Consider the following 56,101-nt stretch of genomic DNA (forward strand, 5'->3'; position numbering starts at 1 on the left):
CCTGCACCACCTCGTCCTTGCCGTAGCGGCCGGCCACTTCGAGCAGCAGCTCGGCATGGCCCTCGGACTGCAGCAGGCGCAGCGCCGCGCCCGCCACGTCGCGCGCCTCGCCGGCCTTGCCGAGCGCGGGCGCGATCAGGCCGCAGGCCGCGTGCTCGGGGTACTTGAGCAGCCAGTCGCGGCCGGCCTGGCGCACGGTCTTGAGCTTCGCGAAGGCGCGCGCGGCCGGTGCCGCGAGTTCCACCGCGCCGTAGTTCAGCGCCAGCTGCAGGTTCTCGCCGGGCTTGGCGCGCACCACCGACAGCAGCCCCGGCAGCGCGGGCAGGCCGAAGTTCGCCATCACGAAGTCGGCGCCCTGGGTCTCGGCCTGGCCCGCCACCGCGTTCCAGAACGGCACGCCGAGCTCGGGCGGCAGCAGCGCCGCATAGCGCGCATCGAACCAGAAGAAGTAGTAGCGCTCCTGCTTGCGCGCGGCCAGCATGCCGCGCCAGGCGGCGATCAGCTTGCCTGCATCGCCCGTGCGGATGCCTTCGCGCGCGGTGTCGAGGATCGGGTCGCGCAGGCTCGCGAGCAGTTCCTTCTCGCGCGCCTCGCCGCGCTGGTGGATGTCCTGCAGCACCGCGGCATCGGGCATGTCCTCGGCCTCGTAGGCGGCCTGCATCAGCTTCACCTGTTCCTCGTGCGCGAGCTTGCTGGCCTTGCTCTCGAAGCCCAGCTCCTTGAGCATCACTTGCACGTCGTTGCGCGCGCTCGCGAAGCGGTTCACCTGCCACGAGGTGCCGGGCCGCTGCGCCTCCTCGCGCGCGCCCGGTGCCCACTGCTCGACCGGCGCGAGCGCGAGCGGCTCGAGCGCGAGCACCGCGGCCGCCTTCTTCTGCACCTTGGCGAGCCAGGGCGGCGAGGCCAGCACGCCCGGCAGCTCGCTGGCCTCCGCGACTTCGCTCGGGCCCGACAGCAGCGCGAGCTGGCGATCGATCGCGCCCTGCGCGCCGGCATCGAGCCAGGGCCTGAGGCCGTCGACCAGGCCGCCATGCGCGCGCAGCAGCCGCGTGAGGCTGGGCGTGAGCAGGCCCGCATCCTTGCCGCCGGCGGCCACCAGCCGCGCCAGCGCGACGATGGCGGCCTGCGGCCAGCGGTCCACCGCGAGCGACAGCCGCGCCAGTGCCGCCTTCGAGCCGCTCGCGACCTTGGCGAGCGCCGCCACTGCCTCGGGCGTGCCGATGGCCGCGAGCGTCTCGCCCGCGTGTTCCTCGGCCGCGCCGCGCTCGAGCAGCGCCACGGCCTCGGTGCCGCGTTCCAGCAGCGCCGTGGCCGTCATCTTGTAGTGGCCCCAGAAGCCGCTCGAATAGCTGAGCCGCACCTTGGCGGCCTGCGCGGCGGCGGCGGCATCGGTGATGGTCAGCAGCAGCCAGTGCAAGGTCTCGCCGCTGTCCTTCTCGCCGGCCAGCCGCAGCGCGAGCGCGTTCGAGAGTTCGGGGCGTTCGGGCAGCAGCAGCGCCGCCAGCGGCTGGCGGCTCGGATGCAGCGAGGGCAGCGCGGCCTCGATCAGGTCGGCGCACTGCTGCCACTCGGCCTCGGGTGCGGTCGAGAGCTGCTCGCGCAGCACTTCCTCGGCATCGCCCACGGCGCCGTACCAGCCGTGGTTGACCGCGTGGCCGGGGTTGCTCGAGAAATGGCTGCGCCACTTCTTGGCTTTCTGGTCGTAGCTGCCCTCCACCTGCAGGCGCAGCGCCGACAGGTAGACCTCGATCGCGCCGGCCAGGCCGTACTGCGCGACCAGGTACTGGATCAGGAACACCACCGAGCCGGCCTTGTCGCGGCGCGTGTTGTGGTCCATGAAGGCCAGCAGCAGCGCATCGGCCTCGGCATCGGGCGTGGGCGTGGCGGGCTTGTCGCGCGCGAGCATGCGCTCGGCCGCGGGCCGCAGCGCGGCATCGGTCGCGGCCAGGTCCAGCGGCAGCTCGAGGTCGTTGCAGGCGCGGATCCAGGCCTGCGCGAGATCGAGCACCGGACGGGTCGAGGGAAAGCGCCGCGAGGCATAGGCGAAGTCGCGCGTCTGCGCCGTGATGCGCAGCGGCGCGCCCTGCGCGAGCCAGGGCGGCGCGCCTTCGGCCACGGGCTGGGCGGGCGTCTCGCCGTGCGCGGCCACCGTGCGTTGCGCGAGTTCGCGCGCCGCATCCTGCGCCTTCTCGCGCACCTCGGCGGTGGTGCCCCAGCCCGACAGCAGGCCATGGGACTTGAGCTCCTCGAAGGCCATCGTGGCGCCTTGCTCGCTCACGCCGTACTGGCGCTTGAGCGCGGCGGCCGAGAACTTGTCGCCGGTCTTGACGCTGCCGTCCTCGATCGCTGCGCGCACGGCCTCGACGACGCGCTCGCACTGGCTGTCGAGGCTTTCGCTCGCGACGGGCGGCGGTGCCGGCGTGGCGGGTGCGGGCGCGGATGCGGTGACCTTCGCCGCTGCCTCCACGGGTGCGCTTGCAGGTGCCTCGGCAGGCGCTTCCGCCTTCGGCCTGGCCTCGGTCTTGCCGATGCTCGCATCGGCGCTCACGCCGACTTCCTTGTAGCCCTTGCCGGTCTTCTCGCTCACCAGCTTGGTCAGCGCGGTGGCGGTCTTCGCGGCATCGGCAAAGGACTTGGTCTGGCTCTGGCCCGCGGTGCCGATGCGGCCCCAGCGGATGTTGAGATCGTTCTCCGCCTGTTCCACTTCCCAGAACTTGCTGGCGGTACCCTCGATCAGTTCAAAACGGCGCATGGAAAGAAAATCCTCCTGGGGTTCGTCGGTGAGCGGACATCGAGAAGCGTTGCCGCAGGCAAGCCTGAGGGCAGGATAGGCGCGCCATGTGAACGCCGCGTGCCAGCGGCGTTGCGAAGGGCGCGGGGGTTCAAGACGCAGGCGCCCGATGGGCATCCGGTGGTCGCATGCTGCGCGCCGGAGCGATCGGGAAAGGACAACGCATGGGCGCGATCATGCCCGCGGTGCACGCTCGCGTGCACCTCCAAAAGTCGCAAGGCCGCGTAGGGCGTCGGGAATGTACGAAGAAGGTCTGCGGTTCGCGCGCCGACGCCTCGAAAAAGCTCAAGAAGGTGCGTGCGCGCTGCCCGGTTCCGCGATCCTGCGGTGCTGCTCGGCCAGCGCGGGCGAGGGCATCACGCGCGACAGCGCCACCTGCATCTTGTTGCGCCAGCCCGCGATCACGCCGCTCTCGCCCTTCATCAGCGCCTCGAAGCCTTCCCTCGCCACCTCGGCCGGATCGGCCTTGTCGGACTGCTGGCCCACGCGCGTGTCGAGCATGTCGGCGCGCGCGAAGAAGTGGGTGTCGGTCACGCCGGGCATCAGGCAGGTCACGGTCACGCCCGTGTCCTTGAGCTCGTTGCGCAGCGCCATCGCGAAGGAATCGATGAAGGCCTTGGTGCCGTTGTAGACCGCCTGGAACGCGCCGGGCTGGAAGCCCGCGATCGAGCCCGTGATGAGGATGCGGCCCTGGCCGCGCTCGCGCATCGCGCGGCCCACGCGCTGCACCAGGTAGAGCGTGCCGGTCACGTTGGTGTTGATCACGTGCTGCACGTCGTGGAACTCCTGGTCGAGGAAGCCATGGCCCAGGCCGTGGCCCGCGTTGGCGAACAGCACGTCGATCGGCCGGTCCTCGCAGGCCGCGAGCAGCGCATCGACGCCGTCGCGCGTGGCGAAGTCCTCGCGCACCGCGAACACGCGCGCGCCCATCGCGCGCAGCTCGGCCTCGGCCTGGGCCAGCGATTCGTCGGCGCCGATCAGCAGGTCGTAGCCATGTTCGGCCGCGCGCCGCGCGAGCTGGTAGCCGATGCCCGAGGAGGCGCCGGTCACCAGCGCGAGCGGTCGGCGTTCGGCGCCGGGGAACACGTCGGGGGAGGGTGTCTGCATGCCGGTCTCCTGCGTTGCACCGCGTGGACGCTGCCGGAAATCGGCCGTGGCGCGCCGTGCATGGAGACCAGCGTAGAAGCGCCGCGTGCCTTCCATGTAGGAATGTGTACCGAGCGCGCGCCCGCCGAGGCGGGACGGCGCATGCAATTGCTTGCAGCGGAAACCCCGGCGTAACCTGTGGCCGGGGCTCGAAGGCTTCAGAATCTCCGCGCCCTCGACCAGGAAGCGCACGCGCCGCACGCCCTGCCATTCGTCGGCATCGAGCCGGAATGCCAGCTTCACGCGCGGCGGCAGCGGGTCGGTGTGGCCGAACCAGATGCCGTCGATGGGCTGGCCCTGGTGGCGCAGCTTGAGCGCGAGATGCCGTTCGCCGACCAGCCGCTGCGACACCACCTCGACCTCCTCGCTGAAGGTGGGCGGCGCGAAGCCCTGGCCCCAGACCTCGCGGTGCAGGGTGTCGATCAGGTCCACGCGCAAATACTCGCGCGAGATCGGGCCGTCGGTGTCGATGCGGCGCGTGAGCGTGGCGGCATCGAGCCATTCGTCGGCCACCTGCGCGAGCGCGCGCTCGAAGGTCTGGAACTGCTCGCGCGCGACCGTGCAGCCGGCCGCCATCGCATGGCCGCCGAAGCGCAGCAGCACGCCCGGATGCCGCTTGGCGACAAGGTCCAGCGCATCGCGCAGGTGGAAGCCCGGGATCGAGCGGCCCGAGCCCTTGAGCTCGTGCTCCTTGCCGGGCGCGCCGCTGGCCGCGAACACGAAGGTGGGCCGGTGGAAGCGCTCCTTGATGCGCGAGGCCACGATGCCGACCACGCCCTCGTGGAAGTCGGCGTCGAACACGCTGATGGCTGCGGGCACGGTCTCGGTGCCTTCGCCGTCGACCGTGAACAGCGACTCGGCCAAGAGCAGCGCCTGGTCGCGCATGCCGCCCTCGATGTCGCGCCGCTCGCGGTTGATGCCGTCGAGCAGGCGCGCGAGCTCGTCGGCGCGCGCGGCGTCCTCGGTCAGCAGGCACTCGATGCCCAGCGTCATGTCGGCCAGCCGGCCGGCGGCATTGATGCGCGGGCCGAGCGCGAAGCCGAAGTCGAAGGTGGTGGCCGCGGCGGCCACGCGGCCCGCGGCCTTGAACAGCGCCGACACGCCCGCGGGCATGGCACCGGCGCGGATGCGGCGCAGGCCCTGCGCCACCAGCCGGCGGTTGTTGGCGTCGAGCTTCACCACGTCGGCCACGGTGCCCAGCGCCACCAGCGGCAGCAGCGCGTCGAGCTTGGGCTGCGTCGCCACGTCGAACACGCCGCGCCGGCGCAGCTCGGAGCGCAGCGCGAGCAGCACGTAGAACATCACGCCGACGCCGGCGATGCACTTGCTCTCGAAGCCGCAGTCGGGGTGGTTGGGATTCACCAGCACGTCGGCCACCGGCAGCTCGGGGCCGGGCAGGTGGTGGTCGGTCACCAGCACCTGCAGGCCGCGCGCCTTGGCCGCGGCCACGCCGTCGACGCTGGCGATGCCGTTGTCGACCGTGATCAGCATGTCGGCGCCGCTCGCGGCCACGCGTTCGGCGATCGGCGGCGTGAGGCCGTAGCCGTCGACCACGCGGTCGGGCACGAGGTAGCTCACGTTCTTCGCGCCCAGCAGGCGCAGGCCGCGCACGCCGACCGCGCAGGCGGTGGCACCGTCGCAGTCGTAGTCGGCCACGATGCACAGGCGCCGGTCGGCGGCCATTGCGTCGGCCAGCAGCACCGCGGCCTCGTGCGTGCCGCGCAGGGTGTCGGGCGGCAGCAGGCGCGCCAGGCCGTCGTCGAGCTCGTCCTTGGCGCTGACGCCGCGCGCGGCGAACAGCCGGGCCAACAGCGGATGCACGCCGGCCTGCTCGAGGGCCCAGGCGCTGCGCGGGGGAATGTCGCGGGGATGGATCTTCATCAGAGCGCCTCCAGCACGGCGGCGGCGCGCGGTCGGTCGAACAGGCTGCGGGCCCAGCCCACGAAGCCGCGCGGCTGGATCTCGTGGCGCTGCGCCGTGCGGTCGCCGCACAGCGTGATCGCGACCGGCGCGCCCGCGTTGTAGTGGTCGAGCAGCGCGGCGATCGGACCCGCGTCGAGCGCCTGCCAGGCCTCGGCCCAGCCGATGCCGTCGTCGTGCAGCGCGGCGGTGCGCAGCGAATCGTCGACCTGCGGTGCCGGGCCTTCGGAGCTGATGGCACCGGCCGCGAGCGCGCCGGTGCCGCTGAGCCAGAAGGAGTTGATCGGCGGCGCGCCGCGCGCGGCGCGGTCGTCGTTCACGCGCTGGGTGTAGAGCAGCATCTGCATCTCGTTCTGGAGCCGGCGCAGCGGCCGCGCGGCATCGGCCAGCGGCGACCATTGCGAGATCGGATGGCCCACGGCGCGGTCGATGGCGGCGGTGGCGAGGTCCTGGAAGATCGGCGCGCGCGCGAGCCAGCGGCCGGGGCGCGCGGACGGATGCAGCGCGATGCCGTCCTCCTCGAAGAAGGGGCGCGCCGCGGCCAGCAGCGCGGCCGACTCCTCGGCGTCGATCTCGATCGCGGAGGGATCGCCGAGCACCACGTCGTCGATGCCGACCTGCCAGTGGCACAGCGTGACCAGGCCCCAGGCGGCGGTGTCGTCCGCCGCGGCGGTGCCGTTGCGGCGCGCCTCAAGCGCGGCCCAGGGGATGCAGCCGTCGGTCGCGTCGATGCCGAGCGCGCGCGCCAGGGCGCGTTCGTGCGGCGGGGAGCGGGTGCTTTCGTCCTGGGTGTCGGTGGCCGTGACGGCGAGCCGGCCGAGCAGGGCCTCGAGCTTCGGCAACCTTAAGGTTGGGAGGGCTGCGCGGCAGGACGGGGAACCGCGGCCGGCAAAGGGAATCAGGAGATGACGGGCGGGAGCGGGTTCGGCCATGGGCCTATTGTCCGGGATGCCACAATTCCGCCCGCCTTCCTCTTCGTCTTCACCCTTTTTCCCATGAACCGACCCATGCCGTCGCCCCGAGCGCCGCAGGAGACCTGATGCGACTCCCCTACGAACTGCAGCTCGGCTGGCGCTACACGCGCGCGGGCCGCGCGACCCGGCGCAACGGCTTCATCTCGTTCATCTCGGGCGTCTCGATGCTCGGCATCGCGCTCGGCGTGGCCGCGCTGATCATCGTGCTGAGCGTGATGAACGGCTTCCAGAAGGAAGTGCGCGACCGCATGCTGGGCGTGGTCTCGCACATCGAGATCATCTCGCGCGACGGCCAGGCCCTGCCCGAGCTCGACACCATCATGGCGGCCGCGCGCAAGTACCCCGAGGTGGTCGGCGCGGCGCCCTTCATCGCGACCCAGGCGCTGATCGCGCGCGGCGAGGACATGAAGGGCACGCTGGTGCGCGGCATCGAGCCCAGGCTCGAGCCCGAGGTCACCGACATCGCGGCCGCCGCGCCCAAGGGCACGCTCGACAAGCTGGTGCCCGGCGAGTTCGGCATCGTGCTGGGCGGCGAGCTGGCGCGCTCGCTGTTCGTGCAGCCCGGCGACCAGGTCACGCTGGTGGCGCCGGGCGGCCAGGTCACGCCGGCCGGCGTGGTCCCGCGCCTCAAGCAGTTCACCGTGGTCGGCACCTTCGACTCGGGCCACTACGAATACGACTCGGCGCTGGCCCTGATCAACGAGCAGGACGCGGCGCGCGTGTTCCGGCTCGAGGGCCCGACCGGCATCCGCATCCGCCTGAAGGACCTCAACCAGGCGCGCGACGTGGCCGACGAGATGGCCGTCTCGCTGCCGGGCCAGTTCCTGATCCGCGACTGGACGCGCCAGAACAAGACCTGGTTCGCGGCCGTGCAGGTCGAGAAACGCATGATGTTCATCATCCTCACGCTGATCGTGGCGGTGGCCGCGTTCAACCTGGTCTCGACGCTGGTGATGACGGTGACCGACAAGCGCGCCGACATCGCGATCCTGCGCACCCTGGGCAGCTCGCCGCGCAGCATCATGGGCATCTTCGTGGTGCAGGGCGCGATGGTGGGCGTGATCGGCACCGTGCTGGGCCTCGCGCTGGGCCTGGGCATCGCCTACAACATCGACGTGATCGTGCCCTTCCTCGAGCAGCTGTTCCATGCGAGCTTCCTGCCCAAGGACATCTACCTGATCAGCAAGATGCCCAGCGACCCGCAGCGCAGCGACATCATGCCGATCGCGATCATCTCCCTGGTGCTGGCCTTCCTGGCCACGCTGTATCCGAGCTGGCGCGCCAGCCGCGTGAATCCCGCCGAGGCGCTGCGCTATGAGTGAAGTCGTATTGAAGGCGCGCGGTCTGACCAAGCGCTTCCACGAAGGACGCCTCGACCTGACCGTGCTGCACGGCATCGACCTCGACGTGAATGCCGGCGAGACGCTGGCCATCGTCGGCGCTTCGGGCTCGGGCAAGAGCACGCTGCTGCACCTGATGGGCGGGCTCGATTCGCCGACCTCGGGCAATGTCGAGCTGCTCGGCAAGGACATCGCGCATGCCGACCCCGCCGAGCAGGGCCGGTTGCGCAACCTGCACCTGGGCTTCGTCTACCAGTTCCATCACCTGCTGCCCGAGTTCAGCGCGCTCGACAACGTGGCGATGCCGCTGAAGATCCGCCGCGTCGACCCGGCCACGGCCGCGCAGTCGGCGACGAAGATCCTCCAGAGCGTGGGCCTGGGCGAGCGGCTGCATCACCGGCCGGCCGAACTGTCGGGCGGCGAGCGCCAGCGCGTGGCGATCGCGCGCGCGCTGGTCACGCAGCCGGCCTGCGTGCTGGCCGACGAGCCCACCGGCAACCTCGACCGCGGCACCGCCGACACCGTGTTCGAGCTGATGCTCGACCTCGCGCGCCGCCATGGCACGGCCTTCGTGATGGTCACGCACGACCAGGACCTGGCGCGGCGCTGCGACCGGGTGCTGCAGCTGGTGGCGGGGCGGCTGGCCTGAGTGTCTTTCTCCCTCCCCCGCTGGGGGAGGGCCGGGGTGGGGGCAGCGGGCGGTCGATATGGTCGTGGCCTTGCCATCGCCGCTTGCCCCCATCCCGGCCTTCCCCCACAGGGGGAAGGAGCAGATACAGCGATTCAGAGCGAGAGCGCTTCCGCCTCTTCCTGCCGCGCCTCCAGCGGCAGCACGCACAACAGCTTCCCGCCCAGCGTCAGCACCAGCCCGAGCCGGCCGCCGATCTGCACCACCTGGCAGGCCGCGCGCGGCGAGCCCGAGTCCGAGGCCGAGCCCGGGGTCGGCGCGGCATGGGCCGACAGCCCGATCGCCCGTGCCGGCGGCTGGCGCAGCATCGCGAACAGCAGCCGCGCATCGGCATCGCGCAGCGCCTGCTGGTAGAGCGGGAAGACGGCGTTGCGTCCGGTGCTGTCGGGCGCCTTCTCGCGGGGCTCGCGCAGCCGCAGCAGCGCGCGGTGCATCTGCTGGCGCCAGGCCGCCTCGGTCCGGCCTGTGGCCTCGGCCAGTTCCTTGAAGCTGACTTCGAACACCTCGCGCAGCAGCACCGCGGCGCCATCGGCGGGGCTCAGCCGATCGGCCAGGAGGCGCAGGGCCTGCCCGGTCTCTTCGGCGCGCGCGGCCTCGGTTTCGGCCGATTCCGCCGTCTCCGGCGTCGCGCCGGCCTCGTCGAGCCAGCGTCGCATCCAGCCTTCGCGCCGCAGGCGGTCGATCGCGAGGTGCTGCATCACCGTCGTGAGCCAGGCCTGGACGGTGTCGATGCCGGCGTGTTCGCCGGCCTCGAGCGCGCGCAGGTAGCTGTCCTGCACCAGGTCCTCGGCCTGCGCCGTGCCGCCGGCCAGCCGCGCCGCTGCGCGCACCAGGCGACCGCGCAGGGCCGGGAATTGCGAGAGATAGCGTTCGTCGAGCATCGGCGCAGCTTGCCACGGCCGGCGATGTCACGAAAGCGTGGGCTTGTTCGTCAAGACAGCTCCCACCCCCTGGAGCTTTTCATGACCGCCATGTTCACGCTGGAATCCGAAGACGACACCCGCCCGGCCGCCACCGCCGAGCCGCGCAATTCCTACCTCGAGGAGAAGGCCTTCCGCTCGCGCACGCTGCTGATCTTCGGCAGCATCACCGACGCCGTGGCCGCCGACGTCACGCGCCGGCTGATCGCGCTCGACGCCGACAGCGCCGACAAGCCCATCGACATCCTCGTGAGCTCGCCCGGCGGCCACCTCGAATCGGGCGATGCGATCCACGACGTGGTGCGCTTCATCGCCGCGCCGGTGCACATGATCGGCACCGGCTGGGTCGGCAGCGCCGCCACCCACCTGTTCCTGGCCGCGCCGCGCGAGCGCCGCGTGTGCCTGCCCAACACCCGCTTCCTGATCCACCAGCCCTCGGGCGGGGCCGGCGGCCAGGCCACCGACATCGCGATCCAGGCGCAGGAGATCGTCAAGGCCCGCCAGCGCATCGCGCACGAGATCGCGCGCGAGACCGGCAAGCCCATCGAGGTGGTGCTGGCCGACATCGAGCGCGATCGCTGGCTGTCGGCCGAGGAGGCGGTCGACTACGGGCTGGTCTCGCGCATCGTGCAGCGCAAGAGCGAGCTGCGGGGCTGACGCTGGACGGAAATCCGAACAGCCGAACGCAGAAGAAAAACCAAAGCCACGCAGAAGTCGCAGAAAAGACCGAAGACATTTTTCGGTTTTTTTCTGCGACCTTCGCGCAACCTTCGCGACCTCTGCGTTCGGCTGCCCGATCCCCGTGTCTCAAGCCTTCGGCTTGTACGCCACCACGTCGATCTCGACCTTCGCATCGACCATCAGTCGCGCCTCGGTGGTCGAGCGCGCGGGCTTGTTCTCGCCGAAGTAGCTCATGTAGATGCGGTTGAAGGCGCCGAAGTCGCGCGCGTCGTCGAGCCAGCAGGTGGTCTTGCAGACGTCGTCGAGCGTGGCGCCGGCCAGCGCGAGCACGGTCTTCAGGTTCTCCATCACCTGGCGCGTCTGCGCCTCGATGCCGCCGGCCACGATCTCGCCCTGCGCATTGGCCGGCACCTGGCCCGACACGTAGATGAAGTCGCCCGCGCGCACGGCCGGCGAGAAGGGACGCACCTGGCGGTCGGAAGCGGTGGGCGGGGCGCCGAGGTATTCGAGAGGCATGGACGAGCTCCTGTCTGAAGAAGGGAAATGAAAGGGGAGGGGATGAAAACGGCCGCCAGTATCGGCCGAAACTGAAAATCTATTTCAGTGATAACGCTGAATCAAGGGTTTTCACGGATGATTTGGCATAGATACTGCTTCAAAGTGCGGCCCGCAACGAAAGTTTTTTTCACAAACGCGTCTCGCCCCATGAAGGAGAACTCCATGCCCCACGCCGGCTCTTTCCCGCGCCTGCCCATGCTGTCGAAGCGCACCCTTCTGGGTGCCACCCTGCTCGCGGCGCTGTATGCCGTGGCGCCGCTGAACGCCCAGGCGCAGGGTCCGCGCAACTTCGCCACGCTGGCGATGGTGGCCGAGCCGCAGACGCTCGATCCGATGGCCTCGACCGCCGACCTGGTCGGAACCATCATGCAGCACGTCTACGAGACGCTCTACACCTTCGACGCCAAGTGGAACGTGGTGCCGATGCTGGCCGAGGGCATGCCGAAGATCTCGGCCGACGGCAAGACCTATGCGATCGCGCTGCGCAAGGGCGTGATGCTGCACAGCGGCCGCGAGCTCACGGCCGACGACGTGGTCGCGAGCCTGCAGCGCTGGATGGACCAGTCGCCGCGCGGCAAGGCCGTGGGCAAGGAGATCGACAGCCTCAAGGCCAAGGGCCCGCTGGCGGTCGAGATCGTGCTCAAGGAACCCTATGCGCCGCTGCTGTCGCAGCTCGCGCTGCCCAGCGGCATGGCGGCGATCATGGCCAAGGAATCGATCGCCTCGCCGCTCAAGGACTTCGTCGGCACCGGCCCCTACAAGTTCAAGGAACGCCGCCCCGACCAGTTCGTGCTGCTCACGCGCTTCGACAAGTACGCGGCGCGCAAGGAGCCCGCGAGCGGCTACGGCGGCAAGCGCGAGGCCGCGATCGAGGAACTGCGCTTCGTGCCGGTGCCCAACGCCAGCACGCGCGTCGAGGGCGCGCTGGCCGGCCAGTACGACTTCGCCGACCTGCTGCCGGTGGAGGCGCTGCCGCGCCTCGAGAAGTCGGGCGGCAAGACGGTGCCGATCATGACGCCCTCGTTCGGCTTCCCCTACCTGGTGCTCAACACCAAGGAAGGCGTGGCCGCGAGCCAGCCGGTGCGCCAGGCGATCCAGACCGCGCTCGGCGAGGGCGAGATGCTCGCGGCCGGCTTCGGCGACACGCGCTTCTTCGTGGCCGAGGCCAACCACTTCCCAAAGGGCTCGCCCTTCTATTCGACGGCCGGCGCCGACCAGTACAACCAGCGCAACGCCGCCAAGGCCAAGGAGGCCGCGGCCAAGGCCGGCTACAAGGGCGAGCCGATCCGCGTGCTCACGAGCCGCCAGTACGACTTCCACTACAACATGTCGCTGCTGATGGCCGAGCAGCTCAAGCGCGCCGGCTTCAAGGTCGACCTCAACGTGGTCGACTGGGCCACGCTGGTGCAGCGCCGCAACGACGCCAAGCTGTGGGACATCTACGTCACCCACTCGGGCCAGTTCCCCGAGCCGATGCTCTCGCCGCCGCAGCTCGGCGACGGCGCGCCCGGCTGGTGGGACACGCCCGCCAAGAAGGCGGCGCTGCAGGCCTTCAACGTCGAGAGCGATCCGGCCAGGCGCGGCGCGCTGTGGGGCAAGGTGCAGCAGGTGGTCTACGAGGAGGTGCCGTACATCAACGTCGGCAAGTTCAACGGGCTGTCGGCCAGGAGCCCGGCGCTCGACAACTACCAACCGGCGACCTGGCCCTTCTTCTGGAACGCTCGTATCAAGTAACGCGGCTGCCGGATACGGGTACCGGACGCAGAGGACGCGAAGGTTTCGCAAAGGGCGCGAAAGAACAGCCAAGGAGATTCTTCAGATGAATTTCCTTTTGCGTCTTTCGCGGAACCTTCGCGTCCTCTGCGTCCGGCTGTCCGATCCCGCATTTCCCGAAAAGAACCACATCCCATGATCCGCTACATCGCATCCCGCGCCGCCGGCATGCTCATCGTGCTCGCCCTCGTGGCGGTGCTGGTGTTCGTGCTCACGCGCGCCGCCTCGGGCGACCCGGTCTCGGTGCTGCTGGGCGACCAGGCCACCGCGGCCGACATCGCGCGCGTGCAGAAGGAATACGGCCTCGACAAGCCGCTGCCCGTGCAGTTCGGCTACTGGCTGCGCGAGGTGCTGCAGGGCAACCTCGGCACCTCGATCTTCCTGCAGCGCCCGGTCACGCAGGCGCTGTGGGAGCGCGCCGAGCCCACCGCGCTGCTCGCGCTGATGGCGGTGGCCATCGCCGCGCTGATCGGCGTGCCCTGCGGCATCGTCTCGGCCGTGTTCCGCGGCCGCGCGGTCGACCAGCTGTTCACCGGCATCGCGATGCTGGGCGCGAGCATCCCGAGCTTCTGGCTCGGCATCGTGCTGATCCAGATCTTCGCGGTCTCGTCCGGCTGGTTCCCGGTCTCGGGCTACGGTGCGCCCGACGCGGCGCTGGCCGAGCGGCTGCATGCGCTGGTGCTGCCGGCCACGGTGCTGGGCCTCTTGAACTCCGCGCTCATCATCCGCTTCACGCGCGCCTCGATGCTCGACGTGCTCGGCGAGGACTACGTGCGCACCGCGCGCTCGAAGGGCCTGAGCGAGACGGTGGTGGTGCTCAAGCATGCGCTGCGCAACGCGCTGGTGCCGATCGTCACGGTGATCGGCCTGACGGTGGCGCTGATGATCGGCGGCGCCGTCATCACCGAGACCGTGTTCGGCCTGCCGGGCGTGGGCAACCTCGTGGTGAGCGCGGTGCTGCGGCGCGACTACCCGGTGATCCAGGGCGCGCTGCTGGTGATCGCCGCGATCTACGTCCTCATCAATTTCTCGATCGACCTGCTGTATGCGGTGGTCGATCCGCGCGTGAAGGTCTGAGCCATGCGGATGCCAAGAATGCTTCGCCAACTGATGCACCGCCGCATCGTGATGCTGTCCGCGCTGGTGCTGCTGGCGATCGCCATCCTCGCCATCGGCGCGCCGCTGTTCGCCTCCATCGATCCCAACGACACGGCCGTGCTGCAGCGCCTGAAGGCGCCGAGTGCCGAGCACCTGCTGGGCACCGACGAGCTGGGCCGCGACCTCTATTCGCGCATCGTGCACGGCGCGCGCTACTCGCTGGCGATCGCGGCGCTCACCGCGCTCGGTGCCGTCGTCGCGGGCACCGTGCTGGGCCTCGCGGCAGGCTTCTTCCGCCGGCTCGACGCGCCGCTGATGCGCGTGGTCGACGCGATGATGTCCTTCCCCGACATCCTGCTGGCGATCGCGCTGGTGGCGATCCTCGGGCCCTCGCTGGTCAACACGGTGCTGGCGCTGGTGCTGGTCTACACGCCGCGGGTGGCGCGCGTGGTGCGCGCCTCCACGCTGGTGGTGCGCGAGCTGCTGTTCGTCGAGGCCGTGCGCGCGCTCGGCGTGCGCACCTCGCGCATCCTGTGGCGCCACATCCTGCCGAACCTGATGTCGCCGATCCTGGTGCAGGTCTCGTTCATCTTCGCCTACGCGATCCTGGCCGAGGCGGGGCTGTCCTTCCTCGGCGTCGGCGTGCCGCCCGAGATCCCGACCTGGGGCACCATGGTCGCGGGCAGCCAGCAGTACGCGCACCAGGCCTTCTGGGTGGTGCTGTTCCCGGGGCTCGCGATCATCCTCACGGCGCTGTCGTTGCAGCTGCTCGGCGACGGCGTGCGCGACCTGCTCGATCCCAAACTCAAAAAGACCGCGTGATGACGACCGCCACATCCTCCCCGCGCCTCGTGGTCGACAGCCTGAGCACCAGCTTCCCCACCGAGGACGGCCTGATCCGCTCGGTGGCCGACGTGAGCTTCGCGATCCAGCCCGGCAAGACCACCGCGCTGGTCGGCGAGTCGGGCTCGGGCAAGTCGGTCACCAGCCTCACGCTGATGCGCCTGCTGCCCAGGACCGCCAATGCCCAGGTCAGCGGCGGCGCGCGCTTCGTCACGCGCGAAGGCAGGACCGTCGACCTGCTGACCCTGCCCGAGCGCGAGATGCGCGCATTGCGCGGCAACCAGCTCTCGATGATCTTCCAGGAGCCGATGACCAGCCTGAACCCGGTGTTCACCATCGGCGAGCAGATCGCCGAGAGCGTGCGGCTGCACAAGGGGCTCGACCGCCAGGCCGCGCTGGCCCATGCGAAGCGCATGCTCGACCTGGTCGAGATCCCGGCCGCGGCGCAGCGCCTGCACGAGTACCCGCACCAGCTCTCGGGCGGCATGCGCCAGCGCGTGATGATCGCGCTGGCCATGGCCTGCGACCCGACGCTGCTGATCGCCGACGAGCCCACCACCGCGCTCGACGTGACCATCCAGGCGCAGATCCTGGTGCTGATGCGCCGGCTGCAGGCCGAGACCGGCATGAGCATCCTGTTCATCACGCACAACCTCGGCGTGGTCGCGCACCATGCCGACGACGTGGTCGTGATGTACGCGGGCCGCGTGGTCGAGAGCGCGCCGGTGCGCCCGCTGTTCGCGCAGCCCGAGCATCCGTACACCCAGGGCCTCTTGGCCTGCCTGCCGGGCAAGGCGCGCCAGCCGGGGCAGCCCAAGCCCAGGCGCCTGTTCGCGATCCGCGGCCAGGTGTCGAGCCCGCTGGCGCCGCCGCCGGGCTGCGCCTTCGAGCCGCGCTGCGACCATGCGCAGGCCGGTTGCGCCACGGCGATGCCGCCGCTGATCGACATCCGCCTGGACCGCCAGGCCCGCTGCACCCGCGTGCAGCCCGACGCCCACTTCGCGAGGCTCGCATGAACGCCGTCGTTTCCCCCCTGATCGAAGTCCGCGGACTCAAGAAGTATTTCGGCAGCGGCGAACGCCCCGTGCGCGCGGTCGACGGCGTGTCGTTCGCGATCCAGCCCGGCGAGACGCTGGGCCTGGTCGGCGAATCGGGCTCGGGCAAGAGCACCATCGGTCGCACCGTGCTGCGCCTGCTCGAGCGCACCGAGGGCCAGGTGCTCTACCGCGGCGACGACATCGGCGCGCTGTCGGGCGAGCGCATGCGCAAGCTGCGCAGCAAGCTGCAGATCATCTTCCAGGACCCGTACGCGAGCCTGAACCCGAAGATGCGCATCGGCGCGATCCTCGGCGAGGCGCTGGCCACGCACGGCCTGCACAAGGGCGCGGCCGCGCGCGACAGGCGCATCGCCGAGCTGCTCGAGACCGTGGGCCTGCGCGCCGAGCATGCGAGCCGCTTCCCGCACGAGTTCTCGGGCGGCCAGCGCCAGCGCATCGGCGTGGCGCGCGCGCTCGCGGTGGAGCCCGAGTTCATCGTGGCCGACGAGCCGCTGTCGGCGCTCGACGTGTCGATCCAGTCGCAGGTCATCAACCTGCTGGCCGACCTGCGCGAGCGCCTGGGCCTGACCATGCTGTTCATCTCGCACGACCTCGACGTGGTCGAGTACCTGTGCGACCGCGTGGTGGTGCTGTACCTGGGCAAGGTGATGGAGGTGGCCGAGACCGAAGAGCTCTTCGCGCGCCCCTCGCACCCCTACACCCAGGCGCTGCTGGCCGCGAGCCCGAAGCCCGATCCCGAGCTCGCCACCGAGCGCATCGCCCTCAAGGGCGACATCCCCAGTCCGATCTCGCCGCCCTCGGGCTGCGTGTTCCGCACGCGCTGCCCGCATGCCATCGAGGCCTGCGCACGGACCGTGCCGCCGCTCGAGCAGGTTTCGAGCGGACACTACAGCGCCTGCATCCGCAAGGACCTGCTTTCCCCCATCGCCGCATGACCATGACCGACACCGCCGCTCCCTCCTTCGACGACCCGCTGCTGGGCAGCAGCTTCAAGGGCTATCCGCGCACCCAGGCGCCGCGCCGGCGCAGCGAGATCGGCGCCGCGGGCTGGAACGTGCTCGCGGGCGACCTGCCGCTGCCGCTGGCCGTGCTCAAGCGCGAGGCGCTCGAGCACAACCTGGCCTGGATGCAGGCGCGCGTGCGCGAATGGGGCATCGACCTCGCGCCGCACGGCAAGACCACCATGTCGCCGCAGCTGTTCCAGCGCCAGCTCGATGCCGGTGCCTGGGGCCTGACCTTCGCCACCGTGACCCAGCTCGCGGTGGGCGTGGCCGCCGGCGCGCGCCGCACCCTGATCGCCAACCAGGTGGTGAGCGACGAGGACCTGGCCGGCATCCAGCTGCTGCTGCGCGACCATGCGGGCCTGCGCATCGTGTTCCTGGTCGATTCGCTGGCGCAGCTCGCGCTGATCGAGGACTGGGCGCGCCGCCACCCGAACAGCGTTCCTTTCGAGGTCATGCTCGAGATCGGCGTTGCGGGCGCGCGCACCGGCTGTCGCACGCATGAAGAGGCGGTGGCGCTCGCCACGCGGCTGCGCGCGAGCGACGCGGTGCGGCTGGTGGGCATCGAGACCTACGAAGGGCAGGGCGCCACCGGCGCCAGCGAGCCCGACGCGGCCTATGCCGCGACCCTGATGGACCGCGTGGAAGCGGTGGCGCGCCATTGCGACACGCAGCAGCTGTTCGAGACCGACGAGGTGCTGGTCTCGGCCGGCGGCTCGGCCATCTTCGACCTCGTGGCCGGGCGACTCAAGCCCGCGCTGGCGTCGCCGGTGCGCGGCCTGCTGCGCTCGGGCTGCTATGTCACGCACGACCATGGCTTCTACAAGCGCATGGTCAGCGCGGTCGACGAGCGCCTCGGTTGCGATTGCGGCGAGAGCCTGGTGCCCGCGATGGAGGTCTGGGCCACGGTGCAGTCGCGGCCCGAGCCCGGCCTCGCGATCCTGGCCGTGGGCAAGCGCGACATCTCCTTCGACCTCTCGCTGCCGGTGCCGATCGCGCGCGCGGCGCGCGGCGTGCTGGTGCCCGAGGCCGTGCCCGCCGGCTGGAAGATCACGGCGCTCAACGACCAGCATGCCTACCTGCGCTGGGAGGCCGACGAGGAGGTGCGCGCGCCGGCCGTCGGCGACCGCGTGGGCCTGGGCATCTCGCACCCCTGCACCACCTTCGACAAGTGGCACTGGATGCCCGTGGTCGAGAACGACTACCGCGTGAGCGACGCGGTGGCGATGCACTTCTGACCGCGCGGCCGATGACTCCCTCGCTGCTCCAGAAGATCGCGCAGACCCGCGAGGGCGCACCCGCCACGCGGCGCGCGATCCTCGACCTGATCCTCGAGGACCCCGACCGGGTGCTCGAGGAGAGCTTCGAATCGCTGGCCGAGCGCTCCGGCAGCTCGGTGCCGACCATCATGCGCACCTGCCGCGACCTCGGCTTCGCGGGCCTGCGCGAGTTCAAGCTCGCGCTGGCGCAGGAGCTCGCGCTCGGCGGCTCGCCGCTGCACCGCCGCGTCAACATCGAGGACGCCGCCGACGAGGTGGTGTCAAAGATCGCGCGCAGCGCGGCCGCCTCGGTCTCGGGCGTGCGCGGCCAGCTCGACATGCAGGTGCTCGACGGCGCCGTCTCGGCCATCGCGGCCGCGCCGCACGTCGACCTCTACGGCGCCGGCGCCACCTCGTGGTTCATGGCCAACGACCTGCAGGCGCGGTTGTTCCGGCTCGGCCTGTCGGCCAATGCCTGGGCCGACTACCACCTGCAGCAGGTGGCCGGCGCCGCGCAGCGCCCGGGCGGCGTGGTGATCGCGATCTCGCACGTGGGCGGCATGCCCTCGCTGCTCGACGCGGTCGACATCGCGCGCGGGCAGGGCGCCAAGGTGGTCGCGCTCACGCGGCCCGGCACCGCGCTCGCGGCCAAGGCCGATTTCCTGCTCGGGCTCTCGGTGCCCGACGACGCCGTGATGCACGTGGGCATCGATGCCTACCTGACGCACCTCACGGCGATCGAGATCCTCACGGTGCTGGTCGCGCAGCGGCGCGGCGAGCCGGCGGTGCAGCGCCTGCAGCGCGCGCGCGAAGCCTTCCAGCGCCACGGCATCGACGCCACCACGCACCCGCTGCAGAGCTGGGACGGCGGCGGCATCAACGAGAAAGGACACCGGTCGTGAGCGCTCCCCAAGCCGTGCTGCTCGAGGCCGGCCTCGTGGTCGACGGCTCGGGCGGCCCCTCGTGGCCCGGCGACGTGCTGCTGCACGGCGACCGCATCCTCGCGCTCGGCGAGGGCCTGCGCGCGCGCCTGCCCGAAGGCCTCGAGCTGGCCGATGTCGAGGTCGTCGACTGCCGCGCCAAGGTGATCGCGCCGGGCTTCATCGACGCCCATACGCACGACGACGCGATCGTGCTGCGCGACCCGCTGTGCCTGCCCAAGGTGTCGCAGGGCATCACCACCGTGGTCACGGGCAACTGCGGCATCTCGCTCGCGCCCTACCGCACGCCGCAGTCCAAGCCGCCGCTCACGCTGCTGGGCGCCGACTCGTTCCGCCACGCGAGCATGGCCGAGTACCGCGCCGCGGTCGACGCCACGCAGCCCGCGCTCAACGTGGCCGCGCTGGTGGGCCACACCACCCTGCGCTTCGCGGCCATGGAGGCGCTCGACCGGCCCGCCAGCGCCGACGAGCTCGCGCGCATGGCGGCGCTGCTCGAGGCCTGCATGGAAGAGGGCGCGCACGGCATGTCCTCGGGCCTGTTCTATGAAGAAGCCTTCGCCGCGCCCGCCGAGGAGGTGACCGCGCTCGCGCGCGTGGTGGCGCGCCATGGCGGCGTCTACGCCACCCACCTGCGCAGCGAGATGCAGCAGATCGTCGAGGCGCTGCACGAGGCCGGCGACTCGGCCTTCGCCGCCGGCGTGCCGCTGGTGATCTCGCACCACAAGTGCGCCGGGCCCGCGAACTGGGGCCGCACCAGGGAGACGCTGCCGCTGATCGAGTCGCTCGCGCAGCGCCAGAAGATCGCGATGGACGTCTATCCCTACGTCGCTGGTTCCACCGTGCTGCGCGAGGACCTGGTCGACGGCGTGATCGACGTGCTGCTGACCTGGTCCGACCCGCATCCCGAGATGACCGGCCGGCTGGTGTCGGACATCGCGCGCGAATGGGGCGTGAGCGAGCAGGCGGCCTGCCTGCGGCTGAAGCCCGGCGGTGCCTGCTACTTCCAGATGCATGAAGATGACGTGGAGCGCGTGATCGCGCATCCGCTGACCATGATCGGCAGCGACGGCCTGCCGCACGACCGCCATCCGCATCCGCGGCTGTGGGGCGCGTTCCCGCGCGTGTTCGCGCGCTACTGGCGCCAGCGCCGGCTGTTCACGCTCGAGCAGGCGGTGCACAAGATGACCGGCATGAGCGCGCGCAACCTGCGCATCGCCGAGCGCGGCCTGCTGCGCGCGGGCCACATGGCCGACGTGGTGGTGTTCGATCCCGAGACCATCGCCGACACCGCCACCTACGACCGGCCCAAGGGGCTGAGCCTGGGCATCGAGCGCGTGTTCGTGAACGGCGTGCTGGCCTACCGCGGCGGCGCGACGGTGGACGAGGCGCGCGTGCTGGCGCGCGCGGGGCGCATGCTGACGCGCGGGACCTGAGCGCGGCGGCGCGCCGCGCCGCTGTCATCGGACTGTCACGAACCGTCATATTGCGTGGCTAGGATGTTCCTCGAACCCCGATGAAGGGGCCGAGGAGCAGCACCGTTGGAAATCCGCAAACTGATCGCGCCGGCGCTGGCCGTGGTCCTGCTGGCCGCGGTCGCGGGCGGCGTCTGGTATTCGAACCAGCGCGTGCGCGACGACACGGCGGCCGGCAACGCCGCGCGGATCGAGCAGGCGCGCCATGTGGCGCTGCGCGGGCTGATCGGTTCCGAAAAGGAATCGTTCTTCGCCGACGAGCGCGTGCAGCAGGCGCTGGCCGCGCAGGGCATCACGGTCACGGTGGAGAAGGCCGGCTCGCGCACCATCGCCGAGCGCTACGACGCCGGCAGGTTCGACTTCGGCTTTCCCTCGGGCGCGCCGGCCGCGCAGCGGCTCAAGGAGCTGGCGAAGGCGCCCAATGTGTACAACCCCTTCTACACGCCGATCGTGCTCGCGAGCTGGCGGCCGATCGCCGAGATCCTGATCGCCAACGGCGTGGCCGAGAAGCAGGGCGACTTCTACTACGTGGTCGACCTGCCCAGGCTGATGGCAATGATCGAGAAGGGCACGCGCTGGAAGGAGCTCAAGGCCAGCGCCGCGTTCTCCACCAGCAAGTCGCTGCTGATCAATTCGACCGACGTGCGCACCTCCAATTCGGCGGCGATGTACCTGGCGCTGGCGAGCTATCTCGCGAACGGCCAGCAGATCGTGCAGAGCCAGCAGGACGTGGACCGCGTGCTGCCGACGGTGGCGCCGCTGTTCCTTCGGCAGGGCTTCCAGGAGCAGTCCTCGGCCGGCCCGTTCGAGGACTACCTCGCGCTCGGCATGGGCAAGGCGCCGCTGCTGGTGGCCTACGAATCGCAGCTGGTGGAGTTCTGGCTCAAGCATCCCGACCGGCTGCGCGGCGACATGGTGCTGCTCTATCCGCGGCCCACGGTCTATTCGAAGCACGTGCTGGTGCCCTACACGCCGGGCGGCGCGCGCCTGGGCGCGGCGCTGGAGAACGATCCCACGCTGCGCGAGCTCGCGCACGAATACGGCTTTCGCACCGGTGGCGATGCCAAGGGGCCGGAGAACTGGGCCGGACGCGGCGTCAAGGTGCCCGACGTGCTGGTCGACGTGATCGACCCGCCCAGCTTCGAATGGCTCGAACGCATGACCACCGCCATCGAAGGCCGCTTCAAGTGAACCCGAGGAACCCATGAACACTTCCCGTCCCGAGTCCGCTCCCGCCACGGCGGTCGCCGTTGCCGCGCCCGACGTGCTGCAGCCGCCGCAGTCCTTCGTGCTCGAGCCACCCGCGCCCGTCGCGCCGGTGCCGGTCGAATCCGCCAGCGGGCGGGTGCGGCTCAAGCCCGAGGAGGTCGGCGAGCTCGATGCGCAGGTCGATCGCTTCATCGACGACATCACGGCGCACGACAGCCAGCATCCGCAGTTCAAGGAGGCGGTGGCGCGCATCCACTCGATGGGCAGCAAGGAGATCGAGGCCTCGGCCTCGGTCTCCAACCGCATGCTCGAACGCCCGGTGGGCTCGCTGCGCAACGGCCTGTTCGGCCAGGGCTCGCAGATCGGCCAGTCGCTGATCGACCTGCGCCACCAGGTCGAGGACCTCGATCCCTCGAAGCAGGGCGACCTGTTCTCGGCGCGCAAGCTGCTGGGCCTGATCCCGCTGGGCAACAAGCTGGTCGCCTACTTCGAGCGCTACCAGTCCTCGCAGTCGCACCTCGACGCCATCATCGAATCGCTCAAGCGCGGCAAGGACGAGCTGCTGCGCGACAACGCGGCCATCGAGCAGGAGAAGGTCAACCTCTGGACGCTGATGGAGCGGCTCGAGAAGTACGTGCACATCGGCAAGGCGCTCGACGCGCGCCTCGACGCCAAGGCGCGCGAGTTCGACGCCACCGATCCCGAGAAGGCGCGCGTTGTGCGCGAGGAGATGCTGTTCTACGCGCGCCAGAAGGTCACCGACCTGCTGACGCAGCTCGCGGTCAACATCCAGGGCTACCTGGCGCTCGACATGATCCGCAAGAACAACCTCGAGCTGACCAAGGGCGTGGACCGCGCCACCACCACCACGGTGTCGGCGCTGCGCACCGCGGTGATCGTGGCGCAGGCGCTGGCCAACCAGAAGCTGGTGCTCGACCAGATCGGCGCGCTCAATGCCACCACCGGCAACCTGATCGCGACCACCAGCGAGCTGCTGCGCGAGCAGACCGGCCAGATCCACCAGCAGGCGGCCTCGGGCACGATCGAGATCGCCAAGCTGCAGCAGGCCTTCGCCAACATCTACCAGACCATGGACGCGATCGCCGACTTCAAGCTCAAGGCGCTCGACTCGATGCAGACCACGGTCGACACGCTGAGCGACGAGGTGGCGCGCAGCCGCGGCTACCTCGACCGCGCGCGCCGCGAGACCTCGGCCGTCGCGCTGCGCGAGCCGTCGGCGGGCAGCGGGGTCGTGCTGTGAGCCTGGCGCCGGCACGGCGCTTCGCGCTCGGTGCGCTGCTGGCGCTGGCGCTCGGGCTGGCCGGCTGCGGCCGCGACGAGGCGGCCACGCCCACCGCCGCCGCGCCGCAGGTCAGTCCGCCATCGACGGCCTTCACCGTTCTCGCGGGCTCCGAACTCAAGGACCTCGAGGCGCCGCTGGTCGAGGCCGCGCGCGCCGCCGGGGTGGAACTGCAGCTGTCGTACGCGGGCACGCTGGACATCGTGGAGCGCGTGAATGCCGGCGAGCGCTTCGATGCGATCCTGCCGCCCAACGGCGCCTATCCCGCGCTGGCGCTCGCCAAGCCGGCGGTGGCGCGCGAGAAGCTCTTCTACTCGCGCATCGCGCTCGGGGTGAAGGCCGCCAAGGCCGCGCGGCTCGGCTGGGACAAGCGCGCGCCCGGCTGGGCCGACATCGCGCGGGCCGCCAGCACGGGCCAGCTGCGCTACGGCATGACCAACGCGACCAGCTCCAACACCGGCATGAGCGCGCTGTTCGCGGTCGCCTCGGCACTCGCGGGCAAGACCGAGGACCTGGCGGCGCAGGACGTGGACGAGAAGACGCTCAAGGCCTTCCTCTCGGGCCAGAAGCTCACGGCCGGCAGCTCGGGCTGGCTGGCCGATGCCTACCTGGCGGATCCCGCGTCCATCGACGCGATGGTCAACTACGAGGCCGTGATCCTGCGCCTCAACGAGCGGCTGCCCGCGGCCGACCGGCTGCTGCCGATCTATCCGCGCGACGGCATGATCTCGGCCGACTATCCGCTGATGCTGCTCGACGAGGCACGGCGCGAGCCCTACAACCGGCTGGTGGCGGCCTGGAAGGGGGCCGCGTTCCAGCGCGACGCGCTGTCGGCCGCCTTCCTGCGCCCGGCCAATCCCGAGGTGCAGGCCGCGAGCGCGCTGCCCACGGCGGCGGTGTCGGAGCTGTCCTTTCCGAACCGGCTCGAGGTGATCGACGCCGTGCTCGGCACCTACCAGGCGCGCTGGCGCAAGCCCTCCACCTCGATCTTCGTGCTCGACCTCAGCGGCTCGATGCAGGGGCAGCGCCTGGAAGCCATGCGCGAGGCGCTCAAGCGGCTGTCGGGGGCGGAGGCCGGCGCCGCGGCGAGCGTGCGCTACAGCGCGTTCCAGAGCCGCGAGCGGGTGGTGCTGGTTCCGTTCGCCACGCGCGTGTCGGAGCCGGTGTGGGTGCGCTTCGAGCCCGAGCGCATCGGCGCCGCGCGCGAGGAGTTGCGCCGCCAGGCCGACGCGATGCAGGCCGATGGCGGCACCGCCATCTATTCCGCGCTGGCCGTGGCCGAGGACCTCGCGCGCGAGGAGCAGCGCAGCGATCCCGATCGCTTCGTGAGCATCGTGCTGCTGACCGACGGCCAGAACAACGCGGGCCTGAAGCCCGAGGAGTTCCAGGCGCGCTATGCGAGCGGGCTGCCGGCGCGCATCTTCCCGATCCTGTTCGGCGAGGGCAACGTGGCCGAGATGCGGGCGCTCGCGAAGGCCTCGGGCGGGCGCGAGTTCGACGGGCGCCGGCTGGTGCTGGCGCAGGTGTTCAAGGAAATCCGGGGCTACCAGTGACCCTGTGCAAAGGCCTGGCGTGGCGCGGCGTTCGCTGAAGCTGCGCGCGCTGCTGTTCCTCTACGGCAACGGCAACATCCTCGGCTGCGCGCTCGCGCTGGCCGGTCCGGCGCTGCTGTTCGCGGGCGTCATCGACCGCGGCTGGCTCGCCATCACCGCCGGCCTCTACGTCGTCGGCTGGCTGCTGGGCCGGCGCGCGCCCGAGCTCGAGCGCCGCATCGAGGACAGCCTGAGCCTGGAGGAGACGCTGCGGCGGCTCGACGAGGTGGTCGCGCGCGCCTCGCCGCACCTCACCGAGGACATGCGGCACAGCCTCGAGAGCGTGCGCGGCCTGGTGGTCGAGGTGCTGCCGCAGTTGATGGACGTCGGCGCGGGCGGCGACGACCTGTTCACCGTGCGCGAGACCGTGTTGCGCTACCTGCCCGAGACCCTGGCCAACTACGTGGCGCTGCCGCCGGCCTTTCGCGTCACGCAGCCGCTGAAGGACGGCAAGACCGCGCGCCAGCTGCTCGGCGAGCAGCTCGGCCTGCTCGATGCCAAGCTGCGCGAGGTGGTCGCCAACCTGGCGGCGAGCGATGCCGCGGCGCTGGTGGCCAACGGCCGGTTCCTCGAGAAGAAGTTCAGGCAGCCCGACTTCCTCGAAGGCTGAGGCGCCCCCGGCAAAGCCCTTGCAAACGTGGGGCCGTGCGAGCGCTTCGGTAGACTGCGCGGGTGACAACCTCCTCCGAGCCTCCCAGTCCGTTGCTGGCCTGCGCCAGCCGCCTTGCTCCCCGCCGCCGTTTTCCGCGCGTGCTGTCCCCGCCCCTGACACGGCCTCCGCCGCGTCCGCCGGCCCCGTCTCCTTCCCCCATCCCCTCTTCATCGCCCGCCATGGTTCGCGCCATGCCGGGCCGCATGCGCTCGCGCACCGCCTTCCATGATTGAACTGCTGTCCGACCCCGCCGTCTGGATCGGTCTCCTCACGCTCGTCGTGCTCGAGATCGTGCTGGGCATCGACAACCTGATCTTCATCGCGATCCTCGCGGAGAAGCTGCCGCCGCACCAGCGCGACCGCGCGCGGCTCATCGGCCTGAGCCTGGCGCTGCTGATGCGCCTGGGGCTGCTGTCCATCGTCTCGTGGCTGGTGACGCTGACCACGCCGCTGTTCAGCCTGTTCGGCCAGGGCTTCTCGGGCCGCGACCTGATCCTGCTGCTGGGCGGCCTGTTCCTGCTGTTCAAGGCCACGGCCGAGCTGCACGAGCGCATCGAGGGCGTGACCCATGCCGTGACCGGCACCGCCGCCTATGCGAGCTTCGGCGTGGTGGTGGCGCAGATCGTGGTGCTCGACGCCGTGTTCTCGCTCGACGCGGTGATCACGGCCGTCGGCATGGTCGACCACCTGCCGGTGATGATGGCCGCGGTGATCATCTCGATCGCGATCATGCTGTGGGCCTCGAAGCCGCTGACGCGCTTCGTCAACGCCCATCCCACGGTGGTGGTGCTGTGCCTGAGCTTCCTGCTGATGATCGGCCTGAGCCTGGTGGCCGAGGGCCTGGGCTTCCACATTCCCAAGGGCTACCTCTACGGCGCGATCGGCTTCTCGGTGCTGATCGAGGCGCTCAACCAGTGGGCGCGCCGCAACGAGCTGCGCCACGAGGCGCGCCGGCCGCTGCGCGAGCGCACGGCCGAGTCGGTGATCCGCCTGCTCGGCGGCCGCACGCGCGGCGAACCGGTGCCGGTGGGCGCCGCCGCGGCCGATGCCGATGCGCCCGTGGACGAACCCGCCTTCGGCATCGAGGAACGCAACATGGTCAGCGGCGTGCTCTCGCTGGCCGAGCGCAACGTGCGCTCGGTGATGACGCCGCGCGCCGATGTCTCCTGGGTCGACCTCGACGACGATCCCGAGGCGCTGCGCGAGCAGTTGCTCGACACCCCGCACGGCCTGTTCCCGGTGTGCCGCGGCTCGCTCGACCAGGTGGTGGGCGTGGCGCGCGCCAAGGACCTGCTGGGCCAGCTGCTGCGCCACGGCCGCATCGACGAGGGCCATGGCCTGCGCGCGCCGATCTACGTGGCCGAGTCGACGCGCGTGATCCGCCTGATCGATACCCTGCGCGGCGCGCGCGGCCAGCTCGCGCTGGTGGCCGACGAGCACGGCACGCTGACCGGCGTGGTCACGCCGATCGACGTGCTGGAGGCGATCGCGGGCGAGTTCCCCGACGAGGACGAGTCGCTCGAGATCCAGCAGACCGGCCCCGAAGCCTGGACCGTGGCCGGCAGCGCCGACCCGCACCTGCTCGAACAGGCGCTGCAGACCGACGGCCTGGCGAGCGAGGACGACAGCTACACCTCGGTGGCGGGACTGCTGCTCGACCGCTTCGGCGGCCTGCCCGCGGCCGAGGCCACCTGGGTGCACGACGGCTGGGAGTTCGTCGTCACCGGCGTGGATGCGCAGCGCATCCGCGAGGTGGCGGTGCGGCGCGTGCCCGTGGTGCCGCCCGAGGCCTGAAGCGCGCGGGGCGCCGCTTTGGTAGGCTGGCGCCCCCGCTTCCCGACCCGCTTCGCGCATGACCTCCAACGCCTCCCACCGCCAGCCCGTTCCCCTCGCCAAGGCCTACCGCCTGCTCAACCACGGCCCCACGGTGCTGGTGAGCGCGGCCCACGCGGGCCGGCGCAACATCATGGCGGCGGCCTGGGCCATGCCGCTGGACTTCGATCCGCCCAAGGTGGCGGTGGTGCTCGACAAGAGCACCTGGACCCGCGTGCTGCTCGAGGGCGCGGGCAGCTTCGCGCTGCAGGTGCCGGTGCGCGCGCAGCTCGACCTGACCGAGGCGCTGGGCAGCAGCTCGGGCCGCGAGCTGGTCGAACGCGACGGCCGCGACAAGTTCGAGGCCTACGGGCTGCACAGCTTCGCGGGCAGCGCCACCGAGGCGCCCCTGCTCGAGGGCTGCGCGGCCTGGCTCGAATGCCGGCTGCTGCCCGAGCCGCCGATCCAGCAGCGCTACGACCTGTTCCTCGGCGAGGTGATCGCGGCCCAGGCCGATGCGCGCGTGTTCTCGAACGGCCGCTGGCACTTCGAGGGCCACGACGAACTGCGCACGCTGCACCACGTGGCGGGCGGGCACTTCATCGTCGATGGCGAGGCGGTGGACGCGAAGCCGCTGGCGCAGGCCGGGCGCTGAATCAGCCCTCGCTGGTCCGGCCCGAGGCCACCAGCAGCTGCCGCAGCACCACCCCGCCGCACAGCGCGGCCGCGCCCGCGAGCAGCACGAAGCTCAGCACGCCGGCGGGCGAGGCGTCCTCGAGCCAGCCGGCCACCAGCAGCGTGGTGCAGTTGTAGGCCGCGTGCAGCGCGATGCAGGGGATCAGCGAGCGCGTGCGCTCGTAGAGCCAGCCCAGCACCGTGCCCATGGCGACGCCGACCACGAACTGGTAGATGTTCATGTGGGCCGCGCCGAACAGCAGCGCCGACATCAGGATCGCCTGCCAGCGCCCGTAGCGCTGCAGGAAGCCGCGCAGCACGATGCCGCGGAACAGCATCTCCTCGAGCAGCGGCGCCATCACGCAGACCGCGAGCACCGCCGCCACGCTGCCGTCGGCCATGCGGCTGAACATCGCCTCCTCCCAGGCCGACAGCGGCAGTGCCAGCGTCAGCAGGTTGATCGCGCAGGTGATCGCCAGCATCAGCGCCGGCACCAGCAGCAGCGCGGGCGGCACCACCAGCATCAGCGTGGCGCGCATCGAGGCACGCGAGGGATGGAACAGCGCGCGCCAGCCCAGCTTCTGCTGCTGCATCACGACCGCGAACACCAGCCCGTTGCCCAGCACGGCCGACAGCACGCCGATCTGCATCGTGCTCAGGCCGAACACCCGGTTGGCATCGCGCAGCACGGCGCCCACGAGCAGCTCGCACAGGAACAGGGCGAGGTACAGCAGGACGGCCTGCGTCGCCGAGGGGAAGGCCGGGCGTTGGGGGGAGGGCATGGCGCGGGCGGGGCGGTGGCGCGCATGTTAGCCGCGCCCGGCCAGGCCCGCCTGACCGGCGCGTTCAGCCTTTGCGCGGCGGCGGCAGCTGCCGCAGGAACAGGTACAGCGCGCGCATGTCGGTGTCGCTGATCTCGCGCAGCGACTCGAAGGGCATCACGCGCACCGGCGTGCCGTCGGGGCGCAGGCCGCTGCGGAAGAGCCGGATCATCGACTCGGCGTCGGGATAGCGCGCCAGCGCCGAATCCTCGCCGGGCGCGAGCCGCGAGGCCGCGGGCCAGTCGGGCGGGCCGCCCGGGACCTTGCCGCCCGCGAGCTGCGGACCATGGCAGCCCAGGCACATGTTCGCCACATAGGCGCCATGCGCCACGCTCACGCCCTCGGCCACCGGCAGCGCGGGCGGCAGCCGGTGGTCGATCCTGGCGGCCGCGTCCTGGATCAGGCCGAAGCCGTAGAGCGCGCGCACCGGCAGCGGCAGCTCGACCACGGCGGGCGTGCCCTGCACCGGCGGCAGGGCGCGGATGTGGGCCACCAGCGCGGCGAGGTCCTCGTCGGTGAAGCGGTTGTAGTCCTCGCTCGGCATGATCATCAGCGGCCGGCCGGCCGGATCGACGCCGTGCCGGATCGCGCGCACCCAGTCCTCGGGCCGGTAGGCGGCGGTCGCGTTCGCGGCGCCGGGCGCGATCTGCGGCCCGGCCACGCGCAGGCCGTTCGGCGCGTCGATGAAGAGACGCCCGCCGCCGTCGGCGCCGTGGCAGTCGACGCAGCCGCGCGAGGCATAGAGGTAGCGCCCGCGCTCGAGCGCCGCGGTGTCGCCGCGCGGGCGCAGGGCCACCGGCTTCACGTCGACGTCGACGCGGCGTTCCATCTTGTGGTGCGCCATCAGCACGGCGCCGGACAGCGCGGCCGCGGCGAGCAGGGCCAGCGCCAGCAGCGCGAGCACGCCGCGGCGCAGCCAGCGGGCGGTGTTGTTTTTCTCGGTCATGGGGAATCGTGGGATCGATGGCGGCGGCGGATCCGCGCGCGCCCTTCAAGCCCGAACGATAGGAGAAAGCACCGCGGCTGGGCATTGGCCGGATTGCCTATGCCCGGCGCCGCGCCGGCCGCGCCGTCAGAGCAGGAAGGGCACGAAGCGCCTGGTGCCGCGCATGTAGGCGCGGTAGGCGTCGCCGAAATGCGCGATGCATTCGCGTTCGTCGCTGAGCGCCGTCAGCACCAGCAGCACGGTGGCCGCGAGCGCCAGCGCGAGGCCGGGGCCGCCGATGTCCTTGAGGCAGGCGCCCCAGGCCAGCAGCATCAGCGCGGTGTACATCGGATGGCGGATGTAGCGGAAGGCGCCGTCGGTGACCAGCGAGTCGGTCTTCTCGAAGCCGAGCAGCGCGGCATCGTCGTCGCGTGCCGCGCCGGGCCGCACCGCGGCCCGCAGCCGGCGCCAGGCATGCACCGGCAGCCAGGCCGACAGCGCCAGCAGCAGCCACGATGCGAGCTGGTGCGGCGCCAGCGGATCCACGTGCCACACGGGCAGGTTCAGCAGGATCAGCGCCAGCATGCACTCCCAGGCGAAGAAGCGGTAGAAGCCGTGCGAGCCGCGCCGGCGCAGCGCGCCGCGCGAGACGTACAGCAGCGCGGCCGAGACGGCGACGAAGAGGGCGATCTGGATCCAGGCGAAAGGCATGGGGCCCGAATCTACACGCCGGGCCGCCGGCGCCCTCAGCCCATCGTCGAGTAGCCGCCGTCCACCGGGATCGCCACACCGGTCACGTAGTCGGCCGCGGGGCTCGCGAGGAACACGGCCGTGCCCGCGATGTCGGCCGGCCGGCCCCAGCGGCCCGCCGCCGTGCGCGCGACCACGCGCTCGTAGAGGCCCGCGACCTGGGCGCGCGCGCCGTCGGTCATCTCGGTCTGGAACCAGCCCGGCAGGATCGCGTTGACCTGGATGTTGTCGGCCGCCCACGAGAGCGCGGTCGACTTGGTGAGCTGCACCACGCCGGCCTTGCTCGCGGCATAGGCGGGCGAGTAGGCGGCGCCGAAGATCGACATCATCGAGCCGACGTTGACGATCTTGCCGCCGCCCGCGCGCTGCATGTGCGGATGCGCCGCGCGGCTCACGAGGAAGGCGCTGGTGAGGTTGGTCTGGAGCACGAGGTTCCACTCGTCCAGCGTGAGCTGGTCGACCGGCTTGCGCACGGTGGTGCCGGCGTTGTTGACCAGGATGTCGAGCCGGCCGCAGCGCGCGGCCACGGCGTCGACCGCCTGCCGCACCGAGGCCTCGTCGGCCACGTCGATGGCGACCGCGAAGCTGTCGCTGCCGAGCGCCTTCAGCGTCTCGACCGCGGCGGCCGATTTCTCGGGGTTGCGCGCGGCGATCGCCACGCGCGCGCCGGCCCGCGCCAGGCCCTGGGCCATGCCGAGGCCCAGGCCGCCGTTGCCGCCGGTGACCAGCGCGACCTTGCCGCCGAGGTCGAACATCAGGCCGCCGCCGCCGGCACCGGCTTCTTCGCGACCAGCGTCAGGATGTCGTAGCTCGCGACCAGCTCGCCGTCCTGGTTCGTCACCTCGACGTCCCAGGCCACCACGCCCTGGCCCTGGCCGTTGGCGTCCTTGCGGTTGCGGTCGATCTTGCGCTTGCAGGTCAGGCGCGCGCGGATGGTGTCGCCGATGCCCACGGGCTTGACGAAGCGCAGCGTGTCGAGGCCGTAGTTGGCCAGCACCGGGCCCGGCGCGGGCGAGACGAACAGGCCCGCGGCCGCCGACAGCACGAAGTAGCCGTGCGCGATGCGCTTGCCGAACGGCGACTCCTTGGCCGCGATCTCGTCGAAGTGCATGTAGAAGTAGTCGCCCGATAGGCCGCCGAAGGCCACGATGTCGGCCTCGCTCACGGTGCGGCGGTGCGTCAGCAGCGAGTCGCCGATGCGCAGGTCCTCGAAGTGGCTGCGGAACGGATGCACCTCGGTCTCGCGCACCTTGGCGCCGCGCACGTGCTCGCCGGTGACGGCCGCCAGCATGGTGGGCGAGCCCTGCAGCGCGGCGCGCTGCAGGTAGTGCTTGACGGCGCGCAGGCCGCCGAGCTCCTCGCCGCCGCCGGCGCGCCCCGGGCCGCCGTGCTTGAGCGGCGGCAGCGGCGAGCCGTGGCCGGTCGATTCGGCCGCGGCCTCGCGGTCGAGCACCAGCAGCCGGCCGTGCCAGGCCGCAGCAACGGGGATCGCCTTGGCGGCGGTCGCGGGATCGCGCGTGACCAGCGTGCCGACCAGGCTGCCGCGGCCGCGCGCGGCCAGCGCCAGCGCCTCGTCGATGCCCTCGTAGGGCATCAGCGTGCTGACCGGGCCGAAGGCCTCGATGTCGTGCACCGCATCGTGCTCGAGCGGCTTGCGGCTCAGCAGCAGCGTGGGCGCGAAGAAGGCGCCCTCGGCCGTGCCCTCGCCCACGGGCGAGAAGCCGTCGCCGCCGCCGTACACCAGCTCGGCGCCCTTGCGCAGCTCGGCCACGCGCTCGGCCACGTCGGCCTGCTGCGCATGCGAGGCCAGCGCGCCCATGCGCACGTCCTCGCGCGAGGGATCGCCCACCACCGTCTTGGCCAGCCGCGCGCGCAGGCGCTCGGCCACGGCGTCGAGGTGCTGGCGCGGCACGATGGCGCGGCGGATGGCGGTGCACTTCTGGCCGGCCTTCACCGTCATCTCGCGCGCCACCTCCTTTACGAACAGGTCGAACTCCTCGTCGTCGGGCGTGACGTCGGGCGCGAGGATCGCGCAGTTGAGCGAATCGGCCTCGGCGTTGAACGGGATCGACTGGCGCACCAGGTTCGGATGCACGCGCAGCCTGGCGGCGGTGTCGGCCGAGCCGGTGAAGGTCACGACGTCGGGCCCTTCGAGGCGGTCGAGCAGGTCGCCCGTGCCGCCGATGACCAGCTGCAGGCTGCCCTCGGGCAGGATGCCCGACTGCACGATCAGCCGCACCACCGCCTCGGTGAGGTAGCTGGTGGCGGTGGCCGGCTTGCCGATGCAGGGCATGCCCGCGAGGAAGCTGGGCGCGAACTTCTCGAGCAGGCCCCAGACCGGGAAGTTGAAGGCGTTGATGTGCACCGCCACGCCGCCGCGCGGCACCAGGATGTGGGTGCCCGCGAAGCCGCCCTTCTTGCCGAGCGGGAAGGCCGGGCCCTCGTGCACCAGGTTGCCCGAGGGCAGCTCGTTGCTGCCGATGCCCGCGTAGGCCGCGAGCGTGCCGGCGCCGCCCTCGATGTCGACCCAGCCGTCGGCGCGCGTCGCGCCGGTGTGGGCCGAGACCGCGTAGAGCGTTTCCTTGTTGGCGGCGATGTACTTGGCCAGTGCCTTGAGGCGTTCGGCGCGCTGCTGGAAGTCGAGCGCCATCAACGCCGGGATGCCGACGCGGCGCGCATGGGCCAGCGCCTCGGCGAAGTCGATCGCCTCGGCGTGCGTGCTGGCGATGGCCTGGCCGTTGACGGCGCTGCGCAGCGACTGCGCGGCCTCGCGGCCGATCCAGCGGCCGGCGATGTAGCTTTGGAGGGTGGTGCTCATGGTGCTGGGTCCTTTGCTCTCTCTGTGTTGGGCCTTCCCCTGCGGGGGAGGGAGACATTCGTCAGTGGGCGTCGTCCTTCTTGCCGATGCCCAGGTAGGTGTCGATGATCCGCTGGTCGTGCAGCAGCTCGCGCGCCGGGCCCTCGAGCGCCACGGCGCCCATCTCGAGCACGTAGGCGCGGTCGGCCACCTGCAGCGCGGCACGCGCGTTCTGCTCCACCAGCAGCACCGACACGCCGTGCTTGCGCAGCTGCGCCACCACGCGCAGCACCTCGCGCACCACCAGCGGCGCGAGGCCCAGCGAGGGCTCGTCGAGCATCAGCAGGCGCGGGCGCGCCATCAGCGCGCGGCCGATCGCCAGCATCTGGCGTTCGCCGCCCGAGAGCGTGGAGGCCATCTGCGGCCGGCGCTCCTTCAGGCGCGGGAAGATCTCGAAGATCTCGTCCATGCGCGCGCGCTGGTCGCGCTTGCCCTTGCGCCACTGGTAGAAGCCGCCGAGCAGCAGGTTGTCTTCCACCGACATCTCGCCGAACAGCTCGCGCCGCTCTGGCACCAGCGCCACGCCGCGCGCGACCATGGCCTCGACGCCGGGGCGCGCGATGCGCTCGCCGTGCAGCGACAGGCTGCCGGTGGAGGGCAAGAGGCCCATCGCCGCGCACAGCAGCGTGGTCTTGCCGGCGCCGTTCGGGCCGATCACGGTGACGATCTCGCCTTCGTTCACGTGCAGGCGCACGCTGTGCACCGCCTCCACCTCGCGGTAGGCGACGCAGAAGCCGTCGAGTTGAAGCAGGGGTTGGCTCATCGCGATGCGTCCTCGAGCAGTTCGTCGTCGGCGCCGCCGAGGTAGGCCTCGAGCACGCGCGGGTTGGCCTGCACTTCGGCGGGCGAGCCGGTGGCGATCACGGTGCCGAACTCGAGCACGGTGATGCGGTCGGCGAGGTTCATCACGAACTCCATGTCGTGTTCCACCACCAGGATGCCGAGGCCTTCGGCGCGCAGCTGGCCGAGCAGTTCGGACAGCGCGCGCTTCTCGAGGTGGCGCAGGCCGGCCGCGGGCTCGTCGAGCAGCAGCACCGAGGGCTGGCCCGCGAGCGCGCGCGCGATCTCGACCACGCGCTGCTGGCCCAGCGAGAGCGAGGCCGCGGGCGTGTCGGCATGCGCGCCGAGGCCGCAGCGCTCGATCTGGCGCCGTGCCTCGGCCATCAGCGCGGCTTCCTCCGCGCGGTCCAGCCGCAGCATCGCCGAGACCCAGCCGCGTTTGGCGCGCAGGTGGGCGCCGAGCGCCACGTTCTCGATCACGCTGCGCTGGCCGAGCAGGCGCACGTGCTGGAAGGTGCGGCCCAGGCCCAGCGCGGCGAAGGCGCGCGAGGGCTTGCCCGACATCGGCTGGCCGACCAGCCGCACCTCGCCGGTGGTGGGATCGTCCACGCCCGAGATCATGTTGAAGAAGGTGCTCTTGCCGGCGCCGTTGGGGCCGATCAGCGCGTGCACCTCGCCGGCCTTCAGGGTCATCGAGATGTCGTTGTTGGCGACCAGCCCGCCGAAGCGCTTGCTCACGCCGTCGGCCTGCAGCAGCAGGCTGCCCGCGGCCGGCAGCGCGCGCTGCGCGAGCTGCTCGGTGCTCGAGACGGCCGGGCCGGCGCCGGCGGCGCGCGGCAGCTCGCGCACCCAGCGGCGCGTGAGCCGCGCCAGCGTGGGCCACAGGCCGTCGGCGAAGCGCTGCAGCACGAACAGCATCAGGAGGCCGAACACCACCACCTCGAAGTTGCCGCTGGTGCCCAGCAGCGCGGGCAGGATGTCCTGCAGCTTTTCCTTCAGCAGCGTGATCAGCGTGGCGCCGAGCACCGCGCCCCAGAGATGGCCCGCGCCGCCGACCACCGCCATGAACAGCATCTCGATGCCGATGTTGAGGTTGAAGGGCGTGGGGTTCACGAAGCGCTGCATGTGCGCATAGAGCCAGCCCGAGATCGCGGCCAGCAGCGCGGCCAGCACGAACAGCTTGATGCGGTGGCGCGCGGTGTCCACGCCCATCGACTCGGCCATCAGCCGGCCGCCCTTGAGCGCGCGGATGGCGCGGCCCTCGCGCGAGTCGAGCAGGTTGTGCATGGCCCACAGCGCGAGCAGCAGCACGGCCCAGATCACCACGCCGAGCATGCGCGGCGTGGCGAACGAGACGCCCGCCACCACCAGTGGCGGAATGCCGGTGATGCCGGTCTGGCCGCCGAGGAACTCCATGTTGCCGAGCAGGAAGTACAGGCTCAGGCCCCAGGCGATGGTGCACAGCGGCAGGTAGTGGCCCGAGAGCTTGAGCGTGACCGCGCCGAGTGCCCAGGCCAGCGCGAAGGTCAGCACCAGCCCGAGCAGCAGGCCGAGCCAGGGCACCAGCGCGGAACCCGCGAGGCCGCCGAGCCAGCCGGCCGCGGTCGGCGAGGTGCAGATCCAGGCCGTGGCATAGGCACCCATGCCGACGAAGGCGGCCTGGCCGAAGGAGGTCATGCCGCCGACGCCGGTCAGCAGCACCAGGCCCACGGCCACCAGCGCGTAGAGGCCGATGTTGCTGAGCACGGTGACGGTGAAGGGCGGCAGCCAGCCCCAGGCCAGCGCGAGCGCGACGATGAAGACGAGCGTGAGCACGCGCGGCGTGACCAGCGGTCGGCCCTCGGGCACGGCGTTGGCGGAAGAAGTCACAGGGGTCGATGAAGACGGGTTCATTCCTCGTCCTCCACGTGATGGCTGCGCAGCGAACGCCACCACAGCACCGGGATGATCAAAGTGAAGACCAGCACTTCCTTGTATGCACTGGCCCAGAAGGAGGAGAAGGCCTCGAGCAGGCCCACCAGGAGCGCGCCCGCGAGCGCCAGCGGATAGCTCGCGAGGCCGCCGACGATGGCGGCCACGAAGCCCTTGAGGCCGATCAGGAAGCCGGTGTCGTAGTAGACCGTGGTGATCGGCGCGATCAAGAGGCCCGAGATGGCGCCGATGACGGCCGCCAGCGCGAAGCTCAGGTCGCCCGAGAGCTCGGTGGGAATGCCCGACAGGCGCGCGCCCACGCGGTTGATGGCGGTGGCGCGCAGCGCCTTGCCGATCATCGAGCGGCCGAAGAACCAGAACATCGCGATCACCAGCACCAGCGTGACGCCGACCACCACCAGCGACTGGCCGCTGACGGGAATGCCGCCGAGGTCGAGGCGCAGCTCGGAGAACGCGCTGGTGCGCGAGCCCTCGGCGCCGAAGAAGAAGAGCCCCAGGCCGACCAGCACGCCGTGCAGCGCGACCGAGACGATCAGGAGCATCAGCACGCTGGCATCGGCCAGCGGGCGGTAGGCGAGGCGGTAGAGCAGCGGGCCCAGCGGCGCGATCAGCACCAGCACGGTGAGCGCCTGCGCGGCCAGCGAGGTGGGCTTGAGCACCAGCACCAGCGCGGCGGCGACCGCGGGGAAGGCCACGCACCAGGTGAGCGCCGAGCGCCAGTCGACCGTGGCGCCGCGTTTCCAGCGCCAGGCCTCGACCGCCAGCACGACCACCGCCAGCGCCAGCAGCAGCCACAGCGTGGACGGCGCGCGGCCGCCCTGCAGCGCGGCCATCGAGAGCGCGCCGAAGGCGACGAACTCGCCCTGCGGGATGAAGATCACGCGCGTGACCGAAAACACCAGCACCAGCGCGAGCGCCATCAGTCCGTAGACCGCGCCGTTCACGATGCCGTCCTGCCCGAGCAGCAGGGCGATCTGCAAATCCATACGACCAACTTTCCTTCAGAAAACCTGGGGGCGAAAGAAAACCGTGCCCCTCTTGCAGGAACACCGCGGGCCGGTGGCGCCGGCCCGCGGTGTCCGTCGTTCAAGCCCGTGCGATCAGGGCTGGTATTTCCAGGCGCCGTTCTCGATCTTGACCATCACGCGCGCGCGCTGGTCCAGGCCCAGGTGGTCGGTGGCGCTCATGGTGAACACGCCGTGCGCGCCCGCCACGTCCTTGGTCTGCTCGAGCGCGTCGCGCAGCGCGGCGCGGAACTCGGGCGTGCCCGGCTGGGCCTTCTTGAGCGCGACCGGCACGGCCGAGCTCATGAGCAGGCCGGCGTCCCAGGCGTGCGCGCCGAAGGTCGAGACCGAGCCCTTGCCGTAGGCGGCTTCGTAGGCGGCCACGTAGGCGAGCGCGGACTTCTTCACCGGGTTGGCGGCCGGCAGCTGCTCGGCCACCAGCACCGGGCCGGCGGGCAGGAAGGTGCCTTCCACGTCCTTGCCGCCCACGCGCAGGAAGTCGGCGTTGGCCACGCCGTGCGTCTGGTACATCTTGCCGGTGTAGCCGCGCTCCTTGAGCGTCTTCTGCGGCAGCGCGGCCGGCGTGCCGGAGCCGGCGACCAGCACCGCGTCGGGCTTGGCGGCCATGATCTTCAGCGCCTGGCCGGTGACCGAGGTGTCGGTGCGCGCATAGCGCTCGTTGGCCACGACCTTGATCTTCTTGAGTTCGGCGGCCTTGGCGAATTCCTGCGACCAGCCTTCGCCGTAGGCGTCGGAGAAGCCGATGAAGGCCACGCTCTTCACGCCGTTGGCGGCCATGTGCTCGGCGATGGCCAGCGACATCATGATGTCGTTCTGCGGCGTCTTGAAGACCCACTTCTTCTTGGCGTCCATCGGCTCGATGATGCGGGCCGAGGCGGCGACCGAGATCATCGGCGTCTGCGCCTCGGCGGCCACGTCGATCATCGCGAGCGAGGCCGGCGTGGTGGTCGAGCCCAGGATCACGTCGACCTTGTTCTCGGCGATCAGCTTGCGCGTGTTGTTGACGGCGGCCGTGGTGTCGGAGGCGTCGTCGAGCACGATGTAGTTGATCTTCTGGCCGCCGATGGTCTTGGGCATCAGCGAGATCGTGTTCTTCTCGGGAATGCCCAGCGAAGCCGCCGGGCCGGTGGCCGAGATGGTCACGCCGACGTTGACGTCGGCCCAGGCCGACAGGGCCGTGGCGCACAGGGCGGCAATCAGCAGGGGCTTGAAGAATTTCATGGTTGGCTTGTCTCCGGTTGAAAAAAGGTTGAGGCCTGAAGTATCTCAGCGCTCGTCGAACGAGAGCGTGACGCGTTCGGTAAGGGGATGGGCCTGGCAGGTCAATACGAAGCCCGCGGCCACTTCATTCTTGTCGAGCGCGAAGTTTCTTTCCATGCGGACTTCCCCGTCCACGCACTTGGCGCGGCAGGTGCCGCACACGCCCGAGGTGCACGAGAACGGCACCTCGAGGCCGGCCGCCGAGGCCGCGTCGAGGATGCTGGGCTGGCCCTCGGTGTAGGTGATCTCGCGCTGCAGGCCGTCGCGCACGATGGTCACGCGCGCTTGCTTGGCGTCGCCGGGCTGGGCCTCGTGCACCACGGCGCCGACCTGGGCGGTCGAGCTCGCCGAGGGCAGCGCGACGCCGAAGCGCTCGATGTGGATGCGTTCCTCGGGCACGCCCGCGGCCAGCAGCGCGGCCTCGGCCTCGTCGTTCATCTGGAACGGGCCGCAGATGTAGACATGGTCGATGCTGCCCGCGGGCACCAGGCCCTGCAGGAACTCGCCGATCTTCTCGCGGTTCATCACGCCGAAGCCCAGCGGCGAGTCGGTGTGCTCGTCGGAGAACACGTGCTGCAGCACCAGGCGCGTCATGTAGCGGTTCTTCAGGTCCTCGATCTCTTCCTTGAACATCGTGGACTGGAGCTGGCGGTTGCCGTAGATCAGCGTGAAGCGGCTCTTCGGCTCGCGCGCCAGCACGGTCTTCATGATCGACAGGATCGGCGTGATGCCGCTGCCGCCCGCGATGCCGACGTGGTGGCGCGTGGACTCGCCCTCGATCGGCACGAAGAAGCGGCCTTGCGGCGCCATCACCTGGATCGAGTCGCCGGGCTTGAGGTGGGCGTTGATCCAGTTCGAGAACTGGCCGCCGCGCACCTTGCGCACGCCCACGCGCAGCTCGCCGTCGTCGACGCCGGCGCAGATCGAATAGGAACGGCGCAGGTCCTGGCCGTCGATCTCGTTGCGCAGGGTCAGGTACTGGCCCTGCGTGAAGCCGAAGACTTCGCGCAGCGTCTCGGGGACCTCGAAGGAGACGATGACGGCCTCGGGCGTGTCGGGCTCGATGGCCTTCACGCGCAGGGGGTGGAACAGGGTACTCATCGGCGTGGGGCCTAGATCGGCTTGAAATGTTCGAAGGGTTCGCGGCAGGCCATGCAGCGGTACAGCGCCTTGCAGGCGGTGGAGCCGAAGGCCGACAGCCGCTCGGTGCGCTCGCTCGCGCAGCGCGGGCAGGCGATGCGCTCGCCGGCGAGGCGGCCGAACAGGCGGATCGGCACCGCGGTGCCGGCGGCCTGCTCGGGCGTGAGGTGGGCGGGCGGGGCGATGCCGTAGGCCTTGAGCTTGGCGCGGCCCTCGTCGCTGATCCAGTCGCTGGTCCAGGCCGGCGCGCGGCGCAGGGTGGCCCGCGCGGGGCCGAGGCCGGCGCGCTCGATCGCGGCCAGCACGTCGTGCTCGATGGCCTCGGTCGCGGGGCAGCCCGAATAGGTCGGCGTCAGCACCACCTCGAGGCCGTCGTCGTGCTCGATCACGTCGCGCACGATGCCGAGGTCGCAGACCGACACGGCCGGCACCTCGGGGTCGGGCACCGAGTGCAGCACCTCCCAGGCGGCGTCGATGCGCGAGGCGGCCATGGTGTCGGCAGTCACCACACGCCCCCGGGGAAGGCGCGCTGCAGGTGCTGCATCTCGGCCAGGATGTAGCCCATGTGCTCGCTGTGCACGCCCTGCTTGCCGGTGCTGCGGAACTTGGCCTCGGCCGGCGCGGCGAGGCCGGCGGCGTCGAGCACCTGCTGCATCTCGGCGAACCACGGTTCGCGCAGTTCGTTCCAGGCCGGGCCCAGGCCGCTGGCGCTGGCCTCGCGGTCGACGGCGTCGGCCTCGAACAGCTCGGGCATGTAGAGCCAGGCCTGCTTGAGCGCGGCCTCGGTGCGGCGGCGCGATTCCTCGGTGCCGTCGCCCAGGCGCACCACCCAGTCGGCCGAATGCTGCTGGTGGTAGCGCGCTTCCTTCAGCGCCTTGCCGGCGATGGCGGCCACTTCCTCGTCGCTCGAGCTCGCCAGCCGTTCCCACAGCAGCTTGAGCAGGGTGGCGATCATGGTGTTGCGCACCACCGAGAAGGCGAAGTCGCCGCGCGGCAGCTCGACCAGTGTGAGGTTGAAGTAGTCGCGCTCCTCGCGCAGGTAGGCGAGCTGGTCCTCGTCGTGCTCGCGGCCGGCGCCTTCGAGCTTGCCGGCGTGGGTGAGCAGCGCGCGCGCCTGGCCCACGAGGTCGAGCGCGATGTTGGCCATCGCGATGTCCTCCTCGAGCACGGGCGCATGGCCGCACCATTCGCCCAGGCGCTGGGCCAGCACCAGGCAGGTGTCGCCGATGCGCAGCAGGTACTGCACGGCGGGCGTGCGGTTCAGTTCGATCGATGCTTGCATGGCCGGCCGCTCACATGTGGTCGACGGACTTGGGCAGCGCGTAGAAGGTCGGGTGGCGGTAGACCTTGTCCTCGGCGGGATCGAAGTACATGTCCTTGTCGCCCGGATCGCTCGCGACGATCTGCTCGGAGCGCACCACCCAGATGCTGCAGCCTTCCTGGCGCCGCGTGTAGACGTCGCGCGCCATCTGGATCGCCATCTTCGAGTCGGCGGCATGCAGGCTGCCGCAGTGCTTGTGGTCCAGGCCGGCCTTGCTGCGCACGAACACTTCCCACAGGGGCCATTCTTGTTTCTGTTCGACGGTCATGCCGCCTCCTTCATCGGTTGCTTGTTGGCATGGGCGAGTGCGGCTTCGCGCACCCAGGCGCCGTCTTCCCAGGCGTCGACACGGGCCTGCAGGCGTTCGCGGTTGCAGGGGCCGTCGCCGCCGATCACGCGCCAGAACTCGCTCCAGTCGATGGTGCCGAAGTCGTGCGCCTGGCGTTCCTCGTTCCACTTGAGGTCGGGGTCGGGCAGGGTCACGCCGAGGATGGCCGCCTGCTCGACGGTGGCGTCGATGAACTTCTGGCGCAGCTCGTCGTTGCTGAAGCGCTTGATGCCCCAGCGCATCGACTGCGCCGAGTTGGGCGACTGGTCGTCGGGCGGGCCGAACATCATGATCGAGGGCCACCACCAGCGGTTGACCGCGTCCTGCACCATCGCCTTCTGCGCGTCGGTGCCGTGGGTCATCATGGTCAACAGCGCCTCGTAGCCCTGGCGCTGGTGGAAGCTCTCCTCGCGGCAGATGCGGATCATGGCGCGCGCATAGGGCGCGTAGGAGCAGCGGCAGATCGGCACCTGGTTCATGATGGCCGCGCCATCGACCAGCCAGCCGATGGTGCCCATGTCGGCCCAGGTCAGCGTGGGGTAGTTGAAGATCGAGCTGTACTTGGCCTTGCCGGTGTGCAGCGCGTCGAACATCTGGTCGCGCGAGGTGCCCAGCGTCTCGGCCGCGGCATAGAGGTAGAGGCCGTGGCCGCCCTCGTCCTGCACCTTGGCCAGCAGGATCGCCTTGCGCTTGAGCGTGGGCGCGCGGCTGATCCAGTTGCCCTCGGGCAGCATGCCGACGATCTCCGAGTGCGCATGCTGGCTGATCTGCCGCACCAGCGTCTTGCGGTAGTGATCGGGCATCCAGTCCTTGGCCTCGATGAAGTCGCCGGCGTCGATGCGCGCGTCGAAGCGTTCCTCGAGCCGCAACTCGTCGGCCGAGCGCAGGGCCTTCTTGCCGTCGCCGGCGTCCTTGCCCATGGTGTCCATGGCTTGTGTGTACATCGCGGTTCTCCTTGAGAGGTGAAGAGGTCGTCGATCGGTTGTCAGTAGCTCAGCTGCTTCGTGGACTGCGCGCGGCGGTCCACCTCGGCCGGTGTCAAGGCCTCGCTCTTGCAGCCGAAATCCTTGAACAGCGCCATCTGGTCGGCGTAGTGGGGCGACTTGCGGCCGTCGGGTCCGACGAAGCCGCTCTGGCCCGGCGGGGCGGCGGTGCACAGCACGACGCCCTTGGCGCCGAGCACCACCTTGTCGTTCTGCGTGCCGCGGTTCATGTAGCTCGGCAGGGTCAGCTGCTCGTCGGCCCCGGCCTGCGGCGCGCCGATGAAGTTACTGGTGAGGAAGACATGCTTCGTCACCGGCGTGCGCCACTTGGCGGTGTCGCTGCCGAAGCGCTTGTCGAGCTCGGCCACGGCCTGCGCGAGCGTGGCGCGCAGCACGGCGTTCTTGTCCTCGCCGTTGAAGAAGTCGTAGCGCTGCGGCACGCCGGCCTTGGGGCCGAGCAGCGCGTTGTAGACCAGCTTCAGGCCGTTGCCCGGGCGGATGCTGGCCACCTGCGTCTCGCCGGCATAGCCGGTGCCCGCATAGGCCGCGAACACCTCGGGCGGCAGGTCGTCGGCCAGCACCTTGCGGTAGAGGATCGGCAGCCAGGCCGTCATGAGCGTGGTGGCCGGGCTGTCGTAGACGCCGCGCTCGGCCGGGTCCTCGTTGAGCATGTTCCAGTCCGCCAGCACCTGGGCCGCGCGGCGCGCCGGGTCGGCGGCCGGCAGGCCGCGCGTCGCCTCGAGCGCGAAGGGCACGAGGTAGCGCGCGTTGGTGTCGGCGTAGGCGGTGGTGCGGTTGAGCGCCCAGAGTTCGTCGGGCGTGAGCCGGGGCTTGGCCTCGAGCCGCGCCGTGAACTCGCGCACCCGGTCGACCACCGAGTAGTTGCCGCCGTCGCTGACCGCGCCCGGCGCCGACTGGTTGTTCCAGTTGGCGACGTAGCCCTGCGCCGGATTGAAGGTCTTCGGGTCCTCGCCGAACGGGCGGATGCCGAGCCATTCCATCGAGCCGTCGCCCACGGCGGGCAGGCGGATGTCCTGCGTGGCCGGGCGGATCGGCAGCCGGCCCGGCGAGACGTAGCCGATGTTGCCGGCGGTGTCGGCGTAGTACCAGTTGATGGTGATGGCCACGCGCGAGGCCTGCGCCAGCCACTGTTCCCAGTTCTGCGCGCGCATCGCGTGGATCCAGCCCAGCAGCGACTCGAGTTCGTAGCCGTCCCAGCTGCGCTTCATCGAATACGCGGTGCCGTTGGGCAGGTCGAAGTTGGTCACGGTGCCGTGCACGGTGGCGTAGACGTCCAGGCTCTGGTCGGGCTGGCCCTTGACCTTGATGAGCTCGGTGCGCTTGCTCATGGCGCGCATCGCGCCGTTGAAGCGGTACTGGTGGGGGTTGGCCGGGTCCAGCTTCTCCTGGTACATGTCGTTCACGTCGAGCGGGCCGGCGGTGGCGCCCCAGGCGATCTTGCCGTTGGTGCCGAACAGCACCACGGGATGCGCGAACGGCGTGTTGCCGGTCACGTCGAAGCCGGCGCCGTGCAGGCCGATGCCGAACACGTACGAGGGATTGAACCAGTTGAACTGCGGACCGTTGATGAAGACGGTGCTGCCGTCGGTGGTCTTGTTCGGGCCGGCGATCCAGAGGTTGCTGGCGATCGGGCGGGTCCAGGGCTCGGCCACGCCGCGCCGCGCGGCATCGATCTCGTTGCGCGCGACCAGCAGCTCGGGCGAGACCGGCGCCAGCGCCGCGCGATGGGCGGCGTGCGCATCGTCGGCGGCGCCCTGCGCCACGACCTTGGGACGCGGCACGGTGGTGGGCGCGAGCGGGTCTTCCACCCAGCGGATCTGGTCGAACAGCTGGCGGCCGGCCTCGTCGCCGCGCGCCTTGCGCAACTGCTCGAGCAGGCGCAGGTTGGCGAGTTCGCTGCTCACGTTGGAGTAGCGGTTGGCCATGGTGCCGACCCAGATCATCGCCACGTCGTAGCCGGTCCAGTCGGCCTTCGGGCGGAAGCCGGCATCGGCGAACTGCTTGGGCAGCAGGGTGGCCGGCGCGGCCAGCACTTCGTTCACGCGCGCATTGAAGCCGGCGGCATAGCCGTCGAAGATGGCCTTGTCCTCGCTCGACAGGCGCGCCATCTGCGCGCGGATCGAGGCGGGGTCGAAGCTGGCGCGGCTGCCCTTGTCGAGCGCGACATAGGCCGGGCCCATCACTTCGGCGACGGTGCCCAGCACGGCGCGGCGCGCCATCTCCATCTGGAACAGGCGGTCTTCCGCGACGGCGTAGCCGAAGCCGTGGAACAGGCCGCGCACGTCGTTGGCATAGACGTGCGGCACGCCGTAGTCGTCGCGCTTGATCGTGACCTTGCCGGCCGGGGGCATGGCCGCGCCGGTGGCCGGGGCGGTGGAGTTGGCGGCGCAGCCGGCCAGCGCCACCAGGGCGCAGGCGAGGGCGATCGATCGGAAATTCAGTGTCATCGGTGGCGGTTCGGGGGAAAGCGGCGGCGCCTCAGCGCGGGCGGTTGTCGACGACGCGCCGGGCCTTGCCGGTCTGCGTGCGTTCCATCTCGTTCGGTGCATGCACCACCACGCGGGTGGAGATGCCGACCAGCGTCTTCACGCGGTGCTGCACCCAGCCGGCGATGGCCGCGCGGTCGGCCGCGGCGGCTTCGTTCGGCGCGAGCTCGCAGTGCACCTCGACCTGGTCGAGCAGGCCTTCGCGGCTCACGTGCACCTGGTAGAGGCCGGTGAGGGCGCCGTGCGCGAGCACGATCTCCTCCACCTGGGTGGGGAACACGTTCACGCCGCGGATGATCATCATGTCGTCGCTGCGCCCGACGATCTTGCCCATGCGGCGGAAGGCGCGCGAGGTGGGCGGCAACAGGCGCGTGAGGTCGCGCGTGCGGTAGCGGATGATCGGCATCGCTTCCTTGCTCAGCGAGGTGAAGACGAGCTCGCCTTCCTCGCCGTCGGCCTTCAGTTCGCCGGTCTCGGGATCGATGATCTCGGGATAGAAGTGGTCCTCCCAGATCACCGGGCCGTCCTTGCTCTCGACGCATTCGCTGGCCACGCCCGGGCCCATGACTTCGCTCAGGCCGTAGATGTCGACCGCGTCGATGCCGGCCTTGGCCTCGATGTCGCGGCGCATGGCCTCGGTCCAGGGCTCGGCGCCGAAGATGCCGATGCGCAGCGAGCTGTCCCTGGCGTCCAGGCCCAGGCGCTCGAACTGCTCGATGATCACCTGCATGTAGCTCGGCGTGACCATGATGATGTCGGGCCGGAAGTCCTGGATCAGCTGCACCTGCTTCTCGGTCTGGCCGCCCGACATCGGGACCACGGTGCAGCCCGCGCGCTCGGCGCCGTAGTGCGCGCCCAGGCCGCCGGTGAACAGGCCGTAGCCGTAGGCGATGTGGATCAGGTCGCCGGCGCGGCCGCCCGCGGCGCGGATCGAGCGCGCGACCAGGTCGGCCCAGGTGTCGATGTCCTTCTTCGTGTAGCCCACCACGGTCGGCTTGCCGGTGGTGCCCGAGGAGGCATGGATGCGCGCGACCTGCTGGCGCGGCACCGCGAACATGCCGAAGGGATAGTTGTCTCGCAGGTCGCTCTTGACCGTGAACGGGAATTTCGCGAGGTCGGCGAGGGTCTTGAGGTCGCCCGGCTGCACGCCCTTGGCGTCGAAGGCCTGACGGTAGTGCGGCACGTTGTCGTAGGCGCGCTGCAGCGTGTCGCGCAGGCGCTGCACCTGCAGCGCGGTGATCTCGTCGCGGCTCGCGGTCTCGATCGGTTCGAGATCGCCGGGGGCGGGGCGGGGTGCTGGCATGACGGGGTCCTCGGTTCTTTTGCGTTCGGTTCAGGCCGCGACGGCGGGGCGGCCCTTGGCGGTGTAGGAGCGGCCGCGGAAGATCGCGACGCGCTCGCCGCGCTGGTTGGTGATCTCGGTGTCGTAGACGCCGGTGCGGCCGGCCTTCGAGACCTCGAAGCAGCGCGCGGTCAGCAGGTCGCCTTCGCGCGCCGGGGCGATGAAGTCGATCGCGAAGCCCGAGGCCACGGTCAGCTCGTTGTACGAGTTGCAGGCGAAGGCGAAGGCGGAATCGGCCAGCGTGGCCATGAAGCCGCCGTGGCAGATCGCATGGCCGTTGAGCATGTCGGGGCGCACGCGCATCTCGATCGTGGCCTGGCCGGGGCCGACCTCCACGATGCGCATGCCCAGGCCCTTGGAGGCGTTGTCGTTGGCGAACATGCCGTCGCGCACGTATTCGGCGGTCTGTTGCGGGGTGCGTTCGGTGCTCATGGCTCAGCGGTCCTTGAAGACGGGGGCGCGCTTGGCGCGGAAGGCCTCGACACCTTCGCGGTAGTCATTGGCGGCACCAAGCTCGCGCTGCAGGCGGGCCTCCTCGGCCAGTGCGGTGTCGAGGTCCATGGTCTGCGCGGCATTCATCGCGGCGCGCGTGGCGACCAGCGCGCGCGAGGGCATGGCGGCGAGCCGGCCCGCGAGCGCGGCGGCGGCGTCGGCCAGCGCGGCGTCGTCCACCACCTGCCAGATCAGGCCGATGCGCGCGGCTTCCTCGGCCGGCAGCTTGTCGCCGAGCATCGCGATGCCCAGCGCGCGCGCCGGGCCCACGAGCCGTGGCAGCAGCCAGGTGCCGCCGGTGTCGGGCACCAGGCCGATCTTGGTGAAGGCCTGGATGAAGCTGGCCGAACGCGCGGCGAGCACCAGGTCGCAGCACAGCGCGAGGTTGGCGCCGGCGCCGGCCGCCACGCCGTTGACCGCGGCGACCACGGGCACGGGCATGCTGCGGATGCGCTTGACGAGCGGGCCGTAGAGCTTCTCGATGACGTGGCCCAGGTCCTTGGGCGCGGCGCCGGGCGTGGTGTCGGGCGCGACCATCGGGTCGGCGAGGTCCTGGCCGGCGCAGAAGGCGCGACCGGCGCCGGTCAGCACCACGCAGCGCACGTCGGCATCGGCCGCGGCCGCTTCGAGCGCCGCCAGCAGTTCGGCGTGCAGTTCGCTCGTGAAGCTGTTGAGCGCCGCGGGGCGGTTGAGGCTCAGTGTGCGGACGGCGCCGGCATTGCCGACGAGGACCAGGGGTTCCGACATGGGCTTGTCTCTCATCTGTGTGGGGGATGACTTCGGGTCAATTACTATTGACCGACCGTTCGGTAGATTTTAGGATCGCGAACGAATCCGGCACAAGTCCAAAGCATTCAGGGAAAACCCTGAATTGCGAGACGGAGGACCGGCACCCCACAGGAGACCGCACCCATGCCCAGCTACGCCATCGACGGCGTGATCCCCGTCGTCGACCCCACCGCCTACGTGCATCCGTCCGCCGTGCTGATCGGCGACGTGATCGTGGGCCCGAACTGCTATGTCGGCCCCTGCGCCAGCCTGCGCGGCGATTTCGGCCGCATCGTGCTCGAGGAGGGCTCGAACCTGCAGGACAACTGCTGCGTGCACGGCTTTCCCGACAACGACACGGTGATCGAGGTCAACGGCCACATCGGCCACGGCGCGATCCTGCACAGCTGCGTGGTGCGGCGCGACGCCATGGTGGGCATGAACGCCGTGGTGATGGACGAGGCCGAGATCGGCGAGAAAGCCATCGTGGCCGCCAGCGCCTTCGTGCCGGCCGGCATGAAGGTGCCGCCGCGCACGCTGGTGGCGGGCATGCCCGCGCGCGTGAAAAGAGAACTGAGCGAGGCCGAGATCGCGTGGAAGCTCGAGGGCACGCAGGTCTACCAGGCGCTCGCGGTGCGCAGCCTCGCGACGATGCGCGAGGTCGAGCCGCTGGCACAGGTCGAGGCCGGGCGGCCGCGGCTGCCTTCGATCGACGTCAAGCCGCTGATCGCGACCAGGCGCAGCTAGGATCGCGCGCTGCCCGTCACACCCCCTCAACGCCAGAACAGAAAGAACACCGATGCCCAGAGGAAGATCCGCCAGCTACGACGACCAGCGCGAGCTCATCCTCGAGCGGGCCGCGCGGCTGTTCGCGCGCCAGGGCTACCCGGCCACCTCGATGAACCAGGTGGCCGAGGCCTGCAATCTCTCGAAGGCCACGCTCTACCACTACTACAAGGACAAGCGCAGCCTGCTGATCAGCATCGCCGAGACGCACGTCTCCAAGCTGGCGGCGCTGGTGGCCGAGGAGGAGGCCTCGACGCAGACCGACGAGGAGCGGCTACGGCGCTTCATCTACCGCATCGTCGAGGAGTACGCGGGCGCGCAGGACGCGCACCGGGTGCTGACCGACGACGTGCGCTTCCTCGAGGAAGAAGACCGCGAGCGCGTGCTCGACAAGGAGCGCGAGGTGGTCGCGGGTTTCGCGCGCGCGGTGGCCGCGCTGCGCCCGGGCACGCCGAGCGACGACCTGGCCAAGCCGCTGACCATGCTGCTGTTCGGCATGATCAACTGGATGTTCACCTGGATGAAGCCCGGCGGCCAGCTCGACCATGCCTCGATCGCGCCGGTGGTGGCCGATCTGTTCCTCGGCGGCATCGGTGCCGTGAAGGCACCGCCGGCGCACGCGAAGAAGAAGCCGAAGCCGGCCGCCTGAAGGGCGCCGCCCGGCGGCCGCTTCAAAGAATCCGGTTGAACCAGAGCAGCGAGAGCCCGGCCGACAGCAGCGTGAGCACCGCGGCGCCGAGCGCGAACAGCGCCGAGATCTCGGTTTCCTTCTTCTCGACCGTGAGCCGCGAGCTCAGCGTCTCGTAGACCTTCTTGAGGTCGGCGGCGGTGCCGGCATAGAAGTAGTCGGCCTGGGTCTTGCTGGCGACGGCCTTGAGGGTTTCCTCGTCGAGCCGCACGCGCATCGACCAGCCCTCGAAGCCGATGGTCTCGCCGTCGACCGTGCCGATGCCCACGGTGTAGATGCGCACGCCGCGGTCGGCCGCGGCCTTGGCCGCGTCGAGCGGATCGACGCCGGTGGTGCGCTGGCCGTCGGTCAGCATGATGATCGCGGCCGAGGTGAAGGAGCCCGGCGCGACCGGCGTGAATTCCTTGGCCGGCTTGTCGGCCTGGTCGATGGCCACGCCGCGCTGGCGGCTCGGCGCGCTGAACTGCGAGACGTCGATGCCGGCCTCGGGGAACAGGGTGGCGAGCGACACCACGATGGCATTGCCGGTGGCCGTGGCGCGCTGCAGCTGGAAGCTGTCGATCGCGGTCACGAGGTCGTCGTGGTTGGTGGTGGGCAGCTGCGCCACCTGCGCGCTGCCCGCGAAGGCGACGATGCCGACCTTCACGTTGCGCGGCAGGTCCTTGATGAAGCTCTTGGCGGCATCCTGCGCCGCCACCAGCCGGTTGGGCTGCACGTCGGCCGCGCGCATGCTGCCCGAGACGTCCATCGCGAGGATGATGGTCTGCTGGTTCGACGGCAGCATCACCACCGCCATCGGCCGCGCGGCCGCCACCAGCATCGCTGCCAGCGCGAGCAGGAACAGGAAGGGCGGCACATGGCGCCGGATGCTCTGGCCGGTGCCCATCGCCTCGCGCACGATCGACAGGCTGGCGTAGCGCACCGCGAGCTTCTTCTTGCGGCGCAGCAGCCAGAGGTAGAGCAGCACCAGCAGCGGGAGCGCCAGCAGCAGCCAGAGGAATTGGGGCCAGAGGAAGGTCACGGCGAAATCCTCGCGCTCGTCGTCGCCAACGTCAACTCGATATACCCGATGGTCGTCATGCAGCCACCGCCTTTACAGGACGCGAGGCACCCGAAGTGCGCACGCGCCGCTTGCGCATGTCGGCGAAACGCACGATCGCCTCGACCAGGTCGTCGGCGGTCGACAGCTCCAGCGTGTCGACGCCGGCACGGGCCAGCGCGCCGCGCAGCGCATCCTCGCGTTCGCGGGCGATGCGCGCGAAGCGGCGGCGAAAACCGGCATCGTGGGTGTCGACCCAGAGCTGCTCGCCGGTCTCGGCATCGCGCAGCGGCACCAGGCCCAGGTCGGGCATGTCGAGCTCGAGCGGGTCGAACAGGCGCACGGCCACCACCTCGTGGCGCTGCACCAGCTGGCCCAGCGGCTTCTCCCAGCCGGGCTCGCTGAGGAAGTCGGACACCACGAACACGGTCGAGCGGCGCGGCATCAGGGTGGCGGCCGACTTCAGCAGGTCGTCGAGCCGGGTCATGCCCTTCTGCGGCGGCGCCTTGTCGGCCTGGCCGGCGCGGCGCTCCATCGCATGCAGCAGGTGCAGCACATGGCGCCGGCCGCTGCGCGGCGGGATCACGGCTTCGAGATCATGGCCGTAGACCAGCGCGCCGACGCGGTTGCCGTGGCGCGTGAGCAGCCGTGCCAGCACGCCGACGAAGCCGGCCGAGATCTCGCGCTTGGCCTTCAGGCCCGAGCCGAAGTCGACCGAGCGGCTCAGGTCGAGCACGAACCAGGCCGACATCTCGCGGTCTTCGGTGAAGACGCGCACGTGCGGCGTCTGCAGCCGCGCCGTGACGTTCCAGTCGATGTGGCGCACGTCGTCGTGCAACTGGTATTCGCGCAGGTCGGCCAGGTCGAGGCCGGTGCCGCGCATCAGCGTGCGGTAGTCGCCCTGCAGCAGGCCGTCGAGCCGGCGGATCACGGTCCATTCGAGGCGGCGCAGCGCGCGCTCGGCGCCGCCGGCCTCGAGCGCGGGGCGTTCGTCGTTCGCGGCGGCCTCGGGGGCCTTGCGCCACCAGCTTTTCTTCATGGCGGGTCGTGTCGTGCGGTGCGGTTTCAGGCGGCGAGCTTCTCGTGCTCGAGCGGCTTCGGCGGCGCGGGCACCGCCCGCATGATCTTCTCGATCAGGCCATCGGGCGTCAGGCCCTCGGACAGGCCCTCGTAGGACAGCGTCACGCGGTGGCGCAGCACGTCGGGCACCAGCGCCGTCATGTCCTCGGGCAGCGCATAGCTGCGCCCGCGCAGCAGCGCCAGGGCGCGCGCGCCCTCGGTCAGGCTGATGCTCGCGCGCGGGCTGGCGCCGAAGGTGATGAAGCGGCCCATGTCCTTGAGTCCGTGCTTGTCGGGTGTGCGCGTGGCCGAGACCAGCTTCACCGCATACTGGATCAGCGAGGGATCGACGTACACGCGCCGCGCCTCGGCCTGCAGCGAAGCGAGCTGCTCGGTGGTGGCGACCGGCACGGCCTCGACCGGCGCGCCGATCACGCGCTGCACGATCACGAACTCCTCCTCGTCGGTCGGGTAGTCGACCAGCACCTTCATCATGAAGCGGTCGACCTGCGCCTCGGGCAGCGGATAGGTGCCCTCGGTCTCGATCGGGTTCTGCGTCGCCATCACGAGGAAGGGGCGCGGCACCTTGTGCGTCTCGCCCGCGATCGTGACCTGGCGCTCCTGCATCACCTCGAGCAGCGCGCTCTGCACCTTGGCCGGCGCGCGGTTGATTTCGTCGGCCAGCAGCAGGTTGGCGAACACCGGGCCCAGCGAGGTGCTGAAGTCGCCGGTCTTCTGGTTATAGATGCGCGTGCCCACGAGGTCGGAGGGGACCAGGTCGGGCGTGAACTGGATGCGCTTGAACTGGCCTTGCACGGTGTCGGCCAGCGTCTTCACGGTCAGCGTCTTGGCGAGGCCCGGCACGCCCTCGACCAGCAGGTGGCCGCCCGCGAGCATCGCGACCATCACGCGCTCGAGGAAGCGGTCCTGGCCCACCACCACGCGCTTCACCTGGTAGAGGATCTGCTCCATCAGCTCGGCGGTGCTGGCGGGCGTGGCGAAGGAGGAGGTCTCGGTGCTGCTCATTCGGGGCTCTTTCTGGATCGGATGAAAGGAAGAGGAAGGCGGGTCAGAACGGCGGCGAGCCGGCCGCCGAGGCGGCGTTCTCGATCGGCACCGCGAAGCCGATGCCGATGAAGGTGCGCTGCTGCGTGGGATTGAGGATGGCAGTGACGATGCCGAGCACCTCGCCGTCCATGTTGACCAGCGGGCCGCCCGAATTGCCGGGGTTGGCTGCCGCGTCGAACTGGATCAGGTTGCCGAGCTCCTGCTTGCCCTCGGGCGAGCGGAACGAGCGCTTGAGGCCCGACACCACGCCGGCCGACACCGAGGGGCCGATGCCGAAGGGAAAGCCCACCGCCGCCACCTGGTCGCCGGGGCGGAGGTCGGCGGTCGAGCGCATCACGGCGGGGATCAGGTCGTCGGGGATCTTCTGCGCCTGCAGCACCGCGAGGTCGTTCTCGGGCTGCACGCCGGTGATGACGGCCGGCGCCTCCAGGCCGTCGGCGAAGGTCACCTTGATGGTCTCGGAGCCCGCGACCACGTGCAGGTTGGTGAGGATCACGCCCTTGTCGACGATCACCACGCCGGTGCCCACGCCGCGCTCGACCTGGCCCGGCGGGCCGTCGTCGGCCGGCGCCTCGGGCGACTTGCCCTTGGCCATGTTGCGGCCGCGCTTCTGAGTCTTCGCCTCGGGCGTGGCCTTCTCTGAACCGTAGCCGACCACGCGCACCACCGAGGGCCGCACGATGTCGGCGGCCTTGGCGGCGGGCGAGGGCAGGGTGTTGGTCTGCAGCGTGCGCAGCACGGCCGCGTCGATGTCCTTCTGCGTGAGCTGGCGCGTGTTGCCGCGCTGCCACCAGGCCGCGCCGCCGGCCGCGAGGGCCGCGCACAGCGCGAGGCTCAGCAGCGCGAAGCTGCGGCGCCCGGGTTGCCAGCGCTGGCGCGCGGCGGCGGGCTGCGGCGCCACGGGATCGGCGCCGACCTGCCCGGAGGCCCCGTCGTCGGACTCGATCGGCGTGCGTGGCGAGCGGCTGTACATGGCGGGCCTGCGCATGGGTGCACCTCCGGCAAAAGGATGTCGCGTGGTGGGTGTCACGCGATGAGCGTGATGAAAAGCACGGTAGCACGCTTTCTTCTGCCTTGCATCCCTTCGGGCATCATGACGCGATGGCTCTTTTCGTCGACACCCACTGCCACCTCGACGCGCCCGAATTCGGTGCGCAGATGCCCGAGATCCGCGCCCGCGCGGCCGAGCGGGGCGTCGCGCTGTGCGTGATCCCGGCCGTGGCCGCCTTCAATTTCGCGACCGTGCGTGAGCTGGCAGAGCGCCAGGGCGACGCCTATGCGCTGGGCATCCATCCGCTGTGCACGGGCGAGGCCAGGGAAGAGGACCTGGCCCTGCTCGACGCCGAGCTGGGCGCGCGGCGCGGCGACCCGCGGCTGGTGGCGGTCGGCGAGATCGGGCTCGACTACTTCGTCGAGCACCTCGACGACGACAAGCAACAGCACTTCTTTCACACACAGTTGCAATTGGCGCGCAAGCACGACCTGCCGGTGCTGATCCATGTGCGGCGCTCGGTCGACAAGGTACTCAAGCATCTGCGGCAGACCGCCGGCGGGAAGCCGTGGCGCGGCATCGCGCATGCCTTCAACGGCAGCGAACAGCAGGCGCAAGCCTGCATCGCGCTCGGGCTCAAGCTGGGCTTCGGCGGCGCCGTGACCTTCGAGCGCGCGCTGCAACTGCGCCGGCTCGCGGCCACCTTGCCGATCGAGGCGCTGGTGATGGAGACCGACGCGCCCGACATCCAGCCGCACTGGCTCTACCGCACGCAGGCGCAGCGCGACGCGGGCGAGCCGCAGGGCCGCAACGAGCCCGGCGAGCTGCCGCGCATCGCCGATGTGGTGGCTCGATTGCGCGGCATCGGCGTGGATGAACTGGCCGAAAAAACCACGCGCAATGCCATCGAGGCGATGCCGAAGCTCCAAAGTCTTCCGGGCCTGTCGGAGGGGTCCTTACCCGGGCCGTAGGCCAATGCCTTGACTTGGGGCCAAGTGCTTTCCGGGCCTGCATTTGCTGTCATCCTTGAACCGTGGAGCTTCGTTGGACAGGGGTGGCGACCTTCGTCACCGATGTCGAACGACAACGGCTCCCAGCATTTCATCCAAGAAAAGGAGTTCATCCATGAAAGCAACTTTCGCTCGCACCCTCCCCGTCGTGCTCGCACTGGCCTTCGGTGCCGTGGGCATCTCCGCCGTGGCACAGACCACCGCACCCGCAACCGCCGAACCCACGACCACCGAAAAGGTGAAGGAAGCCGGCAAGGACGCCTACGACGCGACCAAGAACACCACCAAGAAGGCCGTGAACGCGACCGAGCGTGGTGCAGAGAAGGCCTGGGACGCGACCAAGCGCACCACCAAGAAGGCCGCCAACGCGACCGAGTCGGGCGCCGAGAAGACCTGGGACGCGACCAAGAAGACCACCAAGAAGGCCACCAACGCCACCAAGAAGGCCGCCACCAAGACCGGTGAAGTGGTCGAGAACGCCGGCCACAAGACGGCCGACGGCATGCGCAGCACGGGTCACGCCATCGGCGAGAAGATCCCGGGCACGGCCGAGAACGAAGCCGCCAAGAAGTAAGCAGACGGCACGCGCCGCGCCCTCGGGCCGGCACGGTCGATATGGAAACCCGCTGCGGCGGGTTTTTCTTTTGGGGCGCGCCACGCCCGTCCCGGCCGATCGCTTGCGGCCAGAATGCGCATCCATGCCCAGATCCAGACCCCCCGCAAGCCCGGCCCCGACCGAGCGCGAAGCCACCCCCGGGCCGTTGCTCACAGGACTTGCGCCGATCGTTTCGCCCGCCACCGTGCTGCTGATCCTCGGCAGCTTCCCGGGCGCGAGATCGCTCGAGCTGCAGCAGTACTATGCGCATCCCCAAAACCAGTTCTGGAAAATCTTGCAAGCCTTGTGGCCCCACGACCCTCTCCCCACGGGAGTAGATAGCTATCGAAAGCGTAGCGATTGGCTGATCGAGCACGGCCTCGGCGTGTGGGACGTCTATGCGGCCTGCGAGCGCGAGGGCAGCCTCGATTCGGCGATCCGCGCGGCCGTGCCCAACGACATCGCGGCGCTGCGGCTGCCGAAGCTGGCGGCCGTGGCCCACAACGGCGGCGAGAGCTTCAAGCACGCCCGGCACACCCGAACCCTGGGCGTGCCGGTCCATCAACTGCCTTCCACCAGCCCGGCCAATGCGTCGTGGAGCTTCGAGCGCAAGCTCGCCGCATGGCGCGAGGTGTTCTCTGTCCACGGACTGGTCTGACCCGATGGCCGCACGCAAGCAATCCACTTCCCGCCTTCCCGCCGAACTGCCCGAGGTCAACTTCTCCGACTGGGGCGACATCCGCTACCTGCACCTGGGCACCGAATGGGTCCAGGGCTCGATGAAGCTGGACGCGCCCTACGAGATCGAGCTCGAGTACGTGCAGCGCATGATGGCCTGGCTGCTGTTCGTCGACGGCACCGGCATCGGCAACCGCCATGCGATGCAACTCGGCCTGGGCGCGGCCACGCTCACCAAGTTCTGCCGCAAGACCTTGCGCATGCGCACCACCGCGGTCGAGCTCAACCCGCAGGTGGTGTCGGCCTGCCGCGGCTGGTTCAAGCTGCCGCCCGACGATGCCAAGCTGCGCGTGGTCATCGCCGACGCGGCCGAGGAGATCCGCCGGCCCGAATGGCAGGGCACGGTCGATGCGCTGCAGGTCGATCTCTACGACCACGAGGCCGCGGCGCCGGTGCTCGACAGCGAGGACTTCTATGCCGACTGCCGCGCGCTGCTCACCGAGGACGGCGCGATGACGGTCAACCTCTTCGGCCGCTCGTCGAGCTACGAGCGCAGCCTCGAGAAGATCCAGGCCGCCTTCGGCGCCGACGCGGTCTGGGCCTTCAAGCCGACGCGCGAGGGCAACACGGTGGTGCTCGCGCAGCGCCAGCCCAGCCGGCCCAGGCGCGAGGCGCTTGCCGAGCGTGCCCAAACCATCCAGACTCGCTGGGGCCTGCCCGCGCCCAAGTGGCTGCGGGTCTTCAAGCCGGTCCTTTCCATCTGAATCCATGAGCGCCGTTCCCGCTTCCGCCGCACCGGCCACCCGCCCCGAAGGGCCGCTCGAGCTGCGTCGCCTGATCGAATGGCTGGCCGCCGACGGCGTGATCTCGCCGCTGGAAGCCAAGCGCACCATCGCGCGCTGCGCCCAGGCCGAGAGCCGCCAGCATCCGCTGGTGCGGCTGGCCAATGTCGCGATGACGCGCGAGAGCGACAGCAAGCCGCTCGACCTCGAGACGCTCGCGCAGTGGCTCGCGGGTCGCGCGGGCCTGTCCTATCTGCGCATCGATCCGCTCAAGGTCGACGTGGGCAAGGTGGCCGACACCATGAGCGCGGCCTATGCCGAGCGCCACAAGGTGCTGCCGGTGCAGGTGCTGCCCAACGAGGTGGTGGTGGCCACGGCCGAGCCCTTCCTCACCGACTGGATCTCCGAGGTCGAGCGCCAGTCGCGGCGCACGGTGCGGCGCGTGGTCGCGAATCCGGCCGAGATCCAGCG

Annotated in this window: 51 protein-coding genes and 1 pseudogene (2 of these 52 cut by a window edge); 24 read left to right on the top strand and 28 right to left on the bottom strand. The window is 70.6% G+C overall.

What is annotated here, in order from left to right:
* The 4 genes and pseudogenes from AC1HIL_RS11195 to AC1HIL_RS11210 form a co-directional block, all read right to left on the bottom strand.
* Nucleotides 1-2,752: the 5' portion of a DUF4132 domain-containing protein gene (locus tag AC1HIL_RS11195; RefSeq protein WP_479671816.1), read on the bottom strand. The gene continues 1,526 nt to the left of window position 1, outside the view; 2,752 of the gene's 4,278 nt are visible here — the first part of the coding sequence; it begins with the start codon at nt 2,750-2,752; the stop codon falls past the left edge of the window.
* Nucleotides 2,753-3,076: 324 nt separating this feature from the next.
* Entirely contained in the window at nt 3,077-3,994 is a 918-nt protein-coding gene (locus tag AC1HIL_RS11200; protein ID WP_479672791.1) for an SDR family NAD(P)-dependent oxidoreductase, read from the bottom strand.
* A gap of 105 nt (nt 3,995-4,099) precedes the next feature.
* Nucleotides 4,100-5,818, bottom strand: a pseudogene (gene recJ, locus AC1HIL_RS11205) (single-stranded-DNA-specific exonuclease RecJ); the annotation flags it as partial.
* Complete coding sequence (locus AC1HIL_RS11210) at nt 5,818-6,699, bottom strand: hypothetical protein (protein WP_479671817.1); 882 nt, start codon at nt 6,697-6,699, stop codon at nt 5,818-5,820. The pseudogene recJ and the gene AC1HIL_RS11210, both read right to left, overlap by 1 nt.
* Before the next feature lie 197 nt (nt 6,700-6,896).
* Between AC1HIL_RS11210 and AC1HIL_RS11215 the strand changes: the two genes are divergently transcribed.
* A complete protein-coding gene (locus tag AC1HIL_RS11215; protein WP_296738150.1) occupies nt 6,897-8,153 on the top strand; it encodes a lipoprotein-releasing ABC transporter permease subunit in 1,257 nt (418 codons plus the stop codon).
* On the top strand, nt 8,146-8,820 hold the full coding sequence (lolD, locus tag AC1HIL_RS11220; protein ID WP_479671818.1) for a lipoprotein-releasing ABC transporter ATP-binding protein LolD: 675 nt from the start codon (nt 8,146-8,148) through the stop codon (nt 8,818-8,820). The genes AC1HIL_RS11215 and lolD overlap by 8 nt, the downstream gene beginning before the upstream one ends.
* A gap of 134 nt (nt 8,821-8,954) precedes the next feature.
* On the opposite strand, the gene AC1HIL_RS11225 is transcribed toward lolD, so the two are convergent.
* Nucleotides 8,955-9,740, bottom strand: coding sequence for a sigma-70 family RNA polymerase sigma factor (locus AC1HIL_RS11225; RefSeq protein WP_479671819.1), 786 nt, complete (start codon nt 9,738-9,740; stop codon nt 8,955-8,957).
* A gap of 81 nt (nt 9,741-9,821) precedes the next feature.
* Between AC1HIL_RS11225 and AC1HIL_RS11230 the strand changes: the two genes are divergently transcribed.
* Nucleotides 9,822-10,436, top strand: coding sequence for an ATP-dependent Clp protease proteolytic subunit (locus AC1HIL_RS11230; protein ID WP_261209979.1), 615 nt, complete (start codon nt 9,822-9,824; stop codon nt 10,434-10,436).
* A gap of 150 nt (nt 10,437-10,586) precedes the next feature.
* Here the strand turns inward: AC1HIL_RS11230 and AC1HIL_RS11235 are convergent, their stop codons facing one another.
* A complete protein-coding gene (locus tag AC1HIL_RS11235) occupies nt 10,587-10,976 on the bottom strand; it encodes a RidA family protein (protein WP_057597741.1) in 390 nt (129 codons plus the stop codon).
* A gap of 204 nt (nt 10,977-11,180) precedes the next feature.
* Between AC1HIL_RS11235 and AC1HIL_RS11240 the strand changes: the two genes are divergently transcribed.
* From AC1HIL_RS11240 to AC1HIL_RS11305, 14 genes are all read left to right on the top strand, one after another.
* A complete protein-coding gene (locus AC1HIL_RS11240) occupies nt 11,181-12,752 on the top strand; it encodes an ABC transporter substrate-binding protein (protein ID WP_203204688.1) in 1,572 nt (523 codons plus the stop codon).
* Nucleotides 12,753-12,926: 174 nt separating this feature from the next.
* Nucleotides 12,927-13,868 (top strand): ABC transporter permease, encoded by a 942-nt coding sequence (locus AC1HIL_RS11245; RefSeq protein ID WP_479671820.1) that lies wholly within the window; start codon nt 12,927-12,929, stop codon nt 13,866-13,868.
* Between the two features lie 3 nt (nt 13,869-13,871).
* Complete coding sequence (locus tag AC1HIL_RS11250; RefSeq protein WP_479671821.1) at nt 13,872-14,711, top strand: ABC transporter permease; 840 nt, start codon at nt 13,872-13,874, stop codon at nt 14,709-14,711.
* A complete protein-coding gene (locus AC1HIL_RS11255) occupies nt 14,711-15,748 on the top strand; it encodes an ABC transporter ATP-binding protein (protein WP_261209990.1) in 1,038 nt (345 codons plus the stop codon). Before AC1HIL_RS11250 ends, AC1HIL_RS11255 begins: the two co-directional genes overlap by 1 nt.
* Entirely contained in the window at nt 15,745-16,725 is a 981-nt protein-coding gene (locus tag AC1HIL_RS11260; RefSeq protein ID WP_479671822.1) for an ABC transporter ATP-binding protein, read from the top strand. The genes AC1HIL_RS11255 and AC1HIL_RS11260 overlap by 4 nt, the downstream gene beginning before the upstream one ends.
* Nucleotides 16,726-16,727: 2 nt before the next feature.
* Nucleotides 16,728-18,029, top strand: a complete 1,302-nt coding sequence (locus AC1HIL_RS11265; protein WP_479672486.1) for an amino acid deaminase — start codon at nt 16,728-16,730, stop codon at nt 18,027-18,029.
* Between the two features lie 11 nt (nt 18,030-18,040).
* Complete coding sequence (locus AC1HIL_RS11270) at nt 18,041-18,952, top strand: MurR/RpiR family transcriptional regulator (RefSeq protein ID WP_093351801.1); 912 nt, start codon at nt 18,041-18,043, stop codon at nt 18,950-18,952.
* On the top strand, nt 18,949-20,424 hold the full coding sequence (locus AC1HIL_RS11275) for an N-acyl-D-amino-acid deacylase family protein (protein ID WP_479671823.1): 1,476 nt from the start codon (nt 18,949-18,951) through the stop codon (nt 20,422-20,424). The genes AC1HIL_RS11270 and AC1HIL_RS11275 overlap by 4 nt, the downstream gene beginning before the upstream one ends.
* Before the next feature lie 105 nt (nt 20,425-20,529).
* Nucleotides 20,530-21,654, top strand: coding sequence for a hypothetical protein (locus AC1HIL_RS11280; RefSeq protein ID WP_479671824.1), 1,125 nt, complete (start codon nt 20,530-20,532; stop codon nt 21,652-21,654).
* 13 nt (nt 21,655-21,667) lie between these two features.
* Nucleotides 21,668-22,933: a toxic anion resistance protein gene (locus tag AC1HIL_RS11285; protein ID WP_413764299.1), complete on the top strand. Its 1,266-nt coding sequence runs from the start codon at nt 21,668-21,670 to the stop codon at nt 22,931-22,933.
* Nucleotides 22,930-24,525 (top strand): vWA domain-containing protein, encoded by a 1,596-nt coding sequence (locus AC1HIL_RS11290; RefSeq protein WP_479671825.1) that lies wholly within the window; start codon nt 22,930-22,932, stop codon nt 24,523-24,525. Before AC1HIL_RS11285 ends, AC1HIL_RS11290 begins: the two co-directional genes overlap by 4 nt.
* 4 nt (nt 24,526-24,529) lie before the next feature.
* On the top strand, nt 24,530-25,174 hold the full coding sequence (locus AC1HIL_RS11295) for a hypothetical protein (RefSeq protein ID WP_479671826.1): 645 nt from the start codon (nt 24,530-24,532) through the stop codon (nt 25,172-25,174).
* A gap of 270 nt (nt 25,175-25,444) precedes the next feature.
* On the top strand, nt 25,445-27,010 hold the full coding sequence (locus AC1HIL_RS11300) for a TerC family protein (RefSeq protein ID WP_422098230.1): 1,566 nt from the start codon (nt 25,445-25,447) through the stop codon (nt 27,008-27,010).
* A 58-nt stretch (nt 27,011-27,068) separates the two neighbouring features.
* Nucleotides 27,069-27,683 (top strand): flavin reductase family protein, encoded by a 615-nt coding sequence (locus tag AC1HIL_RS11305; RefSeq protein WP_422097857.1) that lies wholly within the window; start codon nt 27,069-27,071, stop codon nt 27,681-27,683.
* Between the two features lies 1 nt (nt 27,684).
* Here the strand turns inward: AC1HIL_RS11305 and AC1HIL_RS11310 are convergent, their stop codons facing one another.
* The 18 genes from AC1HIL_RS11310 to AC1HIL_RS11395 all read right to left on the bottom strand — a co-directional run bounded on the left by AC1HIL_RS11310 (nt 27,685) and on the right by AC1HIL_RS11395 (nt 46,913).
* Nucleotides 27,685-28,485, bottom strand: coding sequence for a CPBP family intramembrane glutamic endopeptidase (locus AC1HIL_RS11310; RefSeq protein ID WP_261210007.1), 801 nt, complete (start codon nt 28,483-28,485; stop codon nt 27,685-27,687).
* Nucleotides 28,486-28,549: 64 nt separating this feature from the next.
* Nucleotides 28,550-29,470 carry a c-type cytochrome gene (locus tag AC1HIL_RS11315; RefSeq protein WP_479671827.1) on the bottom strand — a complete coding sequence of 307 codons (921 nt, stop codon included), beginning with the start codon at nt 29,468-29,470 and terminating at the stop codon, nt 28,550-28,552.
* Between the two features lie 126 nt (nt 29,471-29,596).
* Nucleotides 29,597-30,160, bottom strand: coding sequence for a methyltransferase family protein (locus AC1HIL_RS11320; RefSeq protein ID WP_422097855.1), 564 nt, complete (start codon nt 30,158-30,160; stop codon nt 29,597-29,599).
* A 35-nt stretch (nt 30,161-30,195) separates the two neighbouring features.
* Complete coding sequence (locus AC1HIL_RS11325; RefSeq protein ID WP_422097854.1) at nt 30,196-30,954, bottom strand: SDR family NAD(P)-dependent oxidoreductase; 759 nt, start codon at nt 30,952-30,954, stop codon at nt 30,196-30,198.
* A complete protein-coding gene (gene paaZ, locus AC1HIL_RS11330) occupies nt 30,954-33,017 on the bottom strand; it encodes a phenylacetic acid degradation bifunctional protein PaaZ (protein ID WP_479671828.1) in 2,064 nt (687 codons plus the stop codon). Before paaZ ends, AC1HIL_RS11325 begins: the two co-directional genes overlap by 1 nt.
* A 61-nt stretch (nt 33,018-33,078) precedes the next feature.
* Complete coding sequence (locus AC1HIL_RS11335; protein WP_261210016.1) at nt 33,079-33,819, bottom strand: ABC transporter ATP-binding protein; 741 nt, start codon at nt 33,817-33,819, stop codon at nt 33,079-33,081.
* Nucleotides 33,816-35,729, bottom strand: coding sequence for a branched-chain amino acid ABC transporter ATP-binding protein/permease (locus AC1HIL_RS11340; RefSeq protein ID WP_479671829.1), 1,914 nt, complete (start codon nt 35,727-35,729; stop codon nt 33,816-33,818). The genes AC1HIL_RS11335 and AC1HIL_RS11340 overlap by 4 nt, the downstream gene beginning before the upstream one ends.
* On the bottom strand, nt 35,726-36,754 hold the full coding sequence (locus tag AC1HIL_RS11345) for a branched-chain amino acid ABC transporter permease (RefSeq protein WP_261210021.1): 1,029 nt from the start codon (nt 36,752-36,754) through the stop codon (nt 35,726-35,728). Before AC1HIL_RS11345 ends, AC1HIL_RS11340 begins: the two co-directional genes overlap by 4 nt.
* 114 nt (nt 36,755-36,868) lie before the next feature.
* On the bottom strand, nt 36,869-38,014 hold the full coding sequence (locus tag AC1HIL_RS11350; RefSeq protein WP_261210023.1) for an ABC transporter substrate-binding protein: 1,146 nt from the start codon (nt 38,012-38,014) through the stop codon (nt 36,869-36,871).
* 45 nt (nt 38,015-38,059) lie between these two features.
* Nucleotides 38,060-39,154 (bottom strand): 1,2-phenylacetyl-CoA epoxidase subunit PaaE, encoded by a 1,095-nt coding sequence (paaE, locus tag AC1HIL_RS11355; RefSeq protein ID WP_479671830.1) that lies wholly within the window; start codon nt 39,152-39,154, stop codon nt 38,060-38,062.
* Between the two features lie 11 nt (nt 39,155-39,165).
* On the bottom strand, nt 39,166-39,684 hold the full coding sequence (paaD, locus tag AC1HIL_RS11360) for a 1,2-phenylacetyl-CoA epoxidase subunit PaaD (protein WP_479672487.1): 519 nt from the start codon (nt 39,682-39,684) through the stop codon (nt 39,166-39,168).
* 11 nt (nt 39,685-39,695) lie between these two features.
* On the bottom strand, nt 39,696-40,475 hold the full coding sequence (gene paaC / locus AC1HIL_RS11365; protein ID WP_057593737.1) for a 1,2-phenylacetyl-CoA epoxidase subunit PaaC: 780 nt from the start codon (nt 40,473-40,475) through the stop codon (nt 39,696-39,698).
* A gap of 10 nt (nt 40,476-40,485) precedes the next feature.
* The gene (paaB, locus tag AC1HIL_RS11370; protein WP_057593738.1) at nt 40,486-40,782 is read right to left on the bottom strand and encodes a 1,2-phenylacetyl-CoA epoxidase subunit PaaB; all 297 of its coding nucleotides are present in this window, start codon (nt 40,780-40,782) and stop codon (nt 40,486-40,488) included.
* Nucleotides 40,779-41,786: a 1,2-phenylacetyl-CoA epoxidase subunit PaaA gene (gene paaA, locus AC1HIL_RS11375; RefSeq protein WP_057593739.1), complete on the bottom strand. Its 1,008-nt coding sequence runs from the start codon at nt 41,784-41,786 to the stop codon at nt 40,779-40,781. The genes paaB and paaA overlap by 4 nt, the downstream gene beginning before the upstream one ends.
* 41 nt (nt 41,787-41,827) lie before the next feature.
* Nucleotides 41,828-44,293 carry a penicillin acylase family protein gene (locus tag AC1HIL_RS11380; RefSeq protein ID WP_479671831.1) on the bottom strand — a complete coding sequence of 822 codons (2,466 nt, stop codon included), beginning with the start codon at nt 44,291-44,293 and terminating at the stop codon, nt 41,828-41,830.
* 31 nt (nt 44,294-44,324) lie between these two features.
* Entirely contained in the window at nt 44,325-45,635 is a 1,311-nt protein-coding gene (paaK, locus tag AC1HIL_RS11385; RefSeq protein ID WP_057593741.1) for a phenylacetate--CoA ligase PaaK, read from the bottom strand.
* A 30-nt stretch (nt 45,636-45,665) separates the two neighbouring features.
* Entirely contained in the window at nt 45,666-46,106 is a 441-nt protein-coding gene (gene paaI, locus AC1HIL_RS11390; protein ID WP_479671832.1) for a hydroxyphenylacetyl-CoA thioesterase PaaI, read from the bottom strand.
* 3 nt (nt 46,107-46,109) lie between these two features.
* Entirely contained in the window at nt 46,110-46,913 is an 804-nt protein-coding gene (locus AC1HIL_RS11395; RefSeq protein ID WP_479671833.1) for an enoyl-CoA hydratase-related protein, read from the bottom strand.
* 165 nt (nt 46,914-47,078) lie between these two features.
* On the opposite strand from AC1HIL_RS11395, the gene AC1HIL_RS11400 reads away from it, so the two are divergent.
* Entirely contained in the window at nt 47,079-47,681 is a 603-nt protein-coding gene (locus tag AC1HIL_RS11400; RefSeq protein WP_057593744.1) for a phenylacetic acid degradation protein PaaY, read from the top strand.
* A gap of 52 nt (nt 47,682-47,733) precedes the next feature.
* Nucleotides 47,734-48,369, top strand: coding sequence for a TetR/AcrR family transcriptional regulator (locus AC1HIL_RS11405; RefSeq protein ID WP_057593745.1), 636 nt, complete (start codon nt 47,734-47,736; stop codon nt 48,367-48,369).
* Between the two features lie 22 nt (nt 48,370-48,391).
* Here the strand turns inward: AC1HIL_RS11405 and AC1HIL_RS11410 are convergent, their stop codons facing one another.
* The 4 genes from AC1HIL_RS11410 to AC1HIL_RS11425 are packed head-to-tail and all read right to left on the bottom strand — an operon-like array spanning nt 48,392 to nt 52,562.
* Nucleotides 48,392-49,429, bottom strand: a complete 1,038-nt coding sequence (locus AC1HIL_RS11410) for a VWA domain-containing protein (protein ID WP_057593746.1) — start codon at nt 49,427-49,429, stop codon at nt 48,392-48,394.
* A 55-nt stretch (nt 49,430-49,484) separates the two neighbouring features.
* A complete protein-coding gene (locus AC1HIL_RS11415; RefSeq protein WP_413764289.1) occupies nt 49,485-50,486 on the bottom strand; it encodes a DUF58 domain-containing protein in 1,002 nt (333 codons plus the stop codon).
* Between the two features lie 26 nt (nt 50,487-50,512).
* The gene (locus tag AC1HIL_RS11420; RefSeq protein WP_057593748.1) at nt 50,513-51,532 is read right to left on the bottom strand and encodes an AAA family ATPase; all 1,020 of its coding nucleotides are present in this window, start codon (nt 51,530-51,532) and stop codon (nt 50,513-50,515) included.
* Between the two features lie 43 nt (nt 51,533-51,575).
* Nucleotides 51,576-52,562 (bottom strand): S1C family serine protease, encoded by a 987-nt coding sequence (locus AC1HIL_RS11425; RefSeq protein WP_479671834.1) that lies wholly within the window; start codon nt 52,560-52,562, stop codon nt 51,576-51,578.
* A 113-nt stretch (nt 52,563-52,675) separates the two neighbouring features.
* Between AC1HIL_RS11425 and AC1HIL_RS11430 the strand changes: the two genes are divergently transcribed.
* The 5 genes from AC1HIL_RS11430 to tfpB form a co-directional block, all read left to right on the top strand.
* Nucleotides 52,676-53,536 (top strand): TatD family hydrolase, encoded by an 861-nt coding sequence (locus AC1HIL_RS11430; RefSeq protein WP_261210042.1) that lies wholly within the window; start codon nt 52,676-52,678, stop codon nt 53,534-53,536.
* 154 nt (nt 53,537-53,690) lie between these two features.
* Nucleotides 53,691-54,149: a hypothetical protein gene (locus tag AC1HIL_RS11435; RefSeq protein ID WP_057593751.1), complete on the top strand. Its 459-nt coding sequence runs from the start codon at nt 53,691-53,693 to the stop codon at nt 54,147-54,149.
* A 124-nt stretch (nt 54,150-54,273) separates the two neighbouring features.
* Nucleotides 54,274-54,828, top strand: coding sequence for a DNA-deoxyinosine glycosylase (locus AC1HIL_RS11440; protein ID WP_057593752.1), 555 nt, complete (start codon nt 54,274-54,276; stop codon nt 54,826-54,828).
* 4 nt (nt 54,829-54,832) lie between these two features.
* Nucleotides 54,833-55,612: a class I SAM-dependent methyltransferase gene (locus AC1HIL_RS11445; RefSeq protein ID WP_296741606.1), complete on the top strand. Its 780-nt coding sequence runs from the start codon at nt 54,833-54,835 to the stop codon at nt 55,610-55,612.
* A 4-nt stretch (nt 55,613-55,616) separates the two neighbouring features.
* Nucleotides 55,617-56,101, top strand: partial view of a type IV pilus assembly ATPase TfpB gene (gene tfpB / locus AC1HIL_RS11450; protein ID WP_413764285.1) — the start only. 1,306 nt of this gene lie beyond the right edge of the window; the window shows 485 of its 1,791 coding nt (coding positions 1-485); its start codon is at nt 55,617-55,619; the stop codon falls past the right edge of the window.

The organism is Variovorax sp. ISS6 (genome assembly GCF_056523145.1).

Excerpts from the sequence above, each read along its gene's own strand:
- AC1HIL_RS11235 (WP_057597741.1), bottom strand. The coding sequence starts at position 10,976 with ATGCCTCTCGAATACCTCGGCGCCCCGCCCACCGCTTCCGACCGCCAG.
- AC1HIL_RS11265 (WP_479672486.1), top strand. The coding sequence starts at position 16,728 with ATGACCGACACCGCCGCTCCCTCCTTCGACGACCCGCTGCTGGGCAGC.
- AC1HIL_RS11335 (WP_261210016.1), bottom strand. The coding sequence starts at position 33,819 with ATGAGCCAACCCCTGCTTCAACTCGACGGCTTCTGCGTCGCCTACCGC.
- AC1HIL_RS11395 (WP_479671833.1), bottom strand. The coding sequence starts at position 46,913 with ATGTCGGAACCCCTGGTCCTCGTCGGCAATGCCGGCGCCGTCCGCACA.
- AC1HIL_RS11285 (WP_413764299.1), top strand. The coding sequence starts at position 21,668 with ATGAACACTTCCCGTCCCGAGTCCGCTCCCGCCACGGCGGTCGCCGTT.
- AC1HIL_RS11340 (WP_479671829.1), bottom strand. The coding sequence starts at position 35,729 with ATGAACCCGTCTTCATCGACCCCTGTGACTTCTTCCGCCAACGCCGTG.
- AC1HIL_RS11350 (WP_261210023.1), bottom strand. The coding sequence starts at position 38,014 with ATGAAATTCTTCAAGCCCCTGCTGATTGCCGCCCTGTGCGCCACGGCC.
- AC1HIL_RS11420 (WP_057593748.1), bottom strand. The coding sequence starts at position 51,532 with ATGAGCAGCACCGAGACCTCCTCCTTCGCCACGCCCGCCAGCACCGCC.
- AC1HIL_RS11345 (WP_261210021.1), bottom strand. The coding sequence starts at position 36,754 with ATGGATTTGCAGATCGCCCTGCTGCTCGGGCAGGACGGCATCGTGAAC.
- AC1HIL_RS11260 (WP_479671822.1), top strand. The coding sequence starts at position 15,745 with ATGAACGCCGTCGTTTCCCCCCTGATCGAAGTCCGCGGACTCAAGAAG.
- AC1HIL_RS11215 (WP_296738150.1), top strand. The coding sequence starts at position 6,897 with ATGCGACTCCCCTACGAACTGCAGCTCGGCTGGCGCTACACGCGCGCG.
- AC1HIL_RS11270 (WP_093351801.1), top strand. The coding sequence starts at position 18,041 with ATGACTCCCTCGCTGCTCCAGAAGATCGCGCAGACCCGCGAGGGCGCA.
- AC1HIL_RS11320 (WP_422097855.1), bottom strand. The coding sequence starts at position 30,160 with ATGCCTTTCGCCTGGATCCAGATCGCCCTCTTCGTCGCCGTCTCGGCC.
- AC1HIL_RS11255 (WP_261209990.1), top strand. The coding sequence starts at position 14,711 with ATGACGACCGCCACATCCTCCCCGCGCCTCGTGGTCGACAGCCTGAGC.
- AC1HIL_RS11405 (WP_057593745.1), top strand. The coding sequence starts at position 47,734 with ATGCCCAGAGGAAGATCCGCCAGCTACGACGACCAGCGCGAGCTCATC.
- paaB (WP_057593738.1), bottom strand. The coding sequence starts at position 40,782 with ATGACCGTCGAACAGAAACAAGAATGGCCCCTGTGGGAAGTGTTCGTG.
- AC1HIL_RS11315 (WP_479671827.1), bottom strand. The coding sequence starts at position 29,470 with ATGACCGAGAAAAACAACACCGCCCGCTGGCTGCGCCGCGGCGTGCTC.
- AC1HIL_RS11245 (WP_479671820.1), top strand. The coding sequence starts at position 12,927 with ATGATCCGCTACATCGCATCCCGCGCCGCCGGCATGCTCATCGTGCTC.
- AC1HIL_RS11435 (WP_057593751.1), top strand. The coding sequence starts at position 53,691 with ATGAAAGCAACTTTCGCTCGCACCCTCCCCGTCGTGCTCGCACTGGCC.
- AC1HIL_RS11445 (WP_296741606.1), top strand. The coding sequence starts at position 54,833 with ATGGCCGCACGCAAGCAATCCACTTCCCGCCTTCCCGCCGAACTGCCC.
- lolD (WP_479671818.1), top strand. The coding sequence starts at position 8,146 with ATGAGTGAAGTCGTATTGAAGGCGCGCGGTCTGACCAAGCGCTTCCAC.
- AC1HIL_RS11440 (WP_057593752.1), top strand. The coding sequence starts at position 54,274 with ATGCCCAGATCCAGACCCCCCGCAAGCCCGGCCCCGACCGAGCGCGAA.
- AC1HIL_RS11380 (WP_479671831.1), bottom strand. The coding sequence starts at position 44,293 with ATGACACTGAATTTCCGATCGATCGCCCTCGCCTGCGCCCTGGTGGCG.
- AC1HIL_RS11200 (WP_479672791.1), bottom strand. The coding sequence starts at position 3,994 with ATGGAAGGCACGCGGCGCTTCTACGCTGGTCTCCATGCACGGCGCGCC.
- AC1HIL_RS11305 (WP_422097857.1), top strand. The coding sequence starts at position 27,069 with ATGACCTCCAACGCCTCCCACCGCCAGCCCGTTCCCCTCGCCAAGGCC.
- paaD (WP_479672487.1), bottom strand. The coding sequence starts at position 39,684 with ATGGCCGCCTCGCGCATCGACGCCGCCTGGGAGGTGCTGCACTCGGTG.
- AC1HIL_RS11400 (WP_057593744.1), top strand. The coding sequence starts at position 47,079 with ATGCCCAGCTACGCCATCGACGGCGTGATCCCCGTCGTCGACCCCACC.
- paaC (WP_057593737.1), bottom strand. The coding sequence starts at position 40,475 with ATGCAAGCATCGATCGAACTGAACCGCACGCCCGCCGTGCAGTACCTG.
- AC1HIL_RS11250 (WP_479671821.1), top strand. The coding sequence starts at position 13,872 with ATGCGGATGCCAAGAATGCTTCGCCAACTGATGCACCGCCGCATCGTG.
- paaZ (WP_479671828.1), bottom strand. The coding sequence starts at position 33,017 with ATGAGCACCACCCTCCAAAGCTACATCGCCGGCCGCTGGATCGGCCGC.
- AC1HIL_RS11310 (WP_261210007.1), bottom strand. The coding sequence starts at position 28,485 with ATGCCCTCCCCCCAACGCCCGGCCTTCCCCTCGGCGACGCAGGCCGTC.
- AC1HIL_RS11325 (WP_422097854.1), bottom strand. The coding sequence starts at position 30,954 with ATGTTCGACCTCGGCGGCAAGGTCGCGCTGGTCACCGGCGGCAACGGC.
- AC1HIL_RS11430 (WP_261210042.1), top strand. The coding sequence starts at position 52,676 with ATGGCTCTTTTCGTCGACACCCACTGCCACCTCGACGCGCCCGAATTC.
- AC1HIL_RS11240 (WP_203204688.1), top strand. The coding sequence starts at position 11,181 with ATGCCCCACGCCGGCTCTTTCCCGCGCCTGCCCATGCTGTCGAAGCGC.
- AC1HIL_RS11425 (WP_479671834.1), bottom strand. The coding sequence starts at position 52,562 with ATGCGCAGGCCCGCCATGTACAGCCGCTCGCCACGCACGCCGATCGAG.
- paaI (WP_479671832.1), bottom strand. The coding sequence starts at position 46,106 with ATGAGCACCGAACGCACCCCGCAACAGACCGCCGAATACGTGCGCGAC.
- AC1HIL_RS11415 (WP_413764289.1), bottom strand. The coding sequence starts at position 50,486 with ATGAAGAAAAGCTGGTGGCGCAAGGCCCCCGAGGCCGCCGCGAACGAC.
- paaE (WP_479671830.1), bottom strand. The coding sequence starts at position 39,154 with ATGAGTACCCTGTTCCACCCCCTGCGCGTGAAGGCCATCGAGCCCGAC.
- AC1HIL_RS11225 (WP_479671819.1), bottom strand. The coding sequence starts at position 9,740 with ATGCTCGACGAACGCTATCTCTCGCAATTCCCGGCCCTGCGCGGTCGC.
- AC1HIL_RS11230 (WP_261209979.1), top strand. The coding sequence starts at position 9,822 with ATGACCGCCATGTTCACGCTGGAATCCGAAGACGACACCCGCCCGGCC.
- paaK (WP_057593741.1), bottom strand. The coding sequence starts at position 45,635 with ATGCCAGCACCCCGCCCCGCCCCCGGCGATCTCGAACCGATCGAGACC.
- paaA (WP_057593739.1), bottom strand. The coding sequence starts at position 41,786 with ATGTACACACAAGCCATGGACACCATGGGCAAGGACGCCGGCGACGGC.